This window comes from Saccharospirillum sp. ABV4_185 (assembly GCF_056159245.1).
The window spans coordinates 2516739-2571562 of sequence record NZ_JBSWUW010000001.1; the positions used below are offsets into that span (position 1 = coordinate 2516739).

At 55.6% G+C, this 54824-nt stretch carries 62 protein-coding genes and 2 tRNA genes (2 of these 64 cut by a window edge); 49 read left to right on the forward strand and 15 right to left on the reverse strand.

The window, feature by feature from the left end; all coding sequences use genetic code 11:
* The 5 genes in view from dapA to ACXAE6_RS11875 are tightly spaced (at most 57 nt apart) and all read left to right on the forward strand, a layout consistent with a single transcriptional unit that may run on beyond the window.
* Window positions 1-609, forward strand: partial view of a 4-hydroxy-tetrahydrodipicolinate synthase gene (dapA, locus tag ACXAE6_RS11855; RefSeq protein ID WP_392802859.1) — the 3' portion only. The gene continues 267 nt to the left of window position 1, outside the view; the window shows 609 of its 876 coding nt (coding positions 268-876); its start codon lies beyond the left edge, outside the window; the stop codon is at window positions 607-609.
* Entirely contained in the window at window positions 602-1195 is a 594-nt protein-coding gene (locus tag ACXAE6_RS11860) for a hypothetical protein (RefSeq protein ID WP_475148044.1), read from the forward strand. Before dapA ends, ACXAE6_RS11860 begins: the two co-directional genes overlap by 8 nt.
* A gap of 1 nt (window position 1196) precedes the next feature.
* Entirely contained in the window at window positions 1197-1961 is a 765-nt protein-coding gene (locus ACXAE6_RS11865) for an MBL fold metallo-hydrolase (protein ID WP_475148047.1), read from the forward strand.
* A gap of 16 nt (window positions 1962-1977) precedes the next feature.
* A complete protein-coding gene (gene purC / locus ACXAE6_RS11870) occupies window positions 1978-2691 on the forward strand; it encodes a phosphoribosylaminoimidazolesuccinocarboxamide synthase (RefSeq protein WP_475148051.1) in 714 nt (237 codons plus the stop codon).
* Between the two features lie 57 nt (window positions 2692-2748).
* A complete protein-coding gene (locus tag ACXAE6_RS11875; protein WP_475148055.1) occupies window positions 2749-3555 on the forward strand; it encodes a porin family protein in 807 nt (268 codons plus the stop codon).
* Window positions 3556-3734: 179 nt separating this feature from the next.
* Here ACXAE6_RS11875 and ACXAE6_RS11880 read toward each other — a convergent pair whose 3' ends face one another.
* Window positions 3735-4364, reverse strand: a complete 630-nt coding sequence (locus tag ACXAE6_RS11880; protein WP_475148061.1) for a TetR/AcrR family transcriptional regulator — start codon at window positions 4362-4364, stop codon at window positions 3735-3737.
* A gap of 119 nt (window positions 4365-4483) precedes the next feature.
* Here ACXAE6_RS11880 and ACXAE6_RS11885 point away from each other — a divergent pair, with 119 nt between their 5' ends.
* On the forward strand, window positions 4484-5902 hold the full coding sequence (locus ACXAE6_RS11885; protein ID WP_475148064.1) for an NAD(P)H-hydrate dehydratase: 1419 nt from the start codon (window positions 4484-4486) through the stop codon (window positions 5900-5902).
* On the opposite strand, the gene ACXAE6_RS11890 is transcribed toward ACXAE6_RS11885, so the two are convergent.
* A complete protein-coding gene (locus ACXAE6_RS11890; RefSeq protein WP_475148068.1) occupies window positions 5887-7311 on the reverse strand; it encodes a hypothetical protein in 1425 nt (474 codons plus the stop codon). The genes ACXAE6_RS11885 and ACXAE6_RS11890 overlap by 16 nt on opposite strands.
* A gap of 152 nt (window positions 7312-7463) precedes the next feature.
* Between ACXAE6_RS11890 and ACXAE6_RS11895 the strand changes: the two genes are divergently transcribed.
* The 3 genes from ACXAE6_RS11895 to ACXAE6_RS11905 all read left to right on the forward strand — a co-directional run bounded on the left by ACXAE6_RS11895 (window position 7464) and on the right by ACXAE6_RS11905 (window position 10134).
* Window positions 7464-8918: a hypothetical protein gene (locus ACXAE6_RS11895; protein ID WP_475148074.1), complete on the forward strand. Its 1455-nt coding sequence runs from the start codon at window positions 7464-7466 to the stop codon at window positions 8916-8918.
* A 180-nt stretch (window positions 8919-9098) separates the two neighbouring features.
* Window positions 9099-9410 carry an FKBP-type peptidyl-prolyl cis-trans isomerase N-terminal domain-containing protein gene (locus tag ACXAE6_RS11900; RefSeq protein ID WP_475148077.1) on the forward strand — a complete coding sequence of 104 codons (312 nt, stop codon included), beginning with the start codon at window positions 9099-9101 and terminating at the stop codon, window positions 9408-9410.
* A 1-nt stretch (window position 9411) separates the two neighbouring features.
* A complete protein-coding gene (locus tag ACXAE6_RS11905; RefSeq protein WP_475148082.1) occupies window positions 9412-10134 on the forward strand; it encodes an FKBP-type peptidyl-prolyl cis-trans isomerase in 723 nt (240 codons plus the stop codon).
* A 135-nt stretch (window positions 10135-10269) separates the two neighbouring features.
* Here the strand turns inward: ACXAE6_RS11905 and ACXAE6_RS11910 are convergent.
* Together ACXAE6_RS11910 and ACXAE6_RS11915 are read right to left on the reverse strand one after the other, a co-directional pair.
* A tRNA-Asn gene (locus ACXAE6_RS11910) sits at window positions 10270-10345 on the reverse strand.
* A 12-nt stretch (window positions 10346-10357) separates the two neighbouring features.
* Window positions 10358-10433: transfer RNA gene (locus ACXAE6_RS11915), tRNA-Asn, on the reverse strand.
* Between the two features lie 234 nt (window positions 10434-10667).
* Here ACXAE6_RS11915 and ACXAE6_RS11920 point away from each other — a divergent pair.
* The 4 genes from ACXAE6_RS11920 to tusA all read left to right on the forward strand — a co-directional run bounded on the left by ACXAE6_RS11920 (window position 10668) and on the right by tusA (window position 13711).
* Window positions 10668-11210, forward strand: a complete 543-nt coding sequence (locus ACXAE6_RS11920; protein WP_475148085.1) for a hypothetical protein — start codon at window positions 10668-10670, stop codon at window positions 11208-11210.
* Between the two features lie 229 nt (window positions 11211-11439).
* Window positions 11440-12405 carry a YheT family hydrolase gene (locus ACXAE6_RS11925; protein WP_475148089.1) on the forward strand — a complete coding sequence of 322 codons (966 nt, stop codon included), beginning with the start codon at window positions 11440-11442 and terminating at the stop codon, window positions 12403-12405.
* The gene (gene rlmM, locus ACXAE6_RS11930) at window positions 12405-13469 is read left to right on the forward strand and encodes a 23S rRNA (cytidine(2498)-2'-O)-methyltransferase RlmM (RefSeq protein ID WP_475148093.1); all 1065 of its coding nucleotides are present in this window, start codon (window positions 12405-12407) and stop codon (window positions 13467-13469) included. Before ACXAE6_RS11925 ends, rlmM begins: the two co-directional genes overlap by 1 nt.
* Complete coding sequence (gene tusA / locus ACXAE6_RS11935) at window positions 13469-13711, forward strand: sulfurtransferase TusA (RefSeq protein WP_475148096.1); 243 nt, start codon at window positions 13469-13471, stop codon at window positions 13709-13711. The genes rlmM and tusA overlap by 1 nt, the downstream gene beginning before the upstream one ends.
* Here the strand turns inward: tusA and ACXAE6_RS11940 are convergent.
* Window positions 13684-15096 (reverse strand): MATE family efflux transporter, encoded by a 1413-nt coding sequence (locus ACXAE6_RS11940; protein WP_475148098.1) that lies wholly within the window; start codon window positions 15094-15096, stop codon window positions 13684-13686. The genes tusA and ACXAE6_RS11940 overlap by 28 nt on opposite strands.
* Window positions 15097-15213: 117 nt before the next feature.
* On the opposite strand from ACXAE6_RS11940, the gene ACXAE6_RS11945 reads away from it, so the two are divergent.
* Window positions 15214-15771, forward strand: coding sequence for an elongation factor P hydroxylase (locus tag ACXAE6_RS11945; protein ID WP_475148100.1), 558 nt, complete (start codon window positions 15214-15216; stop codon window positions 15769-15771).
* A 3-nt stretch (window positions 15772-15774) separates the two neighbouring features.
* On the opposite strand, the gene ACXAE6_RS11950 is transcribed toward ACXAE6_RS11945, so the two are convergent.
* Window positions 15775-18384 (reverse strand): EAL domain-containing protein, encoded by a 2610-nt coding sequence (locus ACXAE6_RS11950; protein ID WP_475148105.1) that lies wholly within the window; start codon window positions 18382-18384, stop codon window positions 15775-15777.
* Between the two features lie 479 nt (window positions 18385-18863).
* On the opposite strand from ACXAE6_RS11950, the gene rhlB reads away from it, so the two are divergent.
* The 3 genes from rhlB (at window position 18864) to ACXAE6_RS11965 (ending at window position 21982) form a co-directional block, all read left to right on the forward strand.
* Window positions 18864-20249 carry an ATP-dependent RNA helicase RhlB gene (rhlB, locus tag ACXAE6_RS11955; RefSeq protein WP_475148111.1) on the forward strand — a complete coding sequence of 462 codons (1386 nt, stop codon included), beginning with the start codon at window positions 18864-18866 and terminating at the stop codon, window positions 20247-20249.
* A gap of 3 nt (window positions 20250-20252) precedes the next feature.
* Complete coding sequence (locus tag ACXAE6_RS11960; protein WP_475148113.1) at window positions 20253-21392, forward strand: 4-phosphoerythronate dehydrogenase; 1140 nt, start codon at window positions 20253-20255, stop codon at window positions 21390-21392.
* Window positions 21393-21532: 140 nt separating this feature from the next.
* Window positions 21533-21982 (forward strand): VOC family protein, encoded by a 450-nt coding sequence (locus ACXAE6_RS11965; protein WP_475148116.1) that lies wholly within the window; start codon window positions 21533-21535, stop codon window positions 21980-21982.
* Between the two features lie 104 nt (window positions 21983-22086).
* Here the strand turns inward: ACXAE6_RS11965 and ACXAE6_RS11970 are convergent, their stop codons facing one another.
* Window positions 22087-22245, reverse strand: coding sequence for a YqaE/Pmp3 family membrane protein (locus ACXAE6_RS11970; protein WP_475148120.1), 159 nt, complete (start codon window positions 22243-22245; stop codon window positions 22087-22089).
* Between the two features lie 375 nt (window positions 22246-22620).
* Here ACXAE6_RS11970 and ACXAE6_RS11975 point away from each other — a divergent pair, with 375 nt between their 5' ends.
* From ACXAE6_RS11975 to ACXAE6_RS12020, 10 genes are all read left to right on the forward strand, one after another.
* A complete protein-coding gene (locus ACXAE6_RS11975; RefSeq protein ID WP_475148122.1) occupies window positions 22621-23190 on the forward strand; it encodes a cysteine hydrolase family protein in 570 nt (189 codons plus the stop codon).
* Between the two features lie 95 nt (window positions 23191-23285).
* A complete protein-coding gene (locus ACXAE6_RS11980) occupies window positions 23286-23693 on the forward strand; it encodes a VOC family protein (protein ID WP_475148127.1) in 408 nt (135 codons plus the stop codon).
* 30 nt (window positions 23694-23723) lie between these two features.
* On the forward strand, window positions 23724-24365 hold the full coding sequence (locus ACXAE6_RS11985) for a dihydrofolate reductase family protein (RefSeq protein ID WP_475148130.1): 642 nt from the start codon (window positions 23724-23726) through the stop codon (window positions 24363-24365).
* 52 nt (window positions 24366-24417) lie between these two features.
* Window positions 24418-24759, forward strand: a complete 342-nt coding sequence (locus ACXAE6_RS11990; protein WP_475148133.1) for a YciI family protein — start codon at window positions 24418-24420, stop codon at window positions 24757-24759.
* A gap of 45 nt (window positions 24760-24804) precedes the next feature.
* Entirely contained in the window at window positions 24805-25380 is a 576-nt protein-coding gene (locus ACXAE6_RS11995) for a dihydrofolate reductase family protein (RefSeq protein WP_475148136.1), read from the forward strand.
* A gap of 127 nt (window positions 25381-25507) precedes the next feature.
* The gene (gene nudK, locus ACXAE6_RS12000; protein ID WP_475148139.1) at window positions 25508-26086 is read left to right on the forward strand and encodes a GDP-mannose pyrophosphatase NudK; all 579 of its coding nucleotides are present in this window, start codon (window positions 25508-25510) and stop codon (window positions 26084-26086) included.
* 44 nt (window positions 26087-26130) lie between these two features.
* Window positions 26131-26709, forward strand: coding sequence for a YdeI/OmpD-associated family protein (locus ACXAE6_RS12005; RefSeq protein ID WP_475148144.1), 579 nt, complete (start codon window positions 26131-26133; stop codon window positions 26707-26709).
* Between the two features lie 212 nt (window positions 26710-26921).
* Window positions 26922-27557, forward strand: coding sequence for a hypothetical protein (locus ACXAE6_RS12010; RefSeq protein ID WP_475148146.1), 636 nt, complete (start codon window positions 26922-26924; stop codon window positions 27555-27557).
* An 88-nt stretch (window positions 27558-27645) separates the two neighbouring features.
* Window positions 27646-28245 carry a glutathione S-transferase family protein gene (locus tag ACXAE6_RS12015; protein ID WP_475148149.1) on the forward strand — a complete coding sequence of 200 codons (600 nt, stop codon included), beginning with the start codon at window positions 27646-27648 and terminating at the stop codon, window positions 28243-28245.
* A gap of 5 nt (window positions 28246-28250) precedes the next feature.
* On the forward strand, window positions 28251-28640 hold the full coding sequence (locus ACXAE6_RS12020; protein WP_475148154.1) for a DUF2784 domain-containing protein: 390 nt from the start codon (window positions 28251-28253) through the stop codon (window positions 28638-28640).
* Here ACXAE6_RS12020 and ACXAE6_RS12025 read toward each other — a convergent pair.
* Together ACXAE6_RS12025 and ACXAE6_RS12030 are read right to left on the reverse strand one after the other, a co-directional pair.
* Window positions 28612-29322: a DUF4386 domain-containing protein gene (locus ACXAE6_RS12025; RefSeq protein ID WP_475148158.1), complete on the reverse strand. Its 711-nt coding sequence runs from the start codon at window positions 29320-29322 to the stop codon at window positions 28612-28614. The genes ACXAE6_RS12020 and ACXAE6_RS12025 overlap by 29 nt on opposite strands.
* 40 nt (window positions 29323-29362) lie before the next feature.
* On the reverse strand, window positions 29363-30058 hold the full coding sequence (locus ACXAE6_RS12030) for an NAD(P)-dependent oxidoreductase (RefSeq protein WP_475148163.1): 696 nt from the start codon (window positions 30056-30058) through the stop codon (window positions 29363-29365).
* 124 nt (window positions 30059-30182) lie between these two features.
* Here ACXAE6_RS12030 and ACXAE6_RS12035 point away from each other — a divergent pair, with 124 nt between their 5' ends.
* From ACXAE6_RS12035 to ACXAE6_RS12055, 5 genes are all read left to right on the forward strand, one after another.
* Complete coding sequence (locus ACXAE6_RS12035) at window positions 30183-31085, forward strand: LysR family transcriptional regulator (RefSeq protein ID WP_475148167.1); 903 nt, start codon at window positions 30183-30185, stop codon at window positions 31083-31085.
* Between the two features lie 234 nt (window positions 31086-31319).
* Window positions 31320-31856, forward strand: coding sequence for an MOSC domain-containing protein (locus ACXAE6_RS12040; RefSeq protein ID WP_475148170.1), 537 nt, complete (start codon window positions 31320-31322; stop codon window positions 31854-31856).
* Between the two features lies 1 nt (window position 31857).
* Window positions 31858-32496, forward strand: a complete 639-nt coding sequence (gene tmpT / locus ACXAE6_RS12045; protein WP_475148173.1) for a thiopurine S-methyltransferase — start codon at window positions 31858-31860, stop codon at window positions 32494-32496.
* A 27-nt stretch (window positions 32497-32523) separates the two neighbouring features.
* Window positions 32524-32916, forward strand: a complete 393-nt coding sequence (locus ACXAE6_RS12050; RefSeq protein ID WP_475148177.1) for a GFA family protein — start codon at window positions 32524-32526, stop codon at window positions 32914-32916.
* Between the two features lie 60 nt (window positions 32917-32976).
* Entirely contained in the window at window positions 32977-33486 is a 510-nt protein-coding gene (locus tag ACXAE6_RS12055; protein WP_475148180.1) for a DUF1993 family protein, read from the forward strand.
* On the opposite strand, the gene ACXAE6_RS12060 is transcribed toward ACXAE6_RS12055, so the two are convergent.
* On the reverse strand, window positions 33483-34031 hold the full coding sequence (locus tag ACXAE6_RS12060; RefSeq protein WP_475148182.1) for a DUF3592 domain-containing protein: 549 nt from the start codon (window positions 34029-34031) through the stop codon (window positions 33483-33485). The two genes, ACXAE6_RS12055 and ACXAE6_RS12060, sit on opposite strands and share 4 nt — an antisense overlap.
* Window positions 34032-34204: 173 nt before the next feature.
* On the opposite strand from ACXAE6_RS12060, the gene ACXAE6_RS12065 reads away from it, so the two are divergent.
* The 5 genes from ACXAE6_RS12065 to ACXAE6_RS12085 all read left to right on the forward strand — a co-directional run bounded on the left by ACXAE6_RS12065 (window position 34205) and on the right by ACXAE6_RS12085 (window position 37637).
* Entirely contained in the window at window positions 34205-34561 is a 357-nt protein-coding gene (locus ACXAE6_RS12065; protein ID WP_475148186.1) for a DUF1304 domain-containing protein, read from the forward strand.
* A 26-nt stretch (window positions 34562-34587) separates the two neighbouring features.
* Window positions 34588-35577, forward strand: coding sequence for an alpha/beta fold hydrolase (locus ACXAE6_RS12070; protein WP_475148190.1), 990 nt, complete (start codon window positions 34588-34590; stop codon window positions 35575-35577).
* A 15-nt stretch (window positions 35578-35592) separates the two neighbouring features.
* Complete coding sequence (locus ACXAE6_RS12075; RefSeq protein WP_475148194.1) at window positions 35593-36249, forward strand: YoaK family protein; 657 nt, start codon at window positions 35593-35595, stop codon at window positions 36247-36249.
* Between the two features lie 153 nt (window positions 36250-36402).
* Complete coding sequence (locus tag ACXAE6_RS12080) at window positions 36403-37119, forward strand: lysostaphin resistance A-like protein (protein ID WP_475148199.1); 717 nt, start codon at window positions 36403-36405, stop codon at window positions 37117-37119.
* Between the two features lie 101 nt (window positions 37120-37220).
* Window positions 37221-37637 carry an SRPBCC domain-containing protein gene (locus ACXAE6_RS12085; protein WP_475148202.1) on the forward strand — a complete coding sequence of 139 codons (417 nt, stop codon included), beginning with the start codon at window positions 37221-37223 and terminating at the stop codon, window positions 37635-37637.
* Window positions 37638-37678: 41 nt separating this feature from the next.
* On the opposite strand, the gene ACXAE6_RS12090 is transcribed toward ACXAE6_RS12085, so the two are convergent.
* Window positions 37679-39538, reverse strand: a complete 1860-nt coding sequence (locus tag ACXAE6_RS12090) for a monovalent cation:proton antiporter-2 (CPA2) family protein (RefSeq protein ID WP_475148207.1) — start codon at window positions 39536-39538, stop codon at window positions 37679-37681.
* Window positions 39539-39702: 164 nt separating this feature from the next.
* On the opposite strand from ACXAE6_RS12090, the gene ACXAE6_RS12095 reads away from it, so the two are divergent.
* Window positions 39703-40608, forward strand: coding sequence for an alpha/beta hydrolase (locus ACXAE6_RS12095; RefSeq protein ID WP_475148209.1), 906 nt, complete (start codon window positions 39703-39705; stop codon window positions 40606-40608).
* Here the strand turns inward: ACXAE6_RS12095 and ACXAE6_RS12100 are convergent.
* Complete coding sequence (locus ACXAE6_RS12100; RefSeq protein WP_392802737.1) at window positions 40605-41822, reverse strand: pyridoxal phosphate-dependent aminotransferase; 1218 nt, start codon at window positions 41820-41822, stop codon at window positions 40605-40607. The two genes, ACXAE6_RS12095 and ACXAE6_RS12100, sit on opposite strands and share 4 nt — an antisense overlap.
* A 172-nt stretch (window positions 41823-41994) precedes the next feature.
* Between ACXAE6_RS12100 and msrB the strand changes: the two genes are divergently transcribed.
* Window positions 41995-42399: a peptide-methionine (R)-S-oxide reductase MsrB gene (gene msrB, locus ACXAE6_RS12105; RefSeq protein WP_475148215.1), complete on the forward strand. Its 405-nt coding sequence runs from the start codon at window positions 41995-41997 to the stop codon at window positions 42397-42399.
* The gene (locus ACXAE6_RS12110) at window positions 42396-43070 is read left to right on the forward strand and encodes a DNA-3-methyladenine glycosylase I (protein ID WP_475148218.1); all 675 of its coding nucleotides are present in this window, start codon (window positions 42396-42398) and stop codon (window positions 43068-43070) included. The genes msrB and ACXAE6_RS12110 overlap by 4 nt, the downstream gene beginning before the upstream one ends.
* An 86-nt stretch (window positions 43071-43156) precedes the next feature.
* Here the strand turns inward: ACXAE6_RS12110 and ACXAE6_RS12115 are convergent, their stop codons facing one another.
* The gene (locus ACXAE6_RS12115) at window positions 43157-43750 is read right to left on the reverse strand and encodes a LysE family translocator (RefSeq protein ID WP_475148221.1); all 594 of its coding nucleotides are present in this window, start codon (window positions 43748-43750) and stop codon (window positions 43157-43159) included.
* Window positions 43751-43806: 56 nt separating this feature from the next.
* Entirely contained in the window at window positions 43807-44646 is an 840-nt protein-coding gene (locus ACXAE6_RS12120) for an AraC family transcriptional regulator (protein ID WP_475148226.1), read from the reverse strand.
* Window positions 44647-45018: 372 nt separating this feature from the next.
* Between ACXAE6_RS12120 and betI the strand changes: the two genes are divergently transcribed.
* The 6 genes from betI (at window position 45019) to choV (ending at window position 51911) form a co-directional block, all read left to right on the forward strand.
* A complete protein-coding gene (gene betI / locus ACXAE6_RS12125) occupies window positions 45019-45627 on the forward strand; it encodes a transcriptional regulator BetI (RefSeq protein WP_475148229.1) in 609 nt (202 codons plus the stop codon).
* A complete protein-coding gene (gene betB, locus ACXAE6_RS12130; RefSeq protein WP_475148233.1) occupies window positions 45627-47090 on the forward strand; it encodes a betaine-aldehyde dehydrogenase in 1464 nt (487 codons plus the stop codon). Before betI ends, betB begins: the two co-directional genes overlap by 1 nt.
* Window positions 47091-47140: 50 nt before the next feature.
* Window positions 47141-48814 carry a choline dehydrogenase gene (betA, locus tag ACXAE6_RS12135; RefSeq protein ID WP_475148235.1) on the forward strand — a complete coding sequence of 558 codons (1674 nt, stop codon included), beginning with the start codon at window positions 47141-47143 and terminating at the stop codon, window positions 48812-48814.
* Between the two features lie 121 nt (window positions 48815-48935).
* A complete protein-coding gene (locus ACXAE6_RS12140; RefSeq protein WP_475148237.1) occupies window positions 48936-49865 on the forward strand; it encodes a choline ABC transporter substrate-binding protein in 930 nt (309 codons plus the stop codon).
* Window positions 49866-49920: 55 nt separating this feature from the next.
* Window positions 49921-50754, forward strand: a complete 834-nt coding sequence (choW, locus tag ACXAE6_RS12145; RefSeq protein ID WP_475148240.1) for a choline ABC transporter permease subunit — start codon at window positions 49921-49923, stop codon at window positions 50752-50754.
* Window positions 50751-51911 carry a choline ABC transporter ATP-binding protein gene (gene choV, locus ACXAE6_RS12150; RefSeq protein ID WP_475148242.1) on the forward strand — a complete coding sequence of 387 codons (1161 nt, stop codon included), beginning with the start codon at window positions 50751-50753 and terminating at the stop codon, window positions 51909-51911. Before choW ends, choV begins: the two co-directional genes overlap by 4 nt.
* 48 nt (window positions 51912-51959) lie before the next feature.
* Here choV and ACXAE6_RS12155 read toward each other — a convergent pair whose 3' ends face one another.
* On the reverse strand, window positions 51960-52412 hold the full coding sequence (locus tag ACXAE6_RS12155) for a MarR family winged helix-turn-helix transcriptional regulator (protein ID WP_475148244.1): 453 nt from the start codon (window positions 52410-52412) through the stop codon (window positions 51960-51962).
* A 117-nt stretch (window positions 52413-52529) separates the two neighbouring features.
* On the opposite strand from ACXAE6_RS12155, the gene ACXAE6_RS12160 reads away from it, so the two are divergent.
* The 3 genes from ACXAE6_RS12160 to ACXAE6_RS12170 all read left to right on the forward strand — a co-directional run.
* Window positions 52530-52994, forward strand: coding sequence for a DUF1499 domain-containing protein (locus ACXAE6_RS12160; RefSeq protein WP_475148246.1), 465 nt, complete (start codon window positions 52530-52532; stop codon window positions 52992-52994).
* Window positions 52995-53000: 6 nt separating this feature from the next.
* A complete protein-coding gene (locus ACXAE6_RS12165; protein ID WP_475148248.1) occupies window positions 53001-54398 on the forward strand; it encodes a dihydrolipoyl dehydrogenase family protein in 1398 nt (465 codons plus the stop codon).
* Window positions 54399-54567: 169 nt separating this feature from the next.
* Window positions 54568-54824, forward strand: partial view of an AzlC family ABC transporter permease gene (locus ACXAE6_RS12170; protein WP_475148251.1) — the 5' portion only. 451 nt of this gene lie beyond the right edge of the window; 257 of the gene's 708 nt are visible here — the first part of the coding sequence; its start codon is at window positions 54568-54570; its stop codon lies beyond the right edge, outside the window.

A 54824-nucleotide genomic window follows, 5' to 3' on the forward strand; every position in this document is an offset into this window, starting at 1 on the left:
CAGGCGGCCAAGACTGCCGGTGCCGATGCCTGTCTGCTGGTAACCCCTTATTACAACAAGCCGACTCAGGAAGGTTTGTATCAGCACTATCGCACCATTGCCGAAAACGTCGATATCCCCCAGATTCTCTATAACGTCCCGGGCCGTACTGCCTGTGATATGCAGCCGGAGACAGCGCTGCGTTTGGCTGAAGTGTCCAATATCATTGGGATTAAGGAAGCGACCGGTAATCTGGAGCGCGCCCGTTTTCTGGTCGAAAACGCCCCGGAAGATTTTGCCATTTACAGTGGTGACGACGTCACTGCCATGGAGTTGATGCTGCTCGGCGGTCATGGTGATATTTCAGTTACTGCTAATGTGTCGCCCAAAGCCATGTCCAGTCTCTGTGCTGCCGCTATGGCGGGTGATCGTGAGTTGGCTACCCGGCTCAACGATTTGCTGATGCCGTTGCATACCAAGTTGTTTGTCGAGTCCAATCCGATTCCGGCTAAATGGGCGCTGCATACCATGGGTTTGATTCCTGAAGGTATTCGTCTGCCATTAACCTGGCTGTCCGAAGAGCATCACGAAACGGTGCGTCAGGCGCTGATGGAAGCGGGTGTTGTCTAAGGTGATTAAATACGTATCGATCTGTTTGGCGGTAGTGGTTGTCGCCGGTTGTGGCAGTCGCACCGTCAATGTCACCTATCAACCGCCGGCTGAGTTGAGTCAAGGCGACTGGTTCCCCGTTCCGGCACAAACCGAACGCACCGTCACCAACGCGGAGCGGACTCTGGAGCGCCCTCCATTGGTTCTGGCTGACGCAAGTCAGGCCAACGAATTGGATGCAGCGCTGACGGTAACCGAAACCACCGACAGCTTCGGCAACGTCAGTCTGGCCGTCAATCGCGGTGCCAGCCTGACCTGGGAGTTGCTCGATAGCAGCGTTACCCGCCTGGGGTGGCCCGTGTCGGACCGCAACCGTTCTGAATACCGCCTGCAACTGAGAGATTCCGACGTTGCTTCGGCCGATGGCTTCTTTGCGCGAGTCGGTCGCCTTTTTGATGATGAGCATCAGCCGGTGCATCTGATACTGGTACCACGCATCGGTGAAACCACCATTTCCGCTGAATATGAAGATGGCACGGTATTGCCACAGGAAGAAAATCAGCGGTTGATGGCGCAAATACGGGAACAGATGCGTCAGGGGGGCTGAGGTGCGCTTCACCTCATTGGGCAGTGGCAGCAAGGGCAACGCCACCCTGATCGAATCGGGGAGTACTCGTATCCTGGTCGATTGCGGCTTTGGACTGCGCGATGTTGAAGCGCGCTTGAATCGGCGTGGTGTCGACCCGCAGTCGCTGACGGCCATACTGGTGACGCATGAACACGGTGATCATCTCAAAGGTGCACCCATGCTCGCCAACCGCTACCGACTTCCGCTCTATACGACGCCAGGTACATCACGCTCATTCAAAACGGCGGTCGAGACTTATCGGCCGATTAATGTCCATCAGTCGTTTAACCTGGGCGATATCAGTATTGAGCCGGTAACGGTGCCGCACGATGCGCGCGAACCCAGCCAGTTTGTTTTCCAGGCCGGCGATTATCGCTTAGGTCTGCTGACCGATCTGGGCAGCATCACACCGCTGGTCCGTGAACGCTACCGTCATTGCCAGGCACTGTTGCTGGAGTGCAATCATGACCCGCGCATGCTGGCAGAAGGCCCTTATCCGATCAGTCTGAAACGCCGGGTCGGTGGTGATTGGGGCCATTTGAGCAATCAGCAGGCCGCTGATCTGCTGGCCAGTCTGGAATTGAAAACCTTACGACACCTGATGATTTCGCACATCAGTGAACAGAATAATCATCCTGATCTGGCTCGGGCTGCGCTCGACCCGGTTCTGGATGGCTTTAATGCCCTTGTTCAGACGCTCAGTCAGGACGAAGGCTGCGACTGGATTAATTTGGAAACCGTCTAACCACGAGGCTGAACCCATGAACAAGACGGGCGTGCTGTACGCAGGCAAGGCAAAAACTGTCCATACCACTGAAGATCCAGATCTTCTGGTGCTGGAATTCCGCAATGACACCTCGGCCTTTGACGGTGAAAAGGTGGAACAGTTGGAGCGCAAAGGTCAGGTTAATAACGAGTTCAACGCTTTTATTATGCAGGCCTTGCAACAGGCAGGCATCGAGACGCATTTCGTCAAAGCCTTGTCGCCGACCGAATCTCTGGTGCGCAATATGAAGATGATTCCGGTGGAGTGTGTGGTGCGAAACCGTGCGGCCGGCAGCCTGTGTCGTCGCCTGGGTATTACCGAAGGTGAGGTTCTCGATCCGCCGGTGTTCGAGTTCTTTTTAAAGGATGATGCGCGTCACGATCCGATGATTAACGAATCGCATATCGAAACCTTTGGCTGGGCCACGGCAGCCGAAGTAACGCGTATGAAAGAGCTGACCATGGCGGTCAACCAGGTGCTGAAAAAACTCTTCGCCGACGGCAATTTATTGCTGGTCGATTACAAGCTGGAATTCGGTCGTTTCCGGGGTGACATTCTACTCGGTGATGAATTTTCACCCGACGGCTGCCGATTGTGGGATGCTCAAAGCCTCGAAAAAATGGATAAAGACCGGTTTAGACAGGACCTGGGTCACGTTATTGAAAGCTACGAAGAAGTTGGACGCCGTATTGGTGTGCAATTCAGTTGACAGAAACTACACTTAAAAGTCTGAATTCCTAAAGCCGTAATAAGAAGGGGAACGTCTGTGAAAATTTGGATTGCGACCGCTGCCGTTACACTGGCAGCACCGATGGCCTGGTCAGCGCCGCTGATCGATTTGGCTGGCAGTGTGGGTTACAGCTTTAATGGTCTGGACGAAGGCACCTTGGCCAACAACTCCATGGACCTGACCAGCGACAGCAATGCCAATCCGGCCGGCCTGGATCACGAAATGGATTCTGGTCTCTATGCGACAGCCAAAATCGGCCTGCCGTTTTTGCCGGATATTGGGCTGAAGTATGAGAGTCTGGTTAGTAATGGTAGCAATGTCATTTCTGACACCATTTCCTATGGTGGCGAAAGCCAGACCTACGCTGAAGAAGTCGAATCCGAACTGGACATGAGCTATCTCGATCTGACCGTGTCCGCTGGCATTCCTTTCGCCTATTCGTCACTCGACTTTGGGGTGAATTTCCGTTCATTTATCGGTGGTTTTAAAGCCGAAGGTCAAACCAGTGGTCAAAAACTGGAAGCCTCCTTCAGTGATGGCCCGGTGATTTTACCGATGCTGTATGTGGCCGGTTCATTCACTCCGCCCGTCATCCCTACCGATCTGACGCTCAGCGCAGAACTTAAAACCATGCCCATGGATACCAACGTCACCGATTGGAATGTGAAAGCGGCTTGGTTTGCACCGCTGCCGACCAATGACTTGGGTAAATTGGGTGTTGAAGGCGGTTATCGTGACTACAGCGTGAACATTGGTGAGTCCACCTTTGGTGCCGATACCGAAGACTTCGTATCAGAAATCAGTTACTCCGGTTTCTTCCTGGGCGCCACTGTCCAGTTCTGATCAACCGTTAGTCGGTTTGATTGTAATAAGCCTCCTTCGGGAGGCTTTTTTATGTCGCCTGCATCCAAAAACCACTCTAGGGTCGTCAACAGTTCAGCTTCTGGCTAAGACGCCAGGTTGCTTGATCAAGATATCCCTTCAAGGTTCTTTCGCCGCCCAGCTTGGCTGAGGCGGCTTTTTTATTGGCGCGGAGTGGTTGACCAGATGCGCTCGAAACTCCACTGAATTTCGTTGCCAAACTGTCGGCGTAATACCACAAAGTCGGGATTTTCAGCCTGATCTGCCAGTACCGGCGGCCATTGCAGCAATTGCCACAGACCGACCATGGCCGCATAACAGTGCAGTAAGCTGCGACTGCCGGTACCCGCTTGCAGTGTGTAGGTTTGATCCAACCAATGACCCGTATCGATCAGGCTCTGCGCCAGCTGTCGTTTGAACTCCATCAGCGTTGGTTGATCCAGGTTTTGCTGCAAGGTGCCCTGTAACTGAGCGGACAAGGGCATAAAGCTTGGTTCGGCTTCGATGTAGTCCAGCACCTTAGTCGTCAGTCGTTTTGCTATAGACGGCTCTAGTACCGGTTGGCGGATGGCGCTTAACAACTGCTGCAGATGTTCGCCTAACAAACCCAAAAAAATTGCTTCCTTGGTGCTGAAATACAGATAGACGGTACCTTTGGCGACCTGCGCTGCCTCGGCAACCTGAGCGGCGGAAGGCAGTTGATGATTATTATCGACAAAGCAACGCGCAGCGGCGATCAATAAAGCCTGGCGGCGGGCGGCTTTTTGCTCTGGAGCGCGGGCGCGTTTCATGTCGAACTCGATGCACAAGGAGGCATTATTGTGCCCGAAACGCTGTGGCTTCTCATCTGTGATGGTATTGGCTTGGGCAGCTGCGCTAGGCTTGGTTGATCAGTTAGGGGGGCAAGGCAATGCAAGCGGTACTGACGGTCGAAGCAGTGAAGACTGCCGAACAAAGTTGGGCCCGGAACAACGGTGGTGAAACCTGGCCTTTGATGCTCAAAGCGGGCCAGGCGGTGGCGCGTCACGCCCGTCGCCACTGGCCGTTGGCGCGTCGTATTTTGGTCATCGCTGGGCGCGGTAATAATGGCGGCGATGGTTATATTGCAGCCAGCGAATTAATGGCCGCGGGCCTGGACGTTGCGGTGTTGGCACCTGCCGGAAAGCCTGCGCCGGATACCGATGCCGGAAGGGCGCTGGACGTTTTTCGCCAGGCTAATGGAACCTTGCTGGATGATCTCCATTCGAACTGGGATCTGATTATTGATGCGGCTCTGGGCACAGGACACCGTGGTGCTTTGCGAGAACCCTGGCCTCAATTATTCGAACAACTTCGAGCACTGCAGATACCGGTGCTTGCTGTGGACCTGCCGTCGGGATTGAATGCCAGTACCGGTGAGGCCGACAGCGCTGCGATGACGGCCCAGCGAACACTCACTTTTATTGCTTTTAAGGCGGGTTTATTAACGCATCAGGGTCCGGGTTTGACCGGTCTGATCAGTTTGGACCGCTTGGCTATCGACAGTGCTGACCAAGCCCTGGGCCATTTCCTCGACGAGCCACCGCCTTGGCCGGAGCGTAGATCGGATGCACACAAAGGTGCTTTCGGACAGGTCGCGATTATCGCCGGTGCGCCAGGCTTTGGCGGCGCAGGTTTACTGGCTGCCCGGGCGGCGTTGGCGGCCGGTGCCGGCCGGGTGGTTTGGCACTGTGATGCAAGCACGGCGGCGAGCATTTTGGCAGCGCAGCCGGAATTGATGACAGCAGCGCCGACTGAGCCTGCCAAAGGAACTCTGGTGCTTGGTCCGGGTTTGGGGTTCAGTGCGCAGGCGGATGCTTTGTACCGTCAATATCTGGCCGGTGAGGGCGGCGGAATCCTGGATGCCGATGGTCTGACCTGGTTGGCACAGCAAAGCGGCGCCTGGTCTTTGCCAACCTGGGTGTTAACGCCGCATCCGGGCGAGGCGGGTCGTTTGCTGGGGTGCAGCAGTGCGGATATTCAGGCTGACCGTTGTCAGGCGGCATTAGCACTGGCCGAGCGCTATCAGACGGTGGTGGTGCTCAAAGGTGCGGGCAGTCTGGTCGCCTGGGATGGGCAGTTGCGCTTTGTGCACCCAGGAACAGTGGCCATGGCGACGCCGGGAATGGGCGATACTTTGGCTGGCCTGATTGCCGCCTTGATGGCTCAGGGTCAGTCGCCCTGGCAGGCGGCGCAAACTGGCGCCTGGTGGCACGCCTATTTGGCCTGGCAGTTGGCACAAAGCCGGCGCGTGGTGCTGGCATCGGATGTCATTGAAGCGATTGCGCGGGCGGATCAGTTGCTGGCCTGATTGCTCCAGTTCATACCGTGATTGAGGCACCTATCACGATGTCGACTGCGTTGGGTCTCAAACGATTCACCGCTGTCTCTGAGCGGATTTATGTAATAGAACACCCGTAATCCAATCGGCAGTTCGGTACAAACTCCCAGCAAGGCACCGCCATTTTGCGAAGTAGTCGAGCATCGTGCCGGGGAATGAATGGACTTGTAGGGGCCAGAAGGTACGGGCGCGCAGACGCCATAATCCTCGCTGCCATCCAGCGGCTCTTCACAGAAATTAACTGAGTTTACGTTCATCGTTGTGGGATCTGTCGGACAACTGCCGGCGGCACCAAAGCTTGGGTTTGCCGTCGGATCTTTGCTGCTGACCTGAAGCACTATCCCTTCAGTGTTCAGATTGCCCGCATCATCGGTCACGGTGACTATCCAGGTGTGAGGGCCGGGCCGGGTCACTTCGGTCGCTAAATTGTCGTCGTTGAAGCGGCGCACATTACCATCGGGATCGACCAGTTCCTGTCGGAAAGTCAGAGTGTTGCCGGGCAGTGTTGATTTGGAGTAGGTATCCGAGGCATCCAGGCGGATGGTTCTGGGAGCATTAAAATTTCTGCCTGGGCTGACATCCATGAACATGACGATCAAATTGTCACTTTCGTCAGGTTCATCTGGGGGGATGCTCTTGGCGTCGGTAATAACATCAGAGTCCAGAGGCGAGGTGGCGTAGGCTCCAAACAGATAAATGTACGGCAGAGTGCCGATCAAGATGTCGCTGTTGTCGCTTAGTTCCAGCTCGGCGGCAGCGGCGTTGAAATGAAAGTGATCGTGCAGATCATCCAGCCAATCCAGGGCGGGGTCGGCCAGATAGAGGTCACTGAATGGGTCGCGCGGAGGGTTTGAACTCCAGGCGGTTCCCAGCCAGCTGCCCAAGCGGGCGCTGGCATGTTCCTGGACACCCAGGCTGAAGCTATCAACCAAAGATCGTTCACATCCAGGCAGTATGCTGGCATCGAGGCAGTCTTCCAGCGTCTGTCCCAGGCGGTATTGTGACCAGGCTTCGAGCAGCGCAGTGGTGGTCGGGTTCATGTTGACGATCTGGTTTCTCACGCTGAACGAATGACGATACAGGCTGGTCAGACGGGTGATTTTACCGTCCACTTCGGGAACATCAGCATGGATCAATGCAGAGCGGGTCAGTGGCAGGCTCAGCCGGTAGTTGCCGGCATTGTTGGCGCGGGTGCAGTCGTCATCGATACAGACATTGGCCCATTGCCCCGGGCGACCCACAGCTACCGTACCCGCCAGATGATAGAGGCGTGCACCGTCCCCAGAACCACTGCCACTATCATCCTGACTGCAAGCGCACAAAGCGGCAGTAAGGCAGGCCAGAGCAGCCGGACGGAGCAGGGGAGTCAGCGAGACCATGTTCAACCTCAACAACGGTTGTCTTATAGATCGGTCTGTTGGCGGTTAACTTGAGTTTGTGCATCGCACCGGTACCCCCTTTTCCGCTACACTGTGAACCAGGCCCGGTCTCGCCCGGAATCGGGCTCAGGCTGTTCCCGAAGAGGTCCCTTGTGAACTGGATGATCATACCCGACGCGCCGCTGTGGTCGGCGCTGGTGATATTGTTGCTGGCTCTGGTGCTGCTCTATGTAGCGCGGCTGCCTGTGCATCGGCTGGTGCAGCGGTTTTCCCGGCTGGTCACCTCGGTGTTGCGTCTCTATGGACGATCCCTGGCCGTACTGGCTGAACAAATTCGCCTGCGTAACCGCGACGTCCTGCTTGAGCTTGGTCGCAGCCGCGAAGAGCGTCGCCTGGAACGTCATTTTCATCAGGTTAAACGCTTGGTTGAGAGGGATCTGGCACGCTTCCCGGATCTGCAGCAGGCTATCAGCCGGCATATTGCCCAATTGGAAGACGACTACTACCGAACCGCTGAAACACCGCCACCGGCACCGGATTGGCTCGATGCCATCGACAAGGTTGTCCACCTACGCGAGATACAGTCGGGTAACCCGGTGGTATCCAAGGTGTTGGCCGATCTGGAATCCAAGCTGCACCGTCAACACGAGCAGTCTTTGGAAGATTTTCGCCGCGGCATGCAACAACGCCATCGTCTGCTGCATTCGATGATGCCGCACTGGCGTAAGCTGAATCATGAAGTTGAAGATGTGGGTCGTGGCATGCGCGGGCTATTGAACCAGGCGGCTCATATTGACCAGCATTACCGGCAATATCGATCATTGCGCAGCCATTCGGATCGTATCGAGAAACTGCAGCGGGTTTCAGTCATAGGCCAGTTTGTGCTCGCCAGTCTGCTGCTCTCCGCCTGGGCGATCATCGGCTGGCTAAACGTCCGTCTTATTCGCCCTGCTTTTGAGTCCAGTGCCACCAGCGATCCCTTCTTGGCATCGGTCGGTTTGGCTGACTTGTCGGCTTGGGCTCTGGTGCTGCTTATCGCCCTGTTGGGCACCTTGCTGCTGGAGGCGTTACAGGTGACACGCATCTTCACCAGCTTTGGTTTTTTGGATGATCGACGGCGGCGATGGTTATTGTGGTCGGTGGTGACTGTCCTGGTGATAGTGGCGCTGAGTCAGTCAGGATTGATATTTATGCACGAGCGTCTGCGCTCAGTGCCAGAGCTGTACCAGCGCTTAATTGCTTATCCGGTGGTCGTCTATGAAGCGCCCAAAATCGACCAGGGCGTGCCCTTGGCGGCGCGGATGTTGTTGGGGCCGGTACTGACTTTTTTGTTGATGTTCGCTGTCGTGCCACTTGAGCGCTGGGTGGAAAACGGTCGGGTATTGCTGGGCGACGCCTTGGTTGCTGGTTTGCGTTTGGTGTCTTTGCTGACGCGTCTGATCGCCGCCTTTGTCAGTCAGTTGTTGTCGTTGCTGCTGGCCTTCTACGATTTATTAATCAGCCTGCCTTTGTGGATCGAAAGCTTCCTGGCCAAGCTGCGACGCCATCGTGTGCAACGAAAATCCGCAGCGGCGGATAGCTCGCAAATGGGAGTCAATTCGCAGTAAACGCGGTGGAGTTGATGACTTCCATCAGGTTACACTGGCGCGCGCCTTTCGTTGGTGGCGCCTTTTTTTTGCCTGACGAAAGCCGAACGCAGAGGGTAATGTCACCCTCCTCAATACTGGAAGATCGACAACTGGCTTAGGTTTTTTGGCCGAACGGTCTTCCCCGGACAGGATGTTTTTATGTCACTGACAAGCCTGAAAAATCCTTTTTTCGCCGGTGTCGTCGCCGTTGTATTGGCTGCGCCCGTTCTGGCTGAAGACCTGGACACTGATGAGGCGGTTGCCTCCTATGGTATCGGTTACGGCTTCGCCAATAGCCTGGTTCAGCAAACACAGGGAGTGGACCTGGACGCAGATGCTCTGGAAGCGGGTTTGCGCGCTGCCATGGCTGGTGAAGAAAGCGAATTAAGCAACGCTGAAATCAATGCGGCGATTGAAGCGTTGCAACAACAGCTGCAAGCGCAGCAGTCAACTCCAGAAGAAGGAAGCTGAGATGCAATTGACTGATGTACGTAAACACCTGATGGCCGGCGTCGCTGTACTGACACTCTCTGGTGTGGCACTGGCCGAAAATCTGGATTCTGACGAAGCGGCGGCTTCTTATGGCATCGGTTTTGGTTTTGCCAGCAACCTGTTGCAGCAGACCCAGGGCCTGGAATTGGATGTCGACGCTTTGGTCGCTGGTGTTCAGGATGCCATGGAAGGTGAAGAAAGCGAGCTGACCGAAGAACAGATCAACACGGCGGTTCAGGCGCTGCAGCAAAAGCAGCAGGCCGCTATGGCTGAACAGCAGGCAGAGCGTCAGGCTGAAGTCGAAGCCACCAAAGCAGAAGGCGCCGAATTTTTGGCTGAGAATGCAGACCGAGAAGGGGTTACCGTCACTGAGTCCGGTCTGCAGTACGAAGTGCTGTCAGCAACCGACAGCGGTGAATCACCCTCTGCCGAAGACACCGTCGAAGTGCATTACCACGGCACTTTGATGGACGGCACAGTTTTCGACAGCTCTGTCGAGCGTGGCGAGCCGGTTGAGTTTCCGCTGGGTAATGTGATTGCCGGCTGGACCGAAGGTCTGCAGTTGATGACCGAAGGTGATAAGTACAAGTTCTACATTCCGGCTGAGCTGGCTTATGGCGATCGTAGTCCGAGCCGTGCGATTCCGGCCGGTTCCACGCTGATTTTTGAAGTGGAACTGCTGGACGTCGTCAGCGCTGACTGAGAGTAAGTGGATAGCCCGGTTCGCCGGGCTTGCGCTCTGGATTGTAAAAGCCTGAATCACAAAAAAGGGCACCTCCATTTAGGGGGCGCCCTTTTTTTATCGGCGCTCGAATCAGGGATTCAAACGCCGGAAATCTGGCTCCTCGAGCAGGACTCGAACCTGCGACCAATAGATTAACAGTCTACTGCTCTACCAACTGAGCTATCGAGGAAGATAGCGGTTGTGGCTCCTCGAGCAGGACTCGAACCTGCGACCAATAGATTAACAGTCTACTGCTCTACCAACTGAGCTATCGAGGAACAACGAACAACGGCGCGTATTCTAGAGGATGCTCCTTTAGTGTCAAGCGTTAGGCCTTTGTTTTTTTTGGAGTTTTTGGCTAAGTGAGTCGTCTAGCGGTGACCTGAAAGGGCCGTTAACAGCGGCAACCGCAGAGCCGGCGGAACAAAATTGCCGAGGCCGTCAAAATGGGCACGAAAACTGCTGAAGGAGGGTGTTGGGCTGCAAAGCGTCAAAAAAACAACGAGGAAACCATGATTACGCTGGAAATGATCGATACCGGTGTCAAAATTGCCGGCGGTGTGCTGATCAGCGCGCTGATATTTTGGCTCTACCTGCGTCGCCATCGCACTCTGGACCAGAAGATTGTCGAGGACGTGCGCAAACGGCGCGAATTGCTCGAACGGGTGGCCGCGAACGTAGGTCGGGTGCATCACGTTTATCAGCAGTACCTGGGCTTGGCCACCGAGTTCACTCGCTATGGTCAGCAATGGCCGCGTAATCGGCGCGAGGAAATGGCACGCGTTGGCCAGGAGTTGGTTGATGTGTTCCGTGAATTAACCGAAGCTGAAAGCACTCTGTTGTTGCTGGGCGAAAAGAAGCTGGAACGCACGCTGCGCATCTACGGCTCGAAAATTGTTAATCTGCGGCGTCAGGTGCATGCAGAAAAACAGCAGTTCAGTGGTGATGAAATGCACGTCATCGATGAAGTTAAAAAGGAGATTTCGCAATTGCGTGAGAGCTTTTTTGACAACCTCAGCAGCCGCTATATGCCGCCGGCGCGTAAGTCTGCCTGATGGCTAAGAAACCCTGTCGTCGTTGTCAGCAAATACGCTATAGCGGTTTTGTGCTGGCCACCTTGATGTTGCTTGGCTATGGATTGATGCGCGCCCTCGGTAGTTGAGTGGCGCCGCTGTTCCGCTTTGCGTAGAATGCCCGGCCTCACGCCGTCCGGGGTTCTGACTCAACCTGAAGTTGGGTCGCTGTGAAACAACCCCGTGCGCTTTTGGCAGAGGGTTCAAGGCTGTGACGCACGACGATCTCGAATATTCTTCCTATGTGGCCGGTCTGGGTTTGTCCAACGGCCATCTGCAATCCATTATTCCTTCTGTTATGCGTCACGTCAGCGTGCCGTACCAGCGTCAGCGCCTGGAGCTGGACGACGGTGATTTTCTGCTGATCGATGAACTCGCCGCTGAGCAGGAAAGTGCCCCTCTGGTGATCCTCAGTCACGGTCTGGAAGGCAACAGCCAGCGTGCTTATATGCAGGGTATGGCACGTCATTTTCACGACGCCGGTTGGCATGTCTACGCCTGGAACTTCCGCGGCTGTGGTGGTGAATTCAATCGCCTGCCACGCTTTTATCACAGCGGCGCTATCGAGGATTTACGCGCGGTGATCCGGCTGGGTGTCGAACGCGGTTTCCAGCGTATCTTTCTGGTCGGCTTCAGCATGGGCGGCAACCAGACGGTTTTGACCTTGGCCGAGCCGGATCTGGAACCGGAAGTAATCGGCGGCGCAGCCTATAGCGTGCCGCTCGATCTGGCAGCCTGTGCTGAGCAACTGGCCAAGCCGGCGCAATCACTTTATATGCGCCGTTTCCTGAAAGATCTGCGCGTCAAAATTGCCGACAAGGCTGAGCATTTTCCGCAGCTGATCAGCCTGGAAGGTTATGATCAGCTGCGTAACTTCGAAGACTTTGATAACCGCTATACCGCGCCGCTGCATGGTTTTCATGATGCTCAGGATTACTGGCAGCGCTGTTCGTCACGAACGGTGCTCAGTCGCTTGCAGCGACCGACTCTGGTCGTTAATGCGCTGAATGATCCGTTCCTGGCCGACGCTTGCTACATGCGACCATCCGATGCCTCCGCCCATCTGTTGTTCGAAACCCCGCCCCGCGGCGGTCATTGCGGTTTTATCCGCTGGCGTCTGAACCAGCCGCTGTGGTCGGAAAAGCGGGCGCGTGCTTTTGCTCAGGCACTGCTGTGATGTCCAGCCAAGCGTTGTTATTGCTGTGCCGTCCCGGCTTTGAAAAAGAATGCCTGGCGGAAATCACGGCGGTAGCGGCCGAGCTCGGCCACAGTGGCTGGGCGCGTCTGGAAACCGATTCCGGCTTTATTCGTTTTGAGTGTGCCAGTGCTGACCCGTTGTATCAGTCGCTCTCTCCTCTGGTCTTTGCCCGCGAAGTCTGGCCTGTGCTGGCGACCATCGACGACTTACCCGCCGCCGATCGAATTACGCCTATTTTTAACGCCCTGAGTGCAGCGCTTGGCGCTGAAACAGCCGTCTTTGGTCAGCTGTTTTGCGATACCGCCGAAGGTGATGCCTACCGCGCCACAGCGCGTTTCGCCGGTAAATTTGTGCATCCGTTACGGCAGGCATTACGCAGCCGGAAGTTGTTATTGGCCAAAGACAACGCCTCGCGCCCGGCCTTGCATGCTTTTTTCCCCGATTCCGGTCGTGTCTGGCTGGGGTTGGATCGCCCGGCTTTGCGACCGGCCTGGTCGATGGGTATGGCGCGCTTGAAATTTCCCGCTGCGGCGCCAAGTCGGTCGACGCTGAAACTGGAAGAAGCTTTTCAGGTCTTTCTCGGTGCCGATTGGCGTGAGCAGTTGAGCCATGACCACAGCGCTGTCGATCTGGGTGCGGCGCCCGGTGGCTGGACCTGGCAGCTGGTGCGCCGCGGTTTGCATGTCGATGCCATCGATAACGGCCCAATGAACGACGAGCTGATGGCCACTGGTCAGGTAACCCACCATCGTGCCGATGGTTTTCGCTGGCAGCCGGAACATCCGGTTGATTGGCTGGTCTGTGATATGGTCGAGCAACCCTCCAGGGTGGCCGAACGCATGCTCGATTGGCTGGAAAATGGCTGGGCGCGCCAGGCGATCTTCAACCTGAAATTGCCGATGAAGCAACGTTGGGCCAGTTGGTGCGAGATTCGTGCACGCATCGAGCAACGATTGGCAGAGCGTCGCTACCAACTGCAGGCCCGGCAGCTGTATTTCGACCGCGAAGAAATTACCCTCTATTTGGCGTTGGAGGAAAGCTGATGAGTGATCATCACAGTGAACATGAACTCGATACCCGCGGACTGCGCTGCCCGGAACCGGTGATGATGCTGCACAAGCAGATTCGCACCATGGCGGCCGGTGAAACCGTCCTGATTCAGGCCACTGATCCCGCCACCCAACGCGATATCCCCCAGTTCTGCGAATTTTTAGGTCATCAACTGATCGATCAGCAGATCGCGGGCGATGATTATCGTTACTGGGTGCGCAAGAAAGCCGACTGAGCTTGGGGCCGACTGAACCAGAACAGACGCGTCAGCAACAGCACACCGGCAGAACTCAGCCCCACGGTTAAACCGATCCAGAAGCCGGCCGCACCCATGGCCGGCACCAGCCTGTCGGTGAAGGTGAGGACGTAGCCCAGCGGCAGACAGAAGCCCCAGAATGACAACACCATGATGTACATCGGCAAGCGCGTATCGCGATAGCCGCGCAAGGCGCTGATGCAGGTCACCTGGAAGACATCGGCAATCTGGAACAGCGCAGCGAAAGCCAGCAATCGGATGGTCACCGCCTGAACATCGGCCTCGCCGGTATAAAGGGTCGCCACCCAGGGCGCGCCGACATAGAGACCAGCGGCGTAGAATAGGGCGATTGCCAACGCCAGAATCAAGCATGAGCGGGCGACCAGGTGCGCCGTTTCAATCTGACGGGCGCCGATCAGAAAGCTGATGCGCAGCGTCAACGCCATGCCGATGCTCAACGGCACCATAAAGATCAGCGACACCACATTCAGCGCTATCTGGTGACCGGCCACAACCACCGGCCCAAGGGGCACTAGAAACAGCGCGATAACGGCAAACATGCTGACTTCCACAAAGATGGTGAAGCCGATGGGAATGCCCAGCTTCAACAGATACTTCAGATCAGCCAGATTCGGCGCTGCCCAATCCTGAATCAGATGGAAGGCGCGATAGGTTTTGCTGCGCTGCAGATAGATCAGCAAGCCGATAAAGGCCAGCCAGTTGGAAATGGCCGTCGCCCAGCCACAGCCAATACCGCCGTAAGCTGGCAGTCCCAGCTTGCCGTAAATAAAGATGTAGTTCAGTGGCAGGTTGATGGCCGCGCTGATCAGCGAGAACACCATAAAGACCTTGGTGTGCCCCAGGCCATCGGTCAAGCCACGCAACGCAACCATCGCCAGCATGGCCGGCACACCCCAGACAAAAGCCTGCAGATAGCCCAGTGTAATACCGGACGTCACCGGCTCCAGCTGACGCCATTGCAGAAAGGGCTGAACCTGGCCCAGCACAAAGACCATGATGACGCTGGCGGCCATGGCGACGTACAGGCCTTGCCAGGTTATCGGCATAATGCGATCCATGGTGGCACTGCCGCGATGGCCCGAAATGATCGGCTGCAGCGCACTCAAGGCACCGGCGAAGAACAGAAACAACGGCGACCATAGACTGGCGCCAATGCCAACGCCGGACAAGTCTTCCGCACTGGCGTGACCGGCCATGACAGTATCGATGACACCATTGGCCATCAGCGCCAACTGGGCGATCAAAATCGGACCGCCGAGAATGGCCAGGGTTTTCCATTCCGTCAGCGTGGTGCCGATCAGGCCAGCCCGGGTATCGGGCGAGGGTTGATGATCCTGATCCAAAGCGACCTCCGCTGGGCAACTAAAAAGGCAGGCTATTGTGCCTTTTTTTGGTGCATTGGCAATGACGTCCATCAGCCTACTTGCCAGTGGCCGCGTAGCCGGTAGACTGCCGCCGCCATGAAACAACTTGCTGCTGAACATTGGGAAGCCGACGTCGATCGCCTGCTCGCCTGCCTGAACCCCTGGCTGAATCGTCAGTGGCAGACACAACTGGTCGCGGGCGTTGACGAGCCCGTCTATTTGCCGGCCAGCGACGACGCGTCGTTGCATCGCATCGTTTTTGCCCACGGCTATTTCAATTCCGCCCTGCACGAACTGGCGCATTGGTGTGTGGCCGGAACCGAGCGACGGTTAATGGAAGATTATGGTTACTGGTACTGCCCGGACGGGCGTAACGCCGAGCAGCAAGCGGCCTTTGAGCAGGTCGAGGTAAAACCCCAGGCATTGGAGTGGTGGTTTGCGCGAGCCTGTGGGCGGCGTTTTCGGACCAGCCGGGATAATCTTGGTGGCGAGGCGACCGACAGTCGGCCTTTTCGCGCCGCGGTACAGCGCCAGGCTCAGCAGTATCAACACAGAGGTTTGCCGCAACGCGCCCATCAAATCGTGCAGCTGTTGACGCACAACTTTGATCAGCCGTGGCCGACGGCGGCGGCTTTTAACAAACCGCCAGACTGAGCCTCAGTGACTGTCGTGGCCGGCGGCGGAATTGATCACCGGACCGGCCGACTTGGCCAACCAATCTTGCAAATCCTCCAGCGGCATTGGCCGTGCCAGCCAATAGCCCTGAATGGCACCGCAGCCGAGTCGGTCCAGATGCTGGACAGTCGCTTCGTTTTCCACGCCTTCGGCGACAATATCCAACCCCAGCGCTTTGGCCAGTTGCACAATAGAACGGACCAGCACTTCAGCGGAGGCACTGGTCTGTAGTTGCTGCACAAACTGTTGATCGACTTTCAGACAATCGATTGGCAGAGCGTGTAAATAGGACAGCGACGAATAGCCAGTGCCGAAATCATCCAGCGACACCCGAATGCCGGCATGACGCAGTTGCGCCAGGTTGGCCACCGTGGGTGCCCAATCGTTAATCAGCATCGACTCGGTGATTTCCACCGCCAGGGTACTGGGATCCAGCTGATGATCGGCCAGGGTGCTGATCAGGCGCTGGGGTAAATTGGGGCGGGTCAGGTCACCAGCGCACAGATTGATGGACACGCACAAGGGCCAGCCAGCCGTCTGCAATTGGGCGCTGGCGCGACAGGCGGCTGCTATCACCCAGTCGGTCAGGGCGGGCATCAGACCGGTGCGTTCGGCAATGGGAATAAAGTCGCCCGGTGGAATGAAACTGCCATCAGCCTGAGGCCATCGAACCAGCGCTTCGACGCCGTACACCTGATTGGTAGTCAGGCGTCGTTGCGGCTGAAAATGCAGCATCAATTCATCGCGCGCTATTGCCTGTTTCAAACGATAAGCCAAACGCAGACGTTCGGGTTGATAAGGATCGGTGTCGGCGCGGTATTCCAGATACAGCCGGTTTTGAGTGATGGCCTGATCGACCGCCACCTGTGCCTTGCGGATCAAGGTGCCCAGGGTGCGACCATCCTCGGGCAGTCGCGACGAACCCAGTCGGCATTGCACGGCTATATCCAGGCCGGGCAGGGCGATGGCTTCGTTCAGCGCGGCTTCGGCGGCATTGGCCAGATCGGCCAGCGTTCTTGCCTGGGGGCCGTTGTCCAAAATCATCAGGAAATTACGGCCTTCCACCTGAGCGATGCGACGTGGATGCGGCTCTCCCGGGTTCAGCACCCGGGCGCCAAAGTGATGCAGCGGCAGGGATTCGATACGTTGCGCCGCGCTGCGGGTCAGTTGATCGACGTTGGATTCACCCAGGGTGTTGAGTAATTCGCGCAGATTATCGGGCCGGAAAATCACCAGACGTAAGGGTTCGTCGCTGTCGACACCATCAATGAACTGAGCAATCTGGGCCTTGTTGGGTAAGCCGGTGATGGGGTCGCGCAACGCCTGGCGGGTGGTTTCTTCCTGATTGCGTGCCAGCGCCCGCAGTGCCCGTCGTTCGCGATCCAGGGCGTCACGCGCGGATGATTCAGCTTGTTTGAGACTGTCGGCGATAACCAGAGACAGCAGCGCTACGGCCATCACCAGGCCGCCGGGCAGCGCGTATTGAGTGATCGGATCGACCGGCAACCAGCCCGCATTACGCGCCATAAACAACATGGCGGCCGCCAGGAACGGCAGCCAGGAGGTCAGGTAAAACAGCGCGATGCGGCGTTGCCGACGTAACGCCAAGGCGCCGGTGGTCAGGCTGAGGCCGAGCAGCCAGATCAGATCGATCAACACGAAAACGCTGATCCAGCGATAGCTCAACCAGGGGCTGAGCAGGATGGGGATCAGGTTGATGATCAAGGTGGCGTTCAACAGGCGGTGCATCATACCCAGTTGCCGGGTGCGCAATACGCCCTGGGTAAAAAGAATCAGCCCGATAAAACCGATAATGCCGAATTCCGGCGCCCAGTTGACCAGATGCACAGAGATGGCCTGGCCGAGCAAGAGCCGGCTGTGTCCATTGAGCAAGGCGACGCAGATGGACATGCCGAAGACGAACAGCAAGTAAGGCGGGTAGATAGCGCGCCGGGTGCTGATCCACAGAAACAGATTAAACACCAGTACAAAGATGATAGCGCCGTAGAAGGTGCCCCAGACAAAATTCTGTGTCGGCAGTTGGCGATAGAACTCGTTCTCATCCCAGAGCGTGATCGGCGCCTGCACCGAACCCTGGCTGCGCAAACGCGCCAGCAGGACGTAATGGCCGTCGTTATAATTGAAAGACATCCCCAGATGCGGCCGGAAAGTCGCCTCATTCTGGCTGGGATTGGGTTGGCGGTCGCCGTCGTAAAAGCGTTGGATGAGGGTGTCGTCTTTGATCAGCCAGGCGTCAATCCAATCGATGGTTGGATAGTCAAACGACACCATGGCATCAAAACGCAATGGCTGTGAGCCGCGGTTGCTGGCAACGATCGGCATGGCCACCCATAGGCTGCTCCCGGTGTAGCCGATGTTGGGCGGCTGACCATTGGGCGGCTGGAAGGCTCCGGCCTGGTAACGCTGATAGGCGTGCTGCCAATCGGTATCCGCCGCCGGATCGATCCAGGTGTGGCTGTAATCAGCCATATTGACTCGATCAACATCAGGGAGCAGGACCAGTGAAGGCTCTGCCGCCCGGACCGATGCAATCACCAGAATCATCCAGACCGGGATGAACCAGTACTTCACAATTGCAGTCTCCTTGGCGGGAACCTCCGGCTCCCTAAGTGAACCTGGCGGTCCCGCCAGGTCTTCCCTATCGGTTGGTACGCTCTGTCCAATCCGAAAGCTAAGACTAGCGGTAGCCTCGCCAGGCAGCAAGGCCAGTCTAAATGCGTCCTTCATTGACTGTTTTGCCCGCGGCGTTTGAGAAATTCGAGACTGGCCGAAAAATGCGCTACAATCGCCGCCCCTGGTAAGCGGCGCGCACTGACATCAGCGTGAGCGGCGTAGTCCGGGTTGATCGAACGCCCTGGTTGGCGGTCGTGTTCTTTAATGGCTCGTATGAGCAAAGCAATAACGTTCCTGCCTTGGCAGCCTCAGTGCGCCGGGTTTGAACATTGGCAGGCCCCCATATTGCCGGCACTGGTCCGGTCGGGATGGCTATTAAGTAATCGACGCCCCAGCCGTTGAATCGCTGGCAGGCGCAAGCAATTAAGTGTGACTCTGTGACCAATCAATCTCGCAAACCCCGTAAACCCCGCTGGCATATCTCGCAATTCAAAGTACCCGAAGCTCCTGGCAAAGTCCGATTCCACGACCTCTTTCTGCCCATCGCCCTGATGCGCGCTATCCATGAGCTCAATTACGAATACTGCAGCCCGATCCAGGGCATGACTTTGCCCTACACGCTGGCGGGCCACGACTGCATCGGCAAGGCCCAGACCGGCACCGGCAAAACCGCGGCCTTCCTGATCACCGTTATTACCGATCTGATGGAGCACCGTCTGCCCGAGCAATACGCTGGTGAACCCCGTGCCTTGATTCTGGCGCCGACGCGTGAACTGGCGCTGCAGATCGCCGAAGACGCCAAGTTGCTGACCAAGCACAGCCGACTGAAAGTCGCCGCTCTGGTCGGCGGTATGGATATGGACAAGCAGCGCAAACAGCTGCAGGAAAGCCGACTGGACATTCTGGTGGCAACGCCAGGTCGGTTGCTCGACTTTATGAACCGCAAGGAAGTCTTCCTCGATCAGGTGGAAACCCTGGTCATTGACGAAGCCGACCGCATGCTCGACATGGGCTTTATCCCGGACATCAAGTCCATCGTGCGCAACACCCCGCGCAACGAAGAGCGTCAAACCCTGATGTTCAGCGCCACCTTCTCTTACGACATCCTCAACCTGGCCGAGCGCTGGACCAAAGATGCGGTCCGTGTGGAAGTCGAGCCCAAGGTGAAAACCGCCGAGCAAGTCGAGCAGCACGTCTTTTTGGTGACCGCCGAAGAGAAGTACAACCTGCTGCGTCATGCCCTCAAACAGCCCGGTGCCGATAAAGTCATGGTCTTCGCCAACCGCCGTGACATTGTCCGTGACCTGAGCGACCGGCTGCGCAAAGACGGCATCCAGAACCAGGTGTTGTCGGGTGAAGTGCCGCAAGCCAAGCGCGTTAAAACGCTCGATAACTTCAAAGAAGGCAAGGTGCCGGTTTTGGTTGCCACCGATGTCGCTGGCCGTGGTATTCACGTCGATGGCGTCTCCCATGTGGTCAACTACACCTTGCCGGAAGATCCGGAAGATTATGTGCATCGCATCGGTCGTACCGGCCGTGCCGGCGCCAAAGGTCAGTCGATCAGCTTCGCCTGCGAAGACGACTCCTTCCAGATTCCGGCGATCGAAGACTACATCAAGCACAAGATCGACCTGGAACAGCCGCCGCAGGATTGGCTGCAGGATCTGCAGGCGTCCGATGATGCCGACGCCGCTGAAGCCGCAGATAAAGCAGAAAAGGCGGCAGCCGCTGCTGAGTCTCAACCTGCAGAAGATGACGACGAAGCCGCTTCCTATGGCCCCGGCAACGAGGTCGAAAGCGAACGTCAGCAGGGCAACGTCTGAGTCATGGCCGCCGGCCTGCGCATCGTTGCCGATGAAAACATGCCGCACGTCGAGCCCTGGTTTGACGGGCTGGCGGCATCGTTAACGCGCCTTCCGGGGCGCAATCTCAGCAAAGCTGACCTGATGGCAGCGGACGTCTTACTGGTCCGCTCCGTCACTCAGGTCAATGCCGAACTGCTTGAAGGCACGCCGGTCCGCTTCGTCGGCAGCGCGACCATCGGCACCGATCACGTCGATACCGACTGGCTGGCCGAACACAACATCGCCTTTCACCACGCCCCTGGCTGCAACGCTCAATCGGTTGTCGACTGGGTGCTCTCTGTTTTTGCTCGTCTGCACCTCGACCACGATTTGAACTGGTGGCAACAGACCATCGGTATCGTCGGGGCGGGTAACGTCGGAGGCCTGCTCGCCAAGCGTTTGAATACGCTGGGCGTGCGCACTCTGGTCTGTGATCCACCGCGCGCTGAAAAAGAAGGCCAGGCTGGCTTTACCGATCTCGATACACTGTTAACAGCCGCCGATATCGTTTGCCTGCACGCGCCCTTGGTACGTGACGGTCAACATCCGACGCTGGGCATGATCGGTGCCGAGCAGTTGGCGAAACTCAAGCCCGGCGCCTGGTTACTCAATGCCGGTCGCGGTCCGGTCATCCAGGAGGCGCCCTTGCAGCAAGTGCTCGATAACGGCCATATCAAGGCCGTACTCGACGTCTGGCCAGACGAGCCCAGCGTTAGCGAGCGCTTACTGAACGCCGTCGAACAAGCCAGCCCGCATGTCGCCGGTTACAGCCAGGAAGGCAAATGGACCGGCACCCGTATGCTCGCCGAAGCCTTATATCAGTGGGCCAGTGAATCCCTTCCCGAAGGACCGGACTATCCCGCAGCGCCGAAACTGGACGCCAGCTTCTTCAGCACCGCCAGCCCTGAACAGCTGGGCAGCGAACTGATACAAGCGCTGCATGACCCAGCGCGCGACACCGTCGCCATGCGCCAGAGCGTTAAAGCAGGCCAGGTACAACCGAGCGATTTCGATGCCTTGCGTAAGGCCTATCCTCAACGTCGTGAACTCGCTGCTGCGCAGCTCAGTAATGTGCCGAATGAAGCAGCAGCCTGGCTGCATCAATTGGGCTTTGAATTCTAAAACAGCAGAACGCGCTCTAGTTGCTCCGCTGCGGCTATCGTCTCTTTCTCCAGTTCCCCTCAACTGTTATTCCGCCTGAAGTCATTTTTCTGGATACTCTGGTATGAAGGTCAAGGACTTGCTGTGGCAGTAATATGCTAATGAGTCCACTGTTATTCAGTAATCGAAACAACCGTCTTGCAATACAGCCAAAAGGAATCGCCCTGATGCTTGCTTACACCATGGTTGGTACTAAAGACTTAAAAAAAGCCCGAACCTTTTACGATCCGGTATTCGCCGCCATGGACCTGGAGCTTTGCTGGAAAGATGAATTATCGGTGTCTTATGGCAGGCTGGCAGATAAAGACTATCCCCGTTTCTTTGTCGGCTATCCCTTTGATGGTGAGCAAGCCAGCGTCGGCAACGGCACCATGACCGCTTTTTTATGTCGCGATATCACCGTTGTCGACCAAGCCTATAATGCGGCGATGAAACAGGGCGGTCGCTGCGAGGGAGAGCCTGGATATCGGCCGCAATACGGCGAGGGGTTTTACGCAGCTTATGTGCGTGATCTGGATGGTAATAAATTGGCGTTCGTGGTTTTTCCGTAGAGTATTGAGGTTGTAGTTATATCAGATAAATTAACTGGATAAACCTCAAGTTACGAGCTGCGCTAGAGGCCAGAGCAGCTCGTAAACAGATACGGCAATGTCGCTTACCGGCTGGCAATAATCCACACGGCGTGAATAACGCCAGGGAAATAACCCAGAATGGTGAGCAGAATGTTAATCCAGAACTGAGGGCCAATACCGACCTGCAAGAATACGCCGACAGGCGGTAGAAGAATTGAGAGAATCAGTCGAATGAGATCCATGATCGTTCTCCTTTTTTTGCGTCGTTTTCAGATTGATTCGTTGCTACGATCGTCAGATTAACACCTGGGAATAACTAAATAACACAGGTTTTATCGAGTATTCCTTTTTGATTGCCGAGAATATAACGGCGGTCACAACTGGAGTATTAAGTGTTAATGAGCCCGTTGAAATATAAGTTTGGCTGCCCAGTAAGTTTGTTTGGGCACGGTATTTTCAATTCCGGTCTAAGCGGGCAAGTCGATAAAACTAAAGTGTCGGCACACGACGGCTGGTATTGATTGCGGCGTTTTCGCTGCCCAATGGTCTAGCACTGCGCAGGAGTAGTGCTTTGTCGGGTCGGCGGATGAAAGAGACAATCTGTTCTGGGGAAGGTTATGACACTGGTTTCACCCAATGCAATATTGATGTTGATTGACCTGCAATACGCCATCGATGACCCCAGTTGGGGCAGTCGAAATAACCCTCAGGCAGAAACGCAGATATCAAGGTTACTGCACCTGTGGCGTGAACAGAATTTACCGCTATTACACATTAAGCATATGTCGACAGATCCGAACTCCAAGTATCGGCCTGGCACGCCGGGTAATGATTTCAAGGCATTTGCGGCGCCGCTTGAGTCGGAAAACGTCGTTGAGAAAAATACCAACAGCGCTTTTATCGGCACCGACCTGGATAATTGGTTAGTCAGTCGGGGAATAACCGACATTGTGATGGTCGGTGTAATTACCAATAACTCTGTGGAAGCGACAGCACGTATGGCGGGGAATTTGGGTTATCAAACCGTGGTAGTGTCGGATGCGACCTATACCTTCAATAAGACCGATTTCGCCGGTCGAGAGCACTCAGCCGAGACGGTACATAATATGTCATTGGCAAACTTAGACGGTGAGTATGCCAGAGTGCTGGATACAGACGCAGTGCTCAGTCTGGTGCGAAAACCCTAGCCAATATTTTCCAACTCCCGTCGAAATCAGACCTCCCCGTTCGACTGAGCGCTGACGGCATCTAAGCTGTCACTCATTCATCTGGGAGGTCTGATATGGCCAAAGAAATCTTTATCAGTGTGCCGGTCGCCGATTTGCAGAAATCGGTCGCCTTTTACCAGGCGATCGGCTTGGAGAAGAACGCAGATTTCAGTAATGAAACCGGGGCCGGCATGGTCTGGAGTGATGCCGTCATGATCATGTTGGTCAGCCGTGAGCAGTGGCGTCTTTTCACCAATCGTCCTATTCCCGACGCCACTCATAGCGAGATGGCGATCAATCTCTCGCTCGACAGTCGCGCAGCAGTGGATGCGATGATCCAGGCCGCCGGTGAACAGGGTGGGCTGGTTGATGTAAATCCCGTTCAGGATCTGGGTTTTATGTACAGCCGGGATTTTACGGATCTCGACGGTCATGTATTCGGAGCTCTGTGGATGAATCCCGACAGCGAGTCGTCAAACTGACGATAAACTCTACGGTAGTGAGGAAGTGATATGACTAAGGTTTTTGTGAATATTGGTCTCAGTCTGGATGGTTATATGGCACCAGAAGGAATGGACCTCGCCCATTGGGAAACACCTGAATACCAAAACTGGGGTGCCAAATGGGGCACGTTGATGGGTTGGGTAATGAAGCTTGAGTATTTCCGTAATAACCTGAATTTTGGTCCGGGCGGAGAAACCGGCGAGGTAAACGACATGTTTCGCGCCACCACCGAACGCATTGGCGCTAATATCATGGGCAAACGGATGTTTGAGCAAGGTGAGATTTCCTGGCCGGAAAACGCGCCCTTTCATACTCCCGTCTATGTATTAACGCATGAACAACGCGAGCCCTGGATACGCCCTGGCGGCACCACCTTTTACTTCGTCAATGAAGGACCAGAGCATGCGCTGGCACTGGCTAAAGAGGCTGCAGGCGAGAAGGATATCCGCATTTCCGGTGGCGCCGACGTCGTTCAGCAATACCTCAATATGGGCGTGGTCGATGAACTGGAAATTGCTCTGGTGCCGATCCTCTTTGGGAGCGGACGCCGGCTGTTTGAACAACTGACCGAGCCAATGCCAAATTTTCGGGTTGATCGCGTGTTAAACACGCCAGCGGCGACACATTTGCGCTATGTGCGTGAATCCTGATATCGCAGCCGTTGTGCTGCTATAGAGCCATAAACGTCTGAACGGAGAATTCATGGCCAAGTACCTTATTTCATTTCCAAGCGCTGCGATGAAGGTAGCGGATGAAGACTGGGACGCAGTTGTACATGACTCCCATGCAGTGATCGGGAAAGCCAAGGAAGCTGGCGTCTACGTTTTTGGCGGTGGCATTGACGAAGCTGAGGCGCCGGTTCTGGTTGCCGCCGACGGTACTTTCGCCCCCGGTGGTTATCCCTGGGGACCGGCGCTTAACGGCGGTTTTACTGTGCTTGAGTTACCGTCCCGGGAGCAGGCCGTTGACTGGGCAGCGCGTATTGCCAAAGCTTGTCGATGTGATCAGGAACTGCGTGTCTTTATGTTCGACCCACAGTCCTGATCCGGACGAGGTTTAAACTGGCATTGATAAACTGAGGGTTTGGCAATGGTGAGGTCAAACGGTCATGTGACCATTCATATGGCAACCAGCCTGGATGGCTTTATTGCACGCAAGGATGGTCGCGTCGATTGGATGGAAACGACGGATGAATTTCGCGCGGGTAAGGAGCTGAGCTCAGAAACAGTCGAAGCCTTTCTCGATGGTATTGATTGTTATGTCATGGGCTCCCGGACTTATGAAACGGCGCTCGACTTCGAAGCAAAAGGGTTTGGCTGGGCTTATGGCGACAAACCGACTGTCGTACTCACGCATCGTAGCTTGCCCAAAAGCCGTGACAATGTGGAATTCTATTGCGGTGATCTGAGCGAATTGATAAACCAGCAGCTCAACTCGAGGTTTCGTTCCATCTGGATCGCTGGCGGCGGTTCCGTCGCCGGAGAGTGTCTGCGACTTGGTTTGGCCGATGAAATTTCATGCTCAATATTGCCTGTGGTCATTGGTGAAGGCATTGCATTTTTTGACGGTCTTAACCGCGACGTTCCACTGCATCTGCTGGAGGTAAATGCCTATAAAAGCGGCATGGTGGAAATGCGATACGCAGTTATAACACCGAAGCAGTAGCTGCCTCCTGCTGCAAAAGCCTCCGGTGTTAGCGGCCGACAGGTATTGGTTGAAGTTAAGTAATAAGCGGCAGTATTGTGTTTCGATTCCTGGTTCTGTTTCGGCACCAAACAATAAGGTAATAGCCGTGAATGACAAAATTCGTAATATCGAAAGTACTTTGTTATCCGATAACTGGTACCGATTGCACAAATATCGATTCGATTATCAAGGTCCCGATGGTCAGTGGCAGACCCAGGAACGTGAAGCCTATGATCGTGGCAACGGTGCGACCATACTGTTGTATAACCCCGTTAAGAAAACGGTCATATTGACTCGCCAGTTTCGCCTGCCAACTTATATCAACGGTAATGACGACGGTATGCTGATCGAGAGCTGTGCCGGGCTGCTGGACCAGGATAATGCCGAAGATTGTATTCGCCGGGAGGCAGAAGAAGAGACGGGTTATCGAATAGAACAGGTACAGAAAGTATTTGAAGCCTATATGTCCCCTGGCTCGGTTACTGAGTTAGTGTATTTTTTTATTGCTCAGTACAGTGACGCCATGAAAGTCTCAGCCGGCGGTGGGCTGGTTCATGAGCAGGAAAATATTGAAGTGCTGGAAATGCCGTTTTCCGAAGCGCTGACCATGATTAAAGCCGGGCAAATTCGCGATGGAAAAACCATCATGTTATTGCAGTATCTTCAAATACAAGGCGTGCTGTAATCTGGTCGCCAGGTAATAATTCAACTTTATATTATAAATTACTTATGAAACATAAAGTCGACGCTTTTATTAACAATGCCAGGCAATGGTCAACTGAGTACCAGGCGCTGCGAAGGATCATCCTGAAAACTGAGCTGACGGAAGCGTTCAAATGGGGTAAACCCTGTTATACCTATGATGGTAATAATGTGCTTATCATTCAGGGTTTTAAGCACTTCTGTGCCCTGTTGTTTCCCAAAGGCGCCTTGTTGAACGACCCTGAGGGAATCTTGCAATGGCCGGGTGAAAATACTCAGTCTGCCAAAAGAATCTGTTTCACCGACAGCCAGGCTATAGAGCAGCTCAAGTCGGCTGTTGAGGCCTGTATTGAAAGTGCCATTGCTGTTGAAAAACAGGGACTTAAAGTCGAGTTTAAGAAAACTGATGCGTATCCGATGCCGGAAGAGTTTCAGCAGCGCTTGAATGAAATGCCAGCCCTGCAGGACGCCTTCGATCATCTGACACCGGGCCGTCAGCGGGCGTATCTGTTGCATTTTTCCAGTGCCAAACAAGCAAAAACCCGGATGGCCAGGGTCGAAAAGCACCTGGATCGAATACTGGATGGTTTAGGGCTGAACGATTAAAGTAGTGAGAATTGTGTTTGGTGTTTGGAAACTGAGCGAAACTGGGAGGTTGAAATGGACGTAGTGGCAATGACACTGATGCCCATCGGGATGCTGGGTTTTATATTTGGCTTGGTTGCCTTCTCCAAAGTGGTTCGGCTTGAATCGGAAGTGGAACGGCTACGTGCACTTCTGGATGAGCGAACACCGAATCTGAGTGGAGATGGTTAGGCGTGAAAGTTATTTTTTGGTGGCTGTATGCCACCCTGGTCATTTTCCTCGCGAGTTTCAACCTTCACCAGACCATCAGTAGTGGTGAGTTTTTGGTGGGCAATGCGATCAGTACGGTTATTACGCTGCTGTGTTTGATTGGGGTCTATGGGTTTGTTTACCAAAAACCCATCTATAAGCGAATACTTTGGGTAGTTCTGTTTTGGCTGACAGCCATCAGCCAAGCCTGGACAGTGGCCATTTCGGCAGTCATTGCATTTAATGTTCCGGTCTATCTGTTGAGTTCGTTGCTTGAGTTGGCGCTTAGTCTGCCACTGCTTTATGCGCTGTTTCGATATGGTTCGGTTAATAATCCGATTTGGAGTATTGAAAGTCAGACCAATTTTGTGACCCACCTGGAGCAGCTGTTGGCAGAATCGGACGATATCAAAGCCGTGATTTATACCAATCAGCCTGAAGGTCAGTTGAAAACCACAACGCGTATTTCCAAAGCAGAGGATGGCTATTTGATTCACATCGAAAAAGCCTGTGCTGGAGAAACAGAAACATTCAGTAATTCCCTTCCTAATTTAACCAGTCTGGCGAACTTTCTACGGTTTAACACCCTGGTTCGCCCGGGTGATTTTGTTCGTCAATAGCCTTTCAATCGTTGCAGCTTCGATTCACTCGTCATGATGAGAGTGTGAACGAAGCTTCCGTTCCAGCAATGTTAAATCAGGTATAAAAATGAAACTCTACGGTGACCACCAATCCGGCAACTGTTACAAAGTTGAGTTGTTGTGCAGTTTGTTGCAGTTATCGGTCGACTGGATCGATGTCGACATCCTGGCGAATGAGACCAGTACTGAGGCATTTTGTGCCAAAAACCCAAATGGAAAAATACCTTTGCTGGAGTTGAATGACGGCCGTTGCCTGTGGGAATCGAATGCCATTATCAATTACCTGGCCACCGGTTCCGACTTATTGCCAGTTGATGCTTTTGCACTGGCCAAGGTACAGCAGTGGCAGTTTTTTGAGCAGTACAGCCACGAACCCTATATCGCTGTCGCCCGTTTTATTGCCAAGTATCTGGGCTTGCCGGACGATCGTCGCGCCGATTACGAAGCTAAACAGGCCGGTGGACACAAAGCCTTGCGAGTCATGGAGACCCAGTTGCTGCAAACATCATTTTTAACCTGCGATCAACTGACGACTGCAGATATCAGTCTCTATGCCTATACCCATGTGGCGCACGAAGGCGGTTTCGACTTGGCCGGTTATCCGGCAATTCAAGCCTGGCTGGGGCGGGTGCAAGCCTTGCCAGGCTATCGTGCCATGGACGCCTGAAGGCGATGGCGAATACGCTATTGGTCTGGCTGGCGAACGCCGTTTTGTTGGTGCATGTGTCATTCGTGGCGTTCGTTGTTTTTGGTCTGGCGCTGGTCTATGCCGGTTATTTTTTTGAGTGGCACTGGGTGCGCAACCGGGTGTTCCGTCTGCTGCATTTGGCGGCGATTGCTTATGTGGTGGTGCAATCCTGGTTAGGCGTGATTTGTCCGTTGACGATAGTGGAAATGAAGTTGCGCGCCAGTGCTGGATTGGACACCTACAGCGGTTCCTTTATTCAGCACTGGCTGCAAAGCCTGTTGTATTACAGCGCACCAGATTGGGTGTTTATTGTGGTCTATAGCCTCTTTGGTGCGCTGGTGGCGTTCAGTTGGTGGTTGGTTCGGCCGCGTTGATATTAGCCGTTGTGACCGGCCTGAAAGCCCGATACAGCAACGCCAACGGCAACAGAACTTCGCCGATAAAGGTGTATTGAGCGATGAACCATCGATCCGTGCCCAGGGCGAACCAGGTGATGGTATCGAGGCAATAGCCAATACCGCCGATGATTAATAACCAACCGACAATCGACGGCAGAAAACGGGCTTGAACCACCAACCAACCCATCGGCATCAACCACAATCCCCAGAATATATGAGCGATCATGATGCCGTCGGCGTGCAGTTGAAACGCGAACAGGGTGGCGGCGTCAAGCTGGTCGCGGTTAAACACCGTGCTCAGGCTTTCGGAATTCAACAGCGTTAAACCGGCGACGCGACACAGTTCGTTGAGCATCGCAATGGGCATGGTTGCCAGCGTGAACAACACCATAAATGCCGCCGCTTTGTTGCCAAATTGGCGCAGCAAATAGTAGAGCGCGACGACCAGAAACAACTGCGTAATCTGAATGCCAAAGGCCGTTAAAATGCTCCAGCGGATGGCGCTTGTGTGGGCTTCAATGTTGGCCAGCGTCGCAGCTTGATCACCTTCCACCCAGATAAATTCCGGCACGTAGAGAATGCCGAATACCCCCAGCGGAATCAGTAGCAGATAGAGTGCCGCGGCAATCCGGGCAAGACCTTGCTCTGATGGTGTCATGGTTGGTTTCCCCTGTTCAATATGAATGAAATTGTGGTTGTCAGTGCGATGGCGCATAGGCCCGGGCCGATTCGCTTTGGCAGCTGCAAATGGCTGGCGCCTGTTGAATCAGTTCGTCATCGCTGATGGCATGCACCATAAAGAGCGCAAAATCAGTGCGCCGGGTGTGATTGCTGGCCAGAGCCGCATCACCCACATGTTGCGACCAGATCGGCAAGCCTTCGCTGGGGCCTTCTTCCAGATCGCTGCCGCGCACCACCGTCCAACGGCTTGAACTGTTGAAAATGACATCGGTCGCTCGCACCTGATCGTCCAGATCGACCACCCTCAGCCAGCGCGCAAGACGACCGGCAATGCTCACCAGGGCTTTTAACTTCCAGCTATAACGATCTTTGCCGTCCCGGCTGATGTGCCAGCCGCAGGAGAAAATCAGCCGGGCGTCAGCCGGCGCATTGTCCAGCACCGCCCGGGCCGTGCCTGAGGCGTAGTGGTTCATGCCCCAGGGCACCAAGACCGTCAGTACGGCGTCGCAACCGGCGCTGGCACGACGCAGAGTGTCAGCATCGTCGGTTGGCGCCCCATGCAGCTCGATGCGACCGACATAGCGCGCCAGCTTGGGCAGGCTTTGTTCTCGACACACCGCAGAGATCTGATAACCGGCGGCAAGAGCATGCTCAATCATGTACTGACCTAATTTTCCCGATGCTCCGACGATGCATATTTTTTTAGCTTTCATGGCTGAATTCCTGTTTTGAATGAGTGGGCCCAGTTTACGTGGGCGTTTGCGCGCGTTACATTGCCGAAAAGGCCTGGAAGCTATGCGAAAATGCATAGCAAGGGCCGTGACCGGGGGAGGTGAGATGGATTGGTCCGGCATCAATTTTGACTGGAATCGCGCGCGTGCTTTCTTGGTCACTGCCGAAGAAGGGTCGTTTTCCGCTGGTGCACGGGCGTTGGGCGTGGCGCAACCGACCTTGGGACGACAGGTTGCAGCCTTAGAGCAAGAGCTCGGCGTAACCTTGTTCGAGCGCCTGGGGCAGGGGTTGGCGTTAACCGATGCCGGCCAGCAACTGAAGCAACACGTTCAATCGATGGCGGATGCCGCCAGCCGATTCTCCCTCTCGGCCTCGGGCCAGAACACCCAATTGGAGGGCCGGGTGGTGTTAGCCGTCAGTGAAATCGAGGCGGTGTTTCTATTGCCGCCGGTGATCGAACAACTTCGCCAGCACTGGCCCGGCATCCAACTGGACATTCAGGTGTCGCATAGCGTGGCCGATTTAAAACGCCGCGAAGCCGATATTGCCTTGCGCTCCTTCCGGCCCAGTGAGCCCGATTTGATTGTGCGCAAACTCTATGAAGAACCGGTGTGGATGTATGGCACGCCGGATTATCTGGCCAGTCTGGGCCATCCGCAGCGACGCCAGGACGTGACTGACGTGCAACTGATTGGCTTTGAATCCGATCACCAATTGATCGACTATCTGGCGCCCCAGGGTTGGGCGATCGGCCCGGACAATATTCACCTGACTACGCTGTCGCAATTGTTGCAGTTGGAGTTGGTTAAACGGCATTTGGGGCTGGCTTTTTTTCCGCAGCGCGTTGGCGATGCGCAACCATTATTGCAGCGTGCCTTTGAACATCTGGGTGCACCCTTGCAACTGCCACTGTGGCTGGTCAGCCATCGCGAATTGCGCACCAGCCCGAGAGTTCGGGTGGTGTTTGATGCACTGGCGCAATGGTTTTCGCGCCCTCCCGAAGCTTAGAGGTCAGGTTGCACTGGCCCGTTCTATCCATCACTTAGCAATCCCGACGCTGACGATCGACACCTTGCGTTGCCGCCGGCCCAGCGGTATACAGACGGTCTTTTTAATCTGCGCAGGGGCCAGCGTTGGCCGCTCACAGCGGTCTGTATTCGCGGCTCCGTTGGCAAGTGACCAAGGCGCTGGTTTCCGCGTTTTGCCCAGGGCCGGTAATGTGCATGAACACAGGAGTCAGTGATGCGAGTGGTGTCTTTAAGCAAAGATGATCAGCATCGGTTTTCCAAACAGCAGGTCGATGAACTGACCTTTATTGCCGGCGAAGGCATCGCCGGTGATGCCCATCGCGGCGACAAGGTGCAACATCGGTCGCGCGTTAAGGCTAACCCGGATCAGCCCAACTTGCGTCAGGTGCATTTGCTCGCGGCCGAATTAATTCATGAATTACAGGCCAAGGGGTTTGATGTGCACCCAGCTACACTGGGTGAAAACGTGCTGACTGCCGACATCGATCTGCTGGCTTTGCCCACTCATACCCAACTGCAATTGGGTGACGATGTGACGGTTCGTATTACCGGTCTACGCAATCCCTGCGCACAGTTGGATCACTATCAAAAAGGTCTCACCGCCGCGGTCTTGGATCGTGACGCCGAAGGTCAATTAATTCGTAGGGCCGGGGTTATGGCGGTGGTGGAAACCGGTGGCGTGGTGCGGACTGGTGATGCCATAGCGGTGCAGCTACCGGACTTACCTCATCACGCACTGGAGCCCGTTTAAAATGGACGCATCTTTTTGGCATGAACGCTGGCAAAGCAACCGCATCGCCTTTCATCTGGATGAGGTGAATCCGCTGCTGGTGCGCTATTTCAACCATCTGAAAGTATCTCCCGGGGAACGTGTTTTTGTGCCCTTGTGCGGTAAAACACGTGACATTGGCTGGCTGCTGACTCAAGGCTATGACGTCGTTGGTGCCGAGTTGGTGGAAACGGCGGTGGAACAATTGTTCGCACAGTTAGGCGTGCCGCCGACAATCATCGAGCATGGCCCCTTGAAGCATTATCAGGCGCCGAATCTGGATATCTGGGTGGGAGATGTTTTGGAATTGACGCCTTCGTTATTAGGTAAAGTCGATGCGGTCTATGACCGCGCCGCCCTGGTGGCTATGCCGGAACATCTGCGCACCATTTATGCCCGACAGCTGAAAATGCTGGCTGCAAATGCAGCACAGTTATTAATCAGTTATGTCTATGACCAATCGCAGGTTCCGGGGCCACCGTTTTCAGTGCGCGACGAAGAGGTAGCGCACCTGTACGGCGACGCCTATCAACTGACGTCACTGGCACGCTTTGATGTACCTGGTGGTTTAAGAGGGCAGGTTGCGGCCGAGGAAGTCGTATGGTTATTGCAGTCAAGCTGATCATCAATCAAGCAAAGAGGGCCTACTATGATTACTGGTTCATGCCACTGCGGGGCCGTCAGTTGGGAGTTCAACAAACAGCCTGAAACGGCAACCGCCTGCAACTGTAAGCTCTGTCGTCGCTACGGCACTCTTTGGGCTTATGACTTCGAAAACGAAGCCATTCGGTTGAGTGGGCCTACCTCCGTTTATAGTCATGGTGATCGTGAAATCGGTTTTCATTTTTGCAAACAATGTGGCTGCATGGCCTATTGGCGCGGGATTGAACCGTGGCCCGATGGCCGGCGGCGTGTCGCAGTGAATTTACGGTTGGCCGAACCCGAGGCAGTGGCCGATATTCCGATTAAACATTTTGACGGCCTGGACCGGTTCGAACCGCTGCCGCTGGACGGTCAGTGTGTACGTGACTACTGGTATTAAGCGGCTTAACTCATCGATATGAATTGAGTCGAAGCTGCGTTGGCTGTGAGGTAAATAACGATGATTGAACTGCAAAAACTATTGCTGCATTACCTCCAGCAACTGATCCAATTGTTGGAGAAAATCCCCGCGGAGTGTTACCAGGCATCGTTGGCGCCTGATATGTTTTCATTGGCGGAGCAGGCGAGGATAGCATCGAATTACAGTCTGCGTCTTTATTGCCCACTGTTACAGCAGCCCGTCCCAGACTTTGATCAGGCAAACCTCAGTAAGTTGGCTTTATTACTGGAAGTCACGCAACGACGTGATTATTTGCAGCGCCAGCCAGCAGTGACCGAGTTGAACGAGGCCCGACTCATTAACGAGCGAGCGGGGTTTGCTGATCTGGAATTAACCGAAGCGCATTTTATTCAACATTACGGGCTGCCAAATTTCTTTTTCCATTTCAGCATGGTTTATGCCATTGCTCGTCAGCAGGGTGTGGTGTTGAGTAAGGCTGATTTTGATGGCTACCACAGCTACCCCGATGGATTCAGTTTTATTCAGCCGCAAACGGACGACCAGCGTTAACCACGCATGATTGGCCGATCCAGGTCCACAGCGGCTTTGTCAGGTTGCTGGCGGTGGTAACGCACCACGACTCGGTCACCAACCCTAGCGTTGAGTCCAAAGGATGCCGGCAGACCGCGAAACCATTGGCTGCGTCCCAGGTACTCAATTTGTGCATCTATTAATCGCATCCGGTTCACGCTGATACGGGAATAATTCATCGCGACAAGGGTTCCGACTGTTTCGCTGTCTGCATTTTTCAGCGTTCGTGCTGTCTGCAGTGAACCGTAAAAATACTTTATCAGGTAGGCTAGACCGGCCAGGGCGAAGATCGACAGGCCAGCTGTGATCAAACGGGTGCTGAACGGCAAAATTGAATCGGGATTCAGCAGTCGTTGGAACTGGCCTGAGCTGATGATGATATAGACCGCTACCGCGCTAATAGCGACGACCATTACCAGTATCGCCAGCGCCGGCGACTGTTTTCTGAGTAAATAATACAACCCAAGCACCACAAGGATGGCAATTGGCAGGTAGGTCGACATAAGTTCCAGATGAGCGGGCATGGCGTCCATTCCTTAAACAGCAAAAGCCGGTCAATATAAACACTTGTGGCAACGCTGTCAGGTCTGGTTTTGAGGCCAGGACATCCAAGCGGTGACGCTTGTTGAGCTCCCGGAAAGAATCTATAAATATTTTAGGCGTGCTATATTGGGCCGCCCTGACAGGAGTGTTGATCATGATGTGGATTGCGAATGTACTGGTCTTGTTGGTAGCGGCTCTGCACGCTTATTTTTTGGTCTTGGAAATGTTCCTGTGGGACAAACCGGCCGGCATGAAAGCCTTTAATTTAACGCCTGAACACGCAGCGACGACCAAGTCGATGGCGGCCAATCAGGGTTTGTACAATGGTTTTTTGGTCGCCGGTTTAGTCTGGGGCTTGCTATTGGGTGAGGCAGGCCTGGCCATTAAAACCTTCTTCCTGGGTTGTGTGATTGTTGCCGGTGTGTTCGGTGCCGCTACCGTCAGCCGCAAGATTCTTTTTGTACAGGCGCTACCGGCAGCCGTCGCCTTGCTGGTTTTATGGCTGAGCTAAGGTCGCGCGTTAAGGCTGTGTCAGTCTTGTGCTGGCTAGTAACTGCCAGCCTGGCCAGGGCCGATGTTGATGAGGCGGCACTGTTGAATCAGGCGTTGGTGCAGTTCGGTTACAGCGACCATCAGCTGCAGATTGACGGCGATGACTTCCACTATTATCTGCATCAACAGCAGGATCGGCCGCAACATCTGGTGTTGTTTATTCAGGGCACCGATCCGTTCCCGTTATTTTTTTACCAACGCAAAGAAGACGGGCCGCACTTTTTCAAAGCTTTCAATAATGACGACCAGCGGCTGCCACCCGATACCGCCTATGCCGTAGTGGCAAAACCCGCCCTGAGTGGTATCCGTGAGTGGCAACATTTCGAGGTACCCCAGGCTTATCACGATGCCAATTACCGCGAGCGACGGGTCAGAGATCTCAGTGCGGTGATCGATGATATTCGGCAACGCTATCTGGCTGAGGGCGGCAATATTATCGTTTATGGGCACTCTGAAGGGGCGCAGATTGCGGCGGCTTTGGCGCGTGAGCAGCCGGCCATTACCCATCTGGGTTTCTGGTCCGGTAATGTACTGAATAATTTTTATGAGTTTGCCTTGTTCGAGCGGTTGGCAGTGCGTCAGGGGCAGCAAAGCGATGCTCAGGCACAGCAGAATATCGACGCCTTGCTGCAATGGTATCAGGCGGTATTGGCCGATCCGGATTCGACCGAGGTTGATGACTGGGGTTTTACCAATCGTCGCTGGGCGTCCTATCGTCATGCGCCGCTGGAGGATTTACTGGCGCTCGACATTCCCATCTACGCTCAGTTTGCCAGCAACGACGACAGCACGCCGATCGAAACCGCCTATTTATTACCGGTGCAGTTTTTATCGGCGGGCAAAACCAATCTCGATTTTCACGTCTGCCTGGGCTGTGACCACAGCTATGTCGAAGAGGGCGACGAAGGTGCTATTGATCATTGGCCGTCGGTGTTTGACGATTTTCTGCAATGGACACAAAGCCAACCGGAATAACGCTGAGCACAAGCTATGATTTCACGGTTACCACCCTGGGTTGAATACGGCGCTTTTGCCTTGGCGCTGGTGGCCGGTTGCGTCAATGCGATTGCGGTTTTGGGGTTGGATCATCAGGCGTTGTCACATCTATCGGGCACCGCCACTTCCTTCGGTGCGGGTTTGGGGCAACTGCCCTGGAGCCAGAGTCTGCATCTGCTGTTGATATTGCTCAGCTTCTTTGGCGGCGCCTTGCTGTCGGGATTTCTGGCTGGCGGTGGTGCCCTGAAATTGGGTTACCAGTACGAAATCTTGCTGGTGATCGAAGCGCTGTTGTTATTCGCTGCCACAGCATTTTTCGTCCAGGGTTCACACCTGGGTCAATATCTGGCGTCGGCCGCCTGTGGTTTGCAAAACGCCCTGGCGACCACCTACAGCGGCGCTGTGGTGCGCACCACTCACGTCACCGGATTATTTACCGACCTGGGTATTATGCTGGGCTCCTGGTGTCGGGGTGAGGCCTTTGATCGCCGCAAGTTTGTCCTCTTCAGCTTGATTATCCTTGGTTTTATCAGCGGCGGTGTTGCTGGCGCCTGGTTATTTCCGCGCCTGAGTTTTATGGCCCTGCTGCTACCGGCCTGCACCTGTCTACTGCTGGCGATTGTTTATCATCTGTATCGGGTTCGGCAGTAATGGCTCAGGCTGAACCGGTTAAGCCAGTGCCAGTTTAAAGGTCTGTTCCAGTCTTAATGGCTCGGCGCGACCCTAGGATGTTATCGAAAATATTATCGTGCCTCGACATTATCGACGCAGTGGTCAATGGGTTTGTAAATAACGGACTGAGTGATGACCGATACAGTTCCTACAACTGCACATAACCGAGGCAAGATTCTGGCGAATTATGCTCTGACGCTGCTGCTCGGATACGGCTGTTTTATTCTGCCCAATCTGTTTTTTGGGATCACTGGTTTTGCCGGTGGATTAAGCGGTTGGAATTTGCTCGGATGTGGGCTGTTTCAATTGCTGTCGGTGGTCTGGCTGCTGCGTTTCTCACTGAGCCGCCAAGGTCTGACTCTGGCTGATATTGGCTGGACCCTGCATTGGCGGCGTCGGGATATTTGCCTGGGTTTGCTTGGTGGTGGTGCCTGGTTGTTGCTTCAGTTCGGTTGGCTGATTCCGTCGACCGGTGGCGCTGCACGTGCGGATATCGCTGCGCTCCGCTTGACGCTGGAGGCCGGATACAGCAGTTGGCTGGGGTATCTTGGTTTGGCAATTCTCGGCGGTGGTCTGGCTGAAGAGCTATTTAACCGTGGCTATGTGATCAGGGTGTTGCGGCGTTGTTTTCGCCGCGCCACCTTGGGGCTTATCGTTGCCACTAGCTTTTCGGTGCTGCTCTTTGCCGCCGGACATCTGCCTGTCACCTCGCAAGATTGGATCGATATCCTGATTCCAACACTCATTTACACCGCTTTGTTCCTCTATACCGGCCGATTGACCGCCTCAGTGTTGGCGCACAGTTTTTATAATGCATCGACCGTTTTACTGATCGGGCTGCTGTACTAGTTTTTTTATCGCCATTGTCGAATGTTTGCAGCCGGAACCGACTATGGCTGAAATGCCGGTTTACTAATCGGATTGCCTTGTAGCACTCACAGGAGACGCTCATGAAGATTGAAATCAGTACCCAGGTTAAGGCGCCACTGGACGTCGTTTGGCAAGCCTGGACCACACCCGAAGACATCAACCAGTGGAACGCTGCCTCGGACGATTGGTGCAATCCACGCAGCACGATTGATCTGCGCGTGGGCGGTCGTTTCAACTACCGCATGGAAGCTCGCGATGGCAGCAGTGGCTTTGATTTCGAAGGCACCTTTATTCAGGTTGAAGCGCCTCTGGTGCTGGCCTATCGCATGGATGACGATCGTCAGGTGGTGGTGGAATTTGAAGCGCGGCCCGATGCTGTTGTGGTGAAAGAGACCTTCGATACTGAAGATCAAAATACCGCGGAATTACAGCGTCAGGGTTGGCAGGCCATTCTGGATCGTTTTGCCCGGCACGTCGAAGCCAAACAGTTGGTTTAAGGGCGGCCGGGGTGGCGAAGCAGTGCCACCCCGGTGTTAGGTCAGCGCTTGGCAGACTGCTGTTCTTCCTCTTCCAGCTCGGTGGGATACAGCCGGCCTTGCAGCATCTCTTCCCAGTCGCGGGTCATTTGGCGCACTTTTTCGATATAGGGTTGGTTTTCCATGGTTGGAATACTGGGGTCCCACAGTTCTGAGACTTCCACCATGGAGCGACGATCCACCTTTTCGAACTCATCAGAAATAAACTGCGCGCGGTCGCGGCTGATGCCCATGGCTTCAATAGCTGACCGACCCATGCGCACCGAGCTGTCGTAGGTTTCACGAATCACATCGCGGCAACCGGCGTACCACAGATCGTAAACATGGAAGCGGTCGAAGGCGCGGGCAGTGATATGAACGTGCGGATAGGTTTTGTGGATGTAACTGACCAGCTTGGTGATTTCTTCTTTGTTGTCGATGGCGACCACTACGACTTTTGCATTTTCGATACCCGCGGCCTTGAGCAAATCCGGCCGGGTAGCGTCGCCGAAAAAGACGCGCAGACCAAAGCTGCGCAGCATTTCCAACTGGGTTGAGCTGTAGTCGATGACGGTGGTGGAAAAGCCGGTGGCGCGCATCATCCGGTTGACGATACCACCCATCCGACCGTGCCCCAGAATCAGCACTTCACCCTGTTCGGTGATCTCATCCATGGTGCCTTCCGGTTGGTTGTAGCGCGGCAGCACCAGGCGTTCGAAGGCTAAAAATAACAGCGGCGTCAGAATCATCGACAAGCCCACCACCAACATCAGGCGGTCGGCGATGTCGGCCGGCAGGACCGCATTGGCGACACTGAACGACAGTAATACAAAACCGAATTCACCGGCTTGGGCCAGTGCAATGGCGGTCAGGTATTTGTTGGAGCCGCGAATGCGGAACGCATAGGCAAGCGCCGCCAGCACCAGCGCCTTGATGACAATCAGGCCCAGGGTTAATCCGAGCAGCAGAGCGAATTCATCGAACAGCAGGTTAAAGTTGATGCTGGCTCCGACGGTCATAAAGAACAGGCCCAGCAGCAGCGCTTTGAAGGGTTGAATATCGGCTTCCAACTCGTGTCGGTATTCGCTGTTACCTAACACCAGTCCGGCCAAAAATGTGCCCAGCGCCGGTGATAAACCGACCAGGGTCATCAATAAGGCGATACCGATCACCAGCAACAGCGCAGCACCGGTAAAGAGCTCACGCAATTGCGCGCTGGCGACAAATCTCAGTAGCGGCCGGGCGAGGTAATTACCGATCACCAATACAAAGGCGACAGCCGCGATCGTCACCAGCGCTGTCTGCCAACCGACCAGGCCATCAACCAGGCTGAGGCTGGCACCATGGTCGTCACTGCTGCTGTGAATGTCGCCAAGCGCCAATAACGGAATCAGCGCCAGCATCGGAATGACGGCGATATCCTGAAACAGCAAAACCGCAAAGCTGGCTTTGCCGCCGTCGCTTTGCATCAGGCCTTTTTCATTCAGCGTTTGCAGCACTATTGCGGTAGAGGACAGCGATAACACCAGCCCAACGGCCAGGGCAATCTGCCAGGGCTGACCCAGCAACATGGCAATGGCCATAACCACGAGGGTGGTGACGACAACCTGAGAGCCACCCAGGCCGATCAGCTTGCGGCGCATCGCCCAGAGTTGTTGCGGGTTAAGCTCCAGCCCGACCAGAAACAGCATCATCACCACACCGAACTCGGCAAAGTGTTGTACCGCGATTAGGTCAACGCCTAACACCCTCAGCAACGGACTGATCAGGACGCCCGCTAGCAGATAGCCAAGCACTGAGCCTAGCCCCAGACGGGCGGCGATCGGCACGGCGAATACACCGGCGATCAGAAATAGAAAAGCTATCAGTAAAACGTCGGTCACGGGCGGCCTCGCTTAGTGGCATTTAGTGAGTGGCTCGGTGGCGGGAAGGGCAGGCATTACCATCGGTCAAGCGTGATGGCTTGTCCAGCGTGGCAGCGTTGGCAAATCGTTCCCGGCGCTTGCAAAAGACCGCTATAGTGGGGCCGTTTTTAGCGATTCAAACGATGTTTATGATCAGTGCCAAAGCCGAACGTTATTACCAGTTATTGCAGCGCCAGATGGAAAAACTGCGTGCTGAGCGTCAAACCCTGGCGCAGGAGCGCATCGCCCAGGAAGATTTTGCTCAGATGACGTTGCGGCTGCCAGCGCAGTTGCGCGTCGAGGTCGATAGGCTGGCTGGTGTGGCTGGGCGTTGGTTGTTGCCCGCCAAGGTGCGCTCCTTTGGTACGGTGTTGTTTCTGCACGGTGGCGCTTACCAGACCGGCTCGTCGATCACCCATTTGAATCTGGCGGCACATTTGGCGTTGGCAGCCGGTCATCGTCTGTGGTTGCCGGACTATCGCCTGGCGCCGGAGCATCCTTTTCCGGCGGGTTTGGATGACGCCTTAACGAGCTATCAGCAGTTGCAAAAAGACGGACCGGTGGCCTTGGCCGGTGATTCCGCCGGCGGTGGTCTGGCGTTGGCAACAGCCTTGCGTTTGCGCGATGAACAATTACCCGTGGCAGCCTTGGCGCTGCTCTCGCCCTGGACCGATTTAACGCTCAGCGGCGCCAGCCATCACAGTCGCGCTGATGTCGATCCGTTCTTTCCCACACCCGAGGGTTTGGCTCTGGCGGCTGAACGTTATGCGGCAGATCATGCCTTGGAACACGAATGTATCTCACCGCTGTTTGCCGACCTCAGTGGCCTGCCAGCAATGTGTGTGCACGTTGGCGATTACGAAACCTTGTTGGACGATTCGCTTGAGTTGGTGCGCCGTGCTCAGGCGGCCGGGGTCGATGCTCAGGTGGAGGTGTGGCCACGGCTGTGGCATGTCTGGCAGAGCTACGCCGGTCGGTTGCCGGAAGCCAATCAATCACTGGCGGCCTTGGGGGAATTCCTTGGCCGCCGGTTGCTGGCAGAACTTTAAGCCTGGCGGTAGTGGCCGAAAAAGCGCCCCATCCGTTCCATGGCATCAAGCAGCGTTTCGCGAGGCGGCAGGAAGACGATGCGGAAATGATCGACATCCGGCCAGTTAAAACCGCGTCCATGCACCAGTAGAATTTTTTCCTGTCGCAATAAATCCAACACCAGCCGTTCGTCGTCGCTCAAGTTGAATTTCTGCTTGTCGACTTTGACAAACATATAGAGCGCGCCCTTGGGTTTGACGCACGACAAGCCCGGCATGGCATCGATCATCTCCCAGCACAGATCGCGCTGATCGCGCATGCGCCCGCCAGGAATAATGAGGTCGTTGATGCTTTGGTAACCACCGAGCGCGGTTTGAATGGCATGCTGCGCCGGTACGTTGGCGCACAGTCGCATATTGGCGAGCATGTTCAGGCCTTCAATAAAGTCGGTGGCCTGATATTTCGGTCCGCTGACCATCATCCAGCCAGAGCGGAAACCGGCCAGGCGATAGGCTTTCGATAAACCATTGAAGGTGATGGTCAGTACATCGTCCGACAGCGCCGCCAGGCAATGATGGACGGCGTCGTCGTAGAGAATTTTGTCGTAGATTTCATCGGCCAGAATAACCAGTCCGTGTTCGCGTGCGATCTCGATCACTTCCAGCAACAGCGCTTTGGAATAGACAGCGCCGGTCGGGTTATTCGGGTTGATCAGCACGATGGCTTTGGTTTTTTCGGTGATCTTGGCGCGGATGTCGGCCGGGTCGGGAAACCAGTCCGATTGTTCATCGCAGATATAGTGCACCGCCGTGCCGCCGGACAGCGTAATGGCGCCGGTCCACAGTGGATAATCCGGCGCCGGCACCAGAATTTCATCACCGTTATTGATCAGCCCCATGCACGCCAGCTGGATCAGTTCGCTGACGCCGTTGCCCAGATAAATATCGTCGATTTCGACGCCCTTAACCGCACGCTGCTGGTAATACTGCATCACCGCTTTGCGCGCCGAATAGAGCCCTTTGGAATCGCTGTAGCCTTCGCCTTGCGGCAGGTTACGGATGACATCGGTGATGATTTCATCCGGCGCATCAAAGCCAAAAGGTTTGGGATTGCCGATGTTCAGTTTGAGGATGCGGTGGCCTTCGTCTTCGAGGCGACGAGCTTCGTCGAGCACCGGGCCGCGAATGTCGTAGAACACATTGGCCAGCTTGTGCGATTTGTGCAGCGTTTTCATGAAACTCCCAAGCGGTGTATAGCGAACGGAGAGGCACTTTCTATAAAGGGCGCTTTGCGGGTCTTGAGTGACGCAGACCTTGAAGGGCGGGCGAAAGACGCCATTGTCCAGGGCAGTCTGTTGCGTAGCTGAGTATAAACCTGCGCTTTGTTATTTCCTATGGGAGGCCAGCATGTCCGAGAAAATCGTCAAGACCGATGCCCAATGGCGTGAACAGTTGACCGATGAGCAATACCGCGTCACTCGTCAGGCCGGCACCGAACGTCCTTTTACCGGTGCTTATTGGGATACTGACAAACCGGGTATTTATCGCTGTGTCTGCTGTGGCAGTGAGTTGTTTAATGCCGACACGAAATTCGACCATGGCTGCGGTTGGCCGAGTTTTTATCAGTCGCTCGACAAGAGTGCCATCGTCGAGCGTGATGATTTTTCTCATGGCATGCACCGCATTGAAGTGCTCTGTGCCAATTGCGATGCGCATCTGGGGCATGTGTTTCCCGATGGTCCGGAACCGACCGGCGTGCGTTATTGCATCAACTCAGCCTCGCTGAATCTGGAAGAGGCAAAGCCCGAGTGACGCTGTCGTTCGCCAAGCTGCAACGCGATGCGTTGGCGCATCATCATCAGGATGACATCATCGATCGTTTGCCGGTTATTGCCAGTCGCGATGAGTTGATCAAGCGCTCCGATGCCGACTGGCTCAGTTTAATCAGTCGGCGGGTGTTTCGTGCCGGCATGAAGCATTCGGTGATTGACGCGCGCTGGCCGGCGTTCGAAGAAGCTTTCTGGGGTTTCGATCCGCGTGCTTGCCAACTGATTGATGACAATCGCTTTGAACAGCTGATGCAGGACGAACGCCTGATTCGCCATTGGGGCAAGATGAAAACCATTCCGGTCAACGCCCTGTTGGTGCAACAGCGTTCCAAACAGCACGACGGCTTTGGCCGTTTTATCGCCGACTGGCCCGAAGACGACATCGTCGGTTTATGGCAGGTGCTCGCCAAAGAAGGCGCGCATCTGGGCGGCGATGGCGGCTCCCGGTTATTGCGTATGGCCGGCAAAGACACCTTTGTACTCTCCGGCGATGTGGTACGGGTGCTGACCAACGCCGGCATCGTCGCGCGCAAACCCACCGCCAAACGCGATCTGCGCTTGGTGCAGGAAGTGTTTAATAAGCTGGCCGAGGAATCGGGTTGGTCGCTGTCGCATCTGAGTATGTTGATGGCATTGAGTACGGGAGACGCGTAACGGGAGACGCTGAACGCAAGTTAGCGGTCGCGTTCAGTGGTTCCGTAGCTGGCGTCTCCCGTCTCCCGTCAAGCGTCTCCCAGCCATCAAGCAATTTGCCCGGCCACCAACGCCGACCAGACCGTCGCCAATAAAGCCCCCGCCAGCAATCGATTCATCCAGCGATGTTGACCGGCGCTGTGTAACCAACGATTGGCGCTTTCCCCCAGCCAGGCCCAGCAAAAGATGGCCGGTATCACCAGCGAAAAAAACGTGCCGGCCAGGTGCAACGCCTGAGGCAGCGCCGGTTGCGCCGGGTCAGCAAAAAGGCTGCTGATGGTAACGGCCATCAACCAGGTCTTGGTGTTGACGATTTGCAGCGCCAGCCCGGTCGGCCAGCTGATTAATTTGGCGTTGGGGTCGGCTTCCAGATTCACCGGCGCCCGCGCCAATGAAATTGCCAGCCAGCTTAACCAGAGCGTGCCCGCCCAGGCGAGTGACAGTCGAATCCAGTCGGTGTCCAGCAGCCAGTTAGCCAAACCCAGTGCCACCAACATCACGATGCCCGAGGCCGCGAACGCCGATGCCAGCGCAAAGGGCCAGACACTGCGCCAGCCAGCGTGCTGGCCCTGGGTTAATGCCAGCAGGTTGGTTGGACCGGGGGTGATAACAGCGAAAAAAGCGAACAGGGCGAAGGGCATGACGGACTCCAAAAACCATCTTGATAGGAGTCTTTAGTGTGACGGGACCGTTGTGGTCAGTCTGGAAGGTCCGTGCAGCGGCGACGGTAATCGGCGGGCGTTAATTGATAGGCGCGGCGAAACCAACGGCCCAGATGGCTTTGATCGGCAAAGCACAGGTCGGCGGCAACTTGGGCCGGCGTTTGGCCCAGCGCTAACAGGCGTCGCGCCTGGGTCAGCCGCAGTTGAATCAAATAAGCATGAGGCGCCAAGCCATAAGCGGCTTTGAAGGCGCGGCTGAGACGAAAACGATCGGTGTTCAGCGCCTGAGCGAGATCGCTGAGGCCTACGTCCTGATAAATATGATCGTGCAGATAAGCCCGGGCCCGCTCGGCCAACTCAGGCTGGCGTGCGTCCTCGCTGCGTTTGCGCCACTGCAAATGAGCGGTGGCCTGAGTCAGCATCTGATCGGTGCAAGCATCGCGCACCATCCGTGATTCGTCCTGGTGCAACGCCAGAAAGGCCGAGGCGATGCTGCCGATCAGCCGGCGGTCATTCGACAGGGTGGCATCGACATGCCATTCGAACTGGTCGGGCAGGTTGTCGAACAGCCCCGCCAGTTGAGTGTTCACCCAGTCCTTCGGCAAATAGAGCAGGCGGTAGGTAAAACCTTCCTGTTGCGGCGCTTCGCCATCGTGTACTTCCCCCGGTTCCAACAAAAACGCATTACCCGGTGTCGAGCGCTGCACCTGACGGCGGCAGTTGAATTGCTGCACGCCCTGTTCGGTATAGCCAATCGAGTAGTCGTCGTGGAAATGCGGGTCGTAGGCGTGGCCGCGAAAATGCGCGCGCAGCGATTCAATGCCGGTAGCGGCGTCGCGTTTGAGATCAATCCAGTGGTGGTTTTCAGCGGACATCGCAGTCTGGTGGCTTGGGCTTCAAACAGAAGTGTAACAGTGAAGCGCGCTTGCCGCTGATTGTCTGGAACATTTGTGCACGTCGTTCAGGCCTGGTATCTAGTTAGTGCACTACAGTTTATTTTGTCCCAAAACAGGGCGCTGCTTGCCCTGATATAGCGCCATGGCGTCGTTTTCAGTCATAGCGATGTGTCGCTTCTGGAAGTTGAAGTTTAGGGTTCAATGCTTTAGGGTGTTTTTTATTGAACGGTCAATTAAGAAAAATGGGAGACGCTGGACGGAAGACACACGACGCTTGTTAGTGGCTGTAACCAGCGTCTACCGTCAGCGAAGCGTGCGTCCAGCGTCTCCCGTTTCCAAAAAGGAAACCCAATGCCCAAAGTCGGAATGGAGCCCATCCGCCGTCAGCAGTTAATCGATGCCACTCGTGCCTGCATTGGTGAGTCGGGTTTTGCGGCGACGACGGTACAGAGCATCGCCAAGCGGGCGGGCGTTTCGGCCGGCATCATTGCGCACTATTTCGGCAATAAGCTGGGTTTGTTGGAAGCGACGATGCGCGAATTGTTGCAGCAACTGAAGTTGGATCTGATCGGTCGTTTGCCGGCAAACCCAACGGCAGAGCAACGCATCGACGCCATTATCGAGACCAACTTTTCCAAGACCCAAACGGATTCACTGTCGGCCAAAACCTGGTTGGCGTTCTGGTCCAGTGCCATGCACGAACCGACCTTTGCACGCTTGCAGCGCATCAACGAAAAGCGGCTGCATTCGAACCTGCATTACAGCTTTAAACAACTGAATCATCCGGCGCCGAACCAGGCCGCCGGAACCCTGGCGGCCTTGATCGATGGCCTCTGGTTGCGCGGCGCTCTATCTCCGGACGGCATTCAGGCCGACCGCTGTATCGCCCTGTGCCGACACCAGACCGAACTGTTGATCGCCGTTGCTAAACAACACTCGAATCATACGGAGACTGCTTAATGAGCTTGCCGAGACTGACCTCTTTCATCCACGGCGAATACCTGGCGCCGGGTGACGGCGAGACCTTTGAGGTGCTGAACCCGGCCACCGGCGAGGCTATTTATGAAGTGGAAATGGCCGATGCCGAGACGGTCGACAAGGCGGTACGCAGTGCTCAGCAAGGCTTTGCCACCTGGTCGGCGATGAGCGCCGTGGAACGCGCGCGCATTCTGCATAAAGCCGTGGCGCTGCTGCGCGAACGCAACGATGAGCTGGCTAAGGTCGAAGTGCTCGACACCGGTAAACCCTGGCAGGAAGCGAGTGTCGTTGACGTCGTGACCGGCGCTGACGTGATCGAATATTACGCCGGTCTGGCGCCGGCCATCGAAGGCGTGCAGCAATCACTGGGTCAGGATTTTTATTACACCCGACGCGAGCCGCTGGGCGTTTGTGCCGGCATCGGCGCGTGGAACTATCCCTTGCAGATTGCTTGCTGGAAGGCCGGCCCGGCGCTGGCTTGCGGTAATGCCCAGGTGTTTAAACCGTCGGAAGAAACGCCCATGGGCGCCGCCAAGCTGGCGGAAATTTTTATCGAAGCCGGCATGCCGGCCGGCGTGTTCAATGTGGTGCAGGGTGATGCTCGCGTCGGCCAGGCGCTGACCGGTCATCCGGATATCGCCAAGGTGTCGTTCACCGGCGAAGTCGGTACCGGCAAGAAGGTGATGGCAGCGTCGGCCAGCTCGCTCAAAGACGTCACTATGGAGTTGGGTGGTAAGTCGCCGCTGATCGTTTTCGCCGATGCCGATTTGGACAACGCCGTCGGCGGTGCCTTGCTCGCCAACTTCTACACCCAGGGCGAGGTGTGCACCAACGGCACGCGTGTCTTCGTTCACGACAGCATTTACGACGTCTTTGTTGAACGCGTTAAAGAGCGTACCGAACGCAATGTGGTGATCGGTGATCCGATGCATCCGGACACCAATATCGGCGCGCTGATCTCGCGTGAACACCAGCGCAAGGTGCTGGGTTTTATCGAAGCCGGCAAAGCCAGCGGTGCGCGTTTGGTCACCGGTGGTCAACCGGTGCAACCGGAAGGTTGTGAGGGCGGTTTCTTTGTACAGCCAACGGTGTTTGCCGACTGCAGCGATGACATGCCGCAAGTGCGCGAAGAAATTTTCGGCCCGGTGATGTCGATTCTGCGTTTCAGCGATGAGGCCGAAGTCATCGAACGCGCCAACGATACCCACTATGGCCTGGCGGCCGGTGTTTTCACTCAGGATATTCAAACCGCGCATCGGGTGATCGCCCAGATGCAGGCCGGTATTTGCTGGATCAATGCCTGGGGTGATTCGCCGGCGGAAATGCCGGTGGGTGGGTACAAACAGTCTGGCGTGGGTCGCGAAAACGGCATCGAAACGCTGGCGCAGTACACCCAGACCAAGGCTGTTTATGTCGGCATGGGCAAGATCGACGCGCCGTTTTAATCCGGCTGTTTTAAACCAACTTCAATTAACCATAAGAAGTGAGCAAGACCATGGCGTACCGCTTCGATACTGAATACGACTACATCATCATCGGCACCGGTTCAGCCGGTTGCGTGCTGGCTAACCGACTGTCCGAAGACAGCGATCGTCAGGTGCTGGTTCTGGAAGCCGGCCGTAAGGACGACACCTGGAAAATCCATATGCCGGCTGCGTTGATGTACAACCTGGTCGACGATAAATACAACTGGTACTACCACACCGAACCTCAGCAACATATGGACGGCCGCAAGCTGTATTGGCCGCGCGGTAAAGTCTGGGGTGGTGGTTCGTCATTGAATGCCATGGTCTATGTGCGCGGTCATGCCTTCGACTACGACCGCTGGCAGGAAGAGGGTGCCACTGGCTGGTCATACGCCGATGTGTTGCCTTATTTCCGCAAGGCGGAAACGCGCGAAAAAGGTGGTGATGACTACCGCGGCAGCGACGGCCCGCTCAACGTCCACACCGGCGATTTCCCCAACCCCCTGTTCGATGCCTTTATCGAAGCCGGCCAGCAGGCGGGTTATCCGTTCACCGAAGATATGAATGGTTACCAGCAGGAAGGCGTGGGCGTGATGGACATGACCATCAAGAAAGGCAAGCGCTGGAATACCGCTCAGGCTTATCTGCGTCCGGTGCTGGACCGTCCCAACCTGACCGCCGAAACCGGCGCCATGGTGCAGCGCATTTTGTTCGACGGCGATACCGCTGTCGGCGTCGAGTACATTCAAAAAGGTCGCACTGTTCGCGTTAAAGCCAACAAAGAAGTGATCGCCAGCGGTGGTGCCATTAACTCACCTCAGTTGCTGATGCTCTCCGGTATTGGTGATGAAAATCACCTCAAAGAAATGGGCATCGATGTCGTTGCGCATCGCCCGGGTGTGGGCCAGAACCTGCAGGATCATCTTGAGCTGTACGTCCAGCAAAAATGCTCCCAGCCGATCACGCTGTACAAATACCAGACCCAGCCGCATATGACCTTCGCCGGCATCACCTGGTTTTTGAACCACGACAAGGGCGCTTGCCGCACCACTCACTTGGAAGCCGGTGGTTTTATTCGCTCTGAGGCCGGCGTGCGTCACCCGGATATTCAATATCACTTCCTGCCCTCGCAGGTGATCGACCACGGTCGCACACCGCCGCAGTTGCACGCCTATCAGTGCCACGTTGGACCGATGCGTCAGACCAGTCGCGGTTATCTGAAACTGCGCTCGGCTAATCCGAACGAGCATCCAATCATTCAGCCGAATTTGTTGTCCACCGACCGTGACGTCTGGGAAATGCGTCAGTGCGTCAAGCTGACCCGTGAAATCATGGCGCAGGATGCGTTCAAGGAATTTCGTGGCGAGGAACTGGAGCCGGGCCCGGATGTTCAGACCGATGCAGAGATCGATGCCTGGGTACGCCAGAACGCCGACAGCGCCTACCACCCGTCCTGCACCTGCAAGATGGGCGCGGCCGACGATCCGATGGCGGTGGTCGACAGCGAAGCGCGCGTCTATGGCGTTAACAATCTGCGCGTGGTGGATGCCTCCATCATGCCGTCGCTGGTCAGCGGCAACCTCAATGCGCCGACCATCATGCTGGCGGAAAAATGCGCCGACCATATTCGCGGTCGCGAAATGCTGCCGCGTTCTACGGCGCCGGTTTGGGAACACCCGCAGTGGCAGACCAAACAACGTTAATCAATACAGTGTAAGCAAGACGGGCCGCCAAACAGCGGCCTGATAACAAATTGCCGATTCCCGGCAACCAGCGGGCCGCAGAGCCCGCCTTAAACGACACAAACCCGAAGAGGACGAGACCATGAAAGTGCAATCGATGATGGCGGCCGCCCTGGTCGCCGGCAGTGCTGCCACTTTGGCTCACGCCGCCGAACAATGTGAAACCGTACGCTTTGCCGACGTTGGCTGGACCGACATTACCGCCACCACCGCTCTGACTTCTGCGGTGCTGGAGCGCATGGGTTATGAAACCGAAAGCGAACTGCTGTCGGTGCCGGTGACTTACCGTTCGCTGGCCAACGGCGAAATCGACATCTTCCTGGGCAACTGGATGCCGACCATGGAAGGCGACATCGCCGCTTATCGTGAAGCCGGTACCGTCGATATCGTCGGCGTGAACCTCGAAGGCGCCAAGTACACCCTGGCAGTACCCCAGTATGTTGCCGATGCCGGTGTCACCAGCTTCGCCGATATCGCCACTCATGCTGATGAATTCGAAGAGCGCATCTATGGCATCGAGCCGGGTAACGATGGCAACCGCCTGATCCAGGACATGATCGATACCGACGCCTTTGGCTTGGAAGACTTCGAACTGGTCGCTTCCAGTGAAGCCGGCATGCTGGCTCAGGTTGGCCGCGCCGTTAACCGTGACGAGTGGATCGTTTTCCTGGGTTGGGAACCGCATCCGATGAACGCCAACTTTGATCTGGCTTATCTGTCTGGTGGCGATGATTACTTCGGCCCGGATTACGGCGGTGCCACCATCTACACCAACACTCGCGCCGGTTATGTCGATGAGTGCGCCAACGTCGGCACACTGCTGAACAACCTCAAGTTCACCCTGGCGGCCGAAAACGAAGTGATGGCGCTGATTCTGGACGAAGGCATGCAGCCGGAAGCCGCCGCTGAGCAGTGGCTGAGTAACAACCCGGACGTCCTCGATGCCTGGTTGGATGGTGTGACCACTTTGGACGGCGAACCTGCGCTGGACGCGGTCAAGTCCGCGCTTTGATCTGTCACCAGACGAGGCCCGCCCGTGCGCGGGCCTCACAATGAGACACTGACTTATGGATAACTACAAGATTCCACTGGGACCGGTCATCGAAAGCTTTTTCGATTGGCTGGTTGATTCCGGTGCCTGGTTTTTCGATGGCGTGTCGATTGCTCTGGAATGGATGATCGAAGGCGTCACCGATGCATTACTCTGGTTCCCGCCCTGGGCCTTTATTGTCATCAGCGCGGCCTTGATTTACTGGCTGCGACGCAACATCGGCTTAACGGTTTTTGCCATCTTTTCATTTTTGCTGGTGTGGAATCTGGGCTACTGGGAAGACACTCTGCAGACGCTGGTTATGGTGGTCTGGGCGACCTTTATCTGTGTCTTGATCGGCGTACCGATCGGCATTGCTGCGGCGCACCGCGGCTGGCTCTACACCGTCTTGCGGCCCATTCTCGATTTGATGCAGACGGTACCCACCTTCGTCTATCTGATTCCGACCTTGACGCTGTTCGGTCTGGGGGTGGTGCCGGGTCTGGTGGCGACCATTATTTTCTCCATCGCCGCGCCCATTCGGCTGACCTGTCTGGGTATTTCCCAGGTGCCGACCGAGCTGGTTGAAGCCGGTAAATCTTTTGGCTGCTCCAACCGCCAACTGCTGTGGCGCATTGAATTGCCAGCGGCCGCATCGAGCATAGCGGCGGGCATTACCCAGTGCATCATGTTGTCGCTGTCCATGGTGGTGATTGCCGCCTTGGTCGGCGCCGATGGTCTGGGTAAGCCTGTCGTGCGCGCGCTGAATACGGTCGATATCGCACGCGGTTTTGAAGCCGGCCTGGCGATCGTGCTGGTTGCCATCTTGCTCGACCGTCTGTTCAAACAACGTGAAGGAGCCAGCGCATGATTGAGTTCAAGAACGTTGATCTGATTTTCGGTAAGCGCCCGCAGCGTGGTCTGCCACTGATTGACGACGGCTATGACCGCGCTCGTCTACAACAGGAAACCGGTCTGGTGCTGGGTGTACACAACGTCAATCTGCGCGTTGAAAAGGGCGAAATCTGTGTGCTGATGGGTTTGTCCGGCTCGGGTAAATCGAGCTTGCTGCGCTGTGTGAATGGTTTGAATACCGTCACCCGGGGCCAGGTGTTGATTGACCAGGGCGATGGTCAGCAGGTGGATTTTACCAACGCCGATGAAACCACTCAGCGCGACTTCTGCATGAAGCGCATTGCTATGGTGTTCCAGCGTTTTGCGCTGATGCCCTGGTTAACGGTGGCGGAAAACGTCGCCTTTGCGCTGGATGTGCAAAAGCTGTCGAAGGACGAGATTAAGCGTCGCGTCGACGAACAGTTGGAACTGGTTGGCCTGACCGGCTGGCGCGACCACAAACCCAGCGCGCTGTCGGGCGGTATGCAACAGCGTGTCGGTTTGGCACGCGCCTTGGCGACCGAATCTGACATTCTGTTGATGGACGAGCCGTTCTCGGCACTCGACCCGCTGATCCGTCAGCAATTGCAGGATGAGTTGCTGGTGCTGCAGGAAAAACTGCAGAAAACCATCATCTTCGTCAGCCACGATCTGGACGAGGCGCTCAAGCTGGGTAACAACATCGCCATCATGAAAGACGGCGTTATTGTGCAGCAGGGCAAACCCCAGGAAATCGTGCTCAATCCGGCTGACCAATACGTCGAGGATTTTGTCGCTCACACCAACCCGCTGCATGTGTTGCGCGGTCGTGATGTGGCGCAACCGCTGGCTGAACATCGCCAGGAAAACGGCCGCTACTGCATCGACGAACGCCAGGGTTGCTGGTTTGATCCGAGTGACAACAAAGTCTATCGCGGCAGCGATGCGGTCGAGGTGCAGAGCTGGCGCGAAGGCGATGCCATTGATTCGCTGGCGGCGGTACCGACCCGCGTCAGTGGTCAGTGCCGTTTCCGCGACATCATGGAAGTACGTTATTGCACCGGCTGTGCGGTACTGGTGGAAGACGCCGGCGACGTCAAAGTCGTGGGTGATACCCAGCTGTATCGCAGCCTGCTCGGTAAGCGCGCGGCCTGATTGAGACGCGGTGCCAGGCGATTGCCATCGTCTGGTGCCGCTGTTTTTCTAGCTCTCCACCGGTTCCAAAATGGCCAGATGCTGATAGAGCGTTTCGGTCAGTTCTTTGATGGTCATCGCCTGTTCCGGCGTCATACCACTGCGGCAATAAAACAGCTCCGGGACTTTTTGGGCTTCACGTTGTTTAGCGCGACCGGCCCTGGTCAGCTGAATGACTCTTTGCCGTTCATCACTTTGCGAGCGCTTGCGTTCGATAAATCCTTTCTGTTCCAGCCGTTTCAGAATGGGCGTCAGACTGCCCGAGTCGAAACGCGTCTGCCGCACCAGTTCTTTGACGGCAATGCCGTCTGCTTCCCATAACGCCATCATCACCAGATACTGCGGATAGGTCAGATCCAGCGGCTCCAGCAACGGCCGATAAGCACGCACCATGGCGTTGGTGGCCGAATAGAGTGAATGGCAGACCTGATTGCTGAGGGTTTGTTCCGGGCGGGTGCTCATAGAAGATCATTCGTAGACGTGTGCAAGTATTTTGCGCGCAAGGTATTGACCGGTCAAGACTTCAGGCATAAAGTTTGCGCACAAGATACTTGCTGACAAGCAAAAAGGAGAGAAGCGATGAAAATTCTAATGATTGTAGTGTTGGTTCTGGTGGCGCTGATTGCGCTGAACATTTTGACCATCATAGTGCAGAACAACAGGGTGCCCGAGCTGGGTCACGACAATGGCAAGTTAAAACCGCTGAGCAAGAAGCCCAATGCGGTGTCCACCCAGGCGGATGACGAAGAGCGCCGAGTGCGCCCCTGGCCGTTCAAAGCCGATCAGGCCGCCACTCGTGCTGCCATTCTTGAGGCGGTCAAAGCCTATGGCGGCGCTGAAGTAGTGACCGAGCAGGACGACTACCTCTATGTGGTATTCACCACCGCCAAGATGCACTTCCACGACGACGTTGAGTTCTACCTGGACAGCGAAGCCCAGCAGGTGCATTTCCGTTCCGCCAGCCGTGCCGGTTATTCCGATATGGGTCTGAACCGCCAGCGTTATGAACGACTGACGGAACTCTATACTCAGGCAGAGGTCTGATTGGCTATGAAAGCTTACGATTTGATTGTTATCGGCACCGGCGCGGCCGGCCTGACCGCCGCCTTTACCGCCCTCGGTTTTGGCAAGCGCGTGCTGGTGGTGGAAAAAGATCGCCCCGGCGGCGAGTGCACCTGGTCCGGTTGTGTGCCCTCCAAAGCGCTGATCAATCAGGCCAAGGCGATTCATACCGCGAGGCAATTTGTCGAAGTGCCTATCGATGGCGCGGCGATCCTGGAAAAGGTACGTGGTGTTTCCGAGCGGGTTTATCTGGATGAAACACCCGAGGTATTGGAACAAGCCGGCGCCGATTATCTGAATGGCACGGCGCGGTTTATCGATGCCCATCATATTGATGTGGATGGTCAGCGTATCTCCGGTCGCAAGTTTATTCTGGCGACCGGCAGCCGACCCATGGTGCCGCCGATTGAAGGTCTCGACAGTATCGATTACCTGACCAACGAAAGCGTCTTCCAGCAACAGGAGTTGCCCCAGTCGCTGCTGGTGCTCGGCGGTGGTGTGATCAGCATGGAGCTGGCACAGGCGATGAATCGTCTGGGTGTGGCGGTGACCATTGTCGAGATGGCGCCGGAAGTGCTTCCGCGCGAAGAACCGGAATTTGCTGCAGCCTTGCGTGAGCGTCTGCAAAGTGAAGGCATACGTTTTGAAGTCGGCACCAAGGCCGTGGAAGTGAAACGCTCGGATGCCGGCACCACTCTGGTTGCCGAACGCGACGGCGAAACTCTGGAACTGTCGGCGCAGCGTTTGCTGGTTGCCTTGGGCCGCAAAGCCAATGTTGACAACCTCGGTTTGGAAAACGCCGGAGTCAAAGTTGATCGCGGTCTGATATTGAACAAGCAACTGCGCACCACGGCGAAAAATATCTACGCCTGTGGTGATGTGGCCGGGCCTTACCTGCTCAGCCATATGGCCAACTATCAGGGCAAGATTGCCGCCATGAACGCCATTTTACCGCTGCGTCGTTCGGTCAATTATGACCACATCAGTTGGGCGATTTTCACCGATCCGGAATTTGCCCGCGCCGGTTTAACCGAAGCCGAAGCGCGCGAGCAATATGGCGACAGCATCCGCGTTTATCATTACGACATGGCCGAAAAACTCGACCGTGCCAAGACCAAAGCGGGCGATGGTGGTCGCATCAAGTTGATCACCAGCTCGCGTGGCAAAGTCTTGGGTGCTCACATTCTGGCTGAACGCGCTGGCGAGTTGATCGCCGAAGTGCAGGTGCTGAAAACGCTGGGGCTGAACTTCGCCAAGCTGCAAGCAGTGATTCATCCGTACCCGACCTACGCCGACAGTCTTCGGCAGATGTCGCAACAGGTGTTGCTGGATAACATTTTTCAACATCCAGTGGTGCGGTTTGCCCGTAAGTTAGTCGGTAAGTAGCAATCAGGCGGTGCGCCGCCTTTCCCCAAGCCCGCGTTTTTCCCCTTTGTCGCGGGCTTCTTTTTTCCTTTTTTAGCCAATCCCCTTGGCGGTCCTTGGTTTCCCGTCCTTGGTTTCCTCTGGCGGCTCTGGTTAAATCCCTGCCTTCGTTGTAGCGCTGGAGCCGATCATGACCACCCTTGTCACCCCTGAATTAACACTGAGAGGCACCTGGGTCGGTTTCTGGCGGTTGTTGCCGCTGTCTTTGTTTGTCGTTGCTTTCGGTCTGGCCTTTGGTCTGGCGGCGGTACAAACCGGCTTGTCGCCGAGTGAGACGGTGCTGATGAGCATGACCGTCTTTGCGGGTACTGCTCAGTTTGCGGCTTTGGATTTGTGGGAAGGGCAGGTGCCGGTATTCACGCTGCTGGTGACCACCTTCGCGATCAA

Excerpts from the sequence above, each read along its gene's own strand:
- ACXAE6_RS12020 (WP_475148154.1), top strand. The coding sequence starts at position 28,251 with ATGGCGAATACGCTATTGGTCTGGCTGGCGAACGCCGTTTTGTTGGTG.
- ACXAE6_RS12095 (WP_475148209.1), top strand. The coding sequence starts at position 39,703 with ATGTTTATGATCAGTGCCAAAGCCGAACGTTATTACCAGTTATTGCAG.
- choV (WP_475148242.1), top strand. The coding sequence starts at position 50,751 with ATGATTGAGTTCAAGAACGTTGATCTGATTTTCGGTAAGCGCCCGCAG.
- purC (WP_475148051.1), top strand. The coding sequence starts at position 1,978 with ATGAACAAGACGGGCGTGCTGTACGCAGGCAAGGCAAAAACTGTCCAT.
- ACXAE6_RS12055 (WP_475148180.1), top strand. The coding sequence starts at position 32,977 with ATGATTGAACTGCAAAAACTATTGCTGCATTACCTCCAGCAACTGATC.
- ACXAE6_RS11985 (WP_475148130.1), top strand. The coding sequence starts at position 23,724 with ATGACTAAGGTTTTTGTGAATATTGGTCTCAGTCTGGATGGTTATATG.
- ACXAE6_RS12060 (WP_475148182.1), bottom strand. The coding sequence starts at position 34,031 with ATGCCCGCTCATCTGGAACTTATGTCGACCTACCTGCCAATTGCCATC.
- ACXAE6_RS12080 (WP_475148199.1), top strand. The coding sequence starts at position 36,403 with ATGACCGATACAGTTCCTACAACTGCACATAACCGAGGCAAGATTCTG.
- ACXAE6_RS11900 (WP_475148077.1), top strand. The coding sequence starts at position 9,099 with ATGTCACTGACAAGCCTGAAAAATCCTTTTTTCGCCGGTGTCGTCGCC.
- ACXAE6_RS11960 (WP_475148113.1), top strand. The coding sequence starts at position 20,253 with ATGGCCGCCGGCCTGCGCATCGTTGCCGATGAAAACATGCCGCACGTC.
- ACXAE6_RS12050 (WP_475148177.1), top strand. The coding sequence starts at position 32,524 with ATGATTACTGGTTCATGCCACTGCGGGGCCGTCAGTTGGGAGTTCAAC.
- ACXAE6_RS11970 (WP_475148120.1), bottom strand. The coding sequence starts at position 22,245 with ATGGATCTCATTCGACTGATTCTCTCAATTCTTCTACCGCCTGTCGGC.
- ACXAE6_RS11880 (WP_475148061.1), bottom strand. The coding sequence starts at position 4,364 with ATGAAACGCGCCCGCGCTCCAGAGCAAAAAGCCGCCCGCCGCCAGGCT.
- ACXAE6_RS11920 (WP_475148085.1), top strand. The coding sequence starts at position 10,668 with ATGATTACGCTGGAAATGATCGATACCGGTGTCAAAATTGCCGGCGGT.
- ACXAE6_RS12035 (WP_475148167.1), top strand. The coding sequence starts at position 30,183 with ATGGATTGGTCCGGCATCAATTTTGACTGGAATCGCGCGCGTGCTTTC.
- ACXAE6_RS11905 (WP_475148082.1), top strand. The coding sequence starts at position 9,412 with ATGCAATTGACTGATGTACGTAAACACCTGATGGCCGGCGTCGCTGTA.
- ACXAE6_RS12155 (WP_475148244.1), bottom strand. The coding sequence starts at position 52,412 with ATGAGCACCCGCCCGGAACAAACCCTCAGCAATCAGGTCTGCCATTCA.
- msrB (WP_475148215.1), top strand. The coding sequence starts at position 41,995 with ATGTCCGAGAAAATCGTCAAGACCGATGCCCAATGGCGTGAACAGTTG.
- ACXAE6_RS12005 (WP_475148144.1), top strand. The coding sequence starts at position 26,131 with ATGAAACATAAAGTCGACGCTTTTATTAACAATGCCAGGCAATGGTCA.
- ACXAE6_RS11995 (WP_475148136.1), top strand. The coding sequence starts at position 24,805 with ATGGTGAGGTCAAACGGTCATGTGACCATTCATATGGCAACCAGCCTG.
- ACXAE6_RS11980 (WP_475148127.1), top strand. The coding sequence starts at position 23,286 with ATGGCCAAAGAAATCTTTATCAGTGTGCCGGTCGCCGATTTGCAGAAA.
- ACXAE6_RS11990 (WP_475148133.1), top strand. The coding sequence starts at position 24,418 with ATGGCCAAGTACCTTATTTCATTTCCAAGCGCTGCGATGAAGGTAGCG.
- ACXAE6_RS12160 (WP_475148246.1), top strand. The coding sequence starts at position 52,530 with ATGAAAATTCTAATGATTGTAGTGTTGGTTCTGGTGGCGCTGATTGCG.
- ACXAE6_RS12115 (WP_475148221.1), bottom strand. The coding sequence starts at position 43,750 with ATGCCCTTCGCCCTGTTCGCTTTTTTCGCTGTTATCACCCCCGGTCCA.
- ACXAE6_RS12065 (WP_475148186.1), top strand. The coding sequence starts at position 34,205 with ATGATGTGGATTGCGAATGTACTGGTCTTGTTGGTAGCGGCTCTGCAC.
- ACXAE6_RS12085 (WP_475148202.1), top strand. The coding sequence starts at position 37,221 with ATGAAGATTGAAATCAGTACCCAGGTTAAGGCGCCACTGGACGTCGTT.
- ACXAE6_RS12025 (WP_475148158.1), bottom strand. The coding sequence starts at position 29,322 with ATGACACCATCAGAGCAAGGTCTTGCCCGGATTGCCGCGGCACTCTAT.
- ACXAE6_RS11945 (WP_475148100.1), top strand. The coding sequence starts at position 15,214 with ATGAAACAACTTGCTGCTGAACATTGGGAAGCCGACGTCGATCGCCTG.
- tmpT (WP_475148173.1), top strand. The coding sequence starts at position 31,858 with ATGGACGCATCTTTTTGGCATGAACGCTGGCAAAGCAACCGCATCGCC.
- ACXAE6_RS11965 (WP_475148116.1), top strand. The coding sequence starts at position 21,533 with ATGAGTCCACTGTTATTCAGTAATCGAAACAACCGTCTTGCAATACAG.
- ACXAE6_RS12015 (WP_475148149.1), top strand. The coding sequence starts at position 27,646 with ATGAAACTCTACGGTGACCACCAATCCGGCAACTGTTACAAAGTTGAG.
- ACXAE6_RS11975 (WP_475148122.1), top strand. The coding sequence starts at position 22,621 with ATGACACTGGTTTCACCCAATGCAATATTGATGTTGATTGACCTGCAA.
- ACXAE6_RS12040 (WP_475148170.1), top strand. The coding sequence starts at position 31,320 with ATGCGAGTGGTGTCTTTAAGCAAAGATGATCAGCATCGGTTTTCCAAA.
- betB (WP_475148233.1), top strand. The coding sequence starts at position 45,627 with ATGAGCTTGCCGAGACTGACCTCTTTCATCCACGGCGAATACCTGGCG.
- ACXAE6_RS12165 (WP_475148248.1), top strand. The coding sequence starts at position 53,001 with ATGAAAGCTTACGATTTGATTGTTATCGGCACCGGCGCGGCCGGCCTG.
- tusA (WP_475148096.1), top strand. The coding sequence starts at position 13,469 with ATGAGTGATCATCACAGTGAACATGAACTCGATACCCGCGGACTGCGC.
- ACXAE6_RS12120 (WP_475148226.1), bottom strand. The coding sequence starts at position 44,646 with ATGTCCGCTGAAAACCACCACTGGATTGATCTCAAACGCGACGCCGCT.
- ACXAE6_RS12075 (WP_475148194.1), top strand. The coding sequence starts at position 35,593 with ATGATTTCACGGTTACCACCCTGGGTTGAATACGGCGCTTTTGCCTTG.
- ACXAE6_RS12030 (WP_475148163.1), bottom strand. The coding sequence starts at position 30,058 with ATGAAAGCTAAAAAAATATGCATCGTCGGAGCATCGGGAAAATTAGGT.
- ACXAE6_RS12140 (WP_475148237.1), top strand. The coding sequence starts at position 48,936 with ATGAAAGTGCAATCGATGATGGCGGCCGCCCTGGTCGCCGGCAGTGCT.
- ACXAE6_RS11885 (WP_475148064.1), top strand. The coding sequence starts at position 4,484 with ATGCAAGCGGTACTGACGGTCGAAGCAGTGAAGACTGCCGAACAAAGT.
- ACXAE6_RS12100 (WP_392802737.1), bottom strand. The coding sequence starts at position 41,822 with ATGAAAACGCTGCACAAATCGCACAAGCTGGCCAATGTGTTCTACGAC.
- choW (WP_475148240.1), top strand. The coding sequence starts at position 49,921 with ATGGATAACTACAAGATTCCACTGGGACCGGTCATCGAAAGCTTTTTC.
- rlmM (WP_475148093.1), top strand. The coding sequence starts at position 12,405 with ATGTCCAGCCAAGCGTTGTTATTGCTGTGCCGTCCCGGCTTTGAAAAA.
- ACXAE6_RS11890 (WP_475148068.1), bottom strand. The coding sequence starts at position 7,311 with ATGGTCTCGCTGACTCCCCTGCTCCGTCCGGCTGCTCTGGCCTGCCTT.
- betA (WP_475148235.1), top strand. The coding sequence starts at position 47,141 with ATGGCGTACCGCTTCGATACTGAATACGACTACATCATCATCGGCACC.
- betI (WP_475148229.1), top strand. The coding sequence starts at position 45,019 with ATGCCCAAAGTCGGAATGGAGCCCATCCGCCGTCAGCAGTTAATCGAT.